The sequence below is a fragment of the Winogradskyella arenosi genome (assembly GCF_003337305.1).
Lineage (GTDB): Bacteria > Bacteroidota > Bacteroidia > Flavobacteriales > Flavobacteriaceae > Winogradskyella > Winogradskyella arenosi.
Map to the genome: position 1 here is coordinate 519,043 of NZ_QPJO01000001.1, position 57,671 is coordinate 576,713.

Sequence of the window (57,671 nt, forward strand, 5' to 3'; positions counted from 1 at the left end):
TATCAACCTTGAAGACGATCAAACAAGCGTAAAAAGTTGCTATAATGGTAACGAAGGTTTTATAGAAGCCTCTACCCATACGTACGACCTTATTATTTTAGATTTAATGCTTCCCGGTAAAAAAGGCTTAGATATTTGTCGAGAATTAAGAGCTTCAAAAGTTAATACGCCTATACTTATGCTTACGAGTAAAAGCGATGAAATCGATAAGATTTTAGGACTTGAAACCGGAGCAGACGATTATATGACCAAGCCTTTTAGCGTTCGCGAATTGCAAGCGCGTGTCAAAGCCATTATTAGGCGCCAAAGCTTCGGTACTACAAGTACGGCTTCAGAAGAAGACACCGACTTACCGGTATTAACCCGTAAAGATCTTGTGGTTAATCAGGAAATGCGAAAAGTAGAATTACAAGGCAAGCGACTTAATCTTACACCCAAAGAATTTGAACTACTCTGTTTATTAGCCAATAACGTTGGTAAAACCTATAGCCGTGCGCAATTATTACACCGCATCTGGGGCTATGAATTTGAAGGTTACGAACACACCGTAAATTCTCATATTAACCGCTTACGCGCAAAAATAGAACAAGACCCTGGAAACCCTAAATACATACTCACCACTTGGGGCGTGGGCTACCGATTTTCTGAATCCTAAGACCTTATGAAAACAAAAAATACTTTATTCTACAAAATTGCGGGTGTCCTTACCCTCTTATTTGTAGTACTCGCCTTTTTAATTACCAAAACATCTACACAACTTTCGGAAGATTATCACGATGAAATTACCCAAGGCTTAAATAAAAATGTCGCTGGTTTTATTGTTGAAGAAATTCAAGGTCTCTACGATGGGGACTCGGTAGTGGGTTCTAAAATGAGCAGTTTAATGCATCATGTTATGGCCACTAATCCGGCAACGGAAGTCTATTTATTAGACTTAGAAGGGAATATTCTGAAGCATGTTGCCATGAATAAAGAGGTGAAAGCAAAACGCATCGATTTACAACCGATAACCGAATTTATAGCACAAGATGGCGAAGTGTTTATTAAGGGAGATGATCCAAAATTACCGGGAACAAAAAAAATATTTTCAGCAGCACCTTACCTTTATAAAGATAAAAAAGTAGGGTATATCTATACGATTGTTGGTGGTAACGATTACGACTCGCTAATTAAAAAACATGAGGCCAGCTATATTCGTAAACTCAGCATGCGTAATATTTTATATGCACTATTTGCAGCCTTATTGGTGGCATTGCTGTCCATTTATATTATCACAAGAAATTTTAATAAAATTATTGCGGCGTTTACCTCCTTTAAAAATGGGGATCACAACGCTCGCGTTGCAGGAGTACAACATGGCGAAATGGGATTATTGGCCAATACCTATAACGATATGGCCGATACCATACAAAGTAATATTCAAGATTTGCAGAGTGTAGACAACTTACGTAAAGAACTTATTGCAAATATTTCACACGATTTAAGAACACCTATTGCTTCCATTCAAGGTTTTGTGGAAACCATAATGATTAAAGGAGACCGCCTAGAAGAAAAGGAAAAGCAACGTTACATGGAAATTGTGCTTAAAAATTCGGAACGTCTCAAAAAATTGGTTAACGATTTGTTTGAGCTAAGTGTTTTGGAAGCCAACCAAAAAGCGGTGCAGCCGGAAGCCTTACAAATGGCAGAAATTATTCAAGATATTGCCGATAAATACCGCATTATAGCCAAAAATAAAGGGGTAAGCATAAATACAGTGTATTCTAAAGATCTTCCTTTTGTATACGCGGATATCGCTTTAATCGATAGAGCATTACAGAACATCATAGACAATGCCATTAAACATTGTGAGCAGGGTGATGTCGTTACCTTAGAGCTTTATACCGCAAATAATCAGGTGATGGTAAAAGTTTCCGATACCGGAAGCGGTATAGCGTCACAAGAGTTGCCTTATATATTTGAACGTTACCGCAAGGGCAAATTTTATTCCGATGCTACAAAAGGTAGCGGACTAGGGTTGGCCATTGTTAAAAAGATTATGGACCTTCATAATTCCACTATAAAAGTAGACAGCATTCTAAACCAAGGAACCCAGTTTTATTTCAATCTGCCCGTGCTTAAAAGAACGGCTTCGTTATAAATTTTATATAATAATTTACACTATAGTTATGGCGCTGTTATAATTTGGTGATACTCTCGGAAGATATTTGTAGGTATATAATCATTAACATATTTACAAATGAAAAATTTTAAATTTATTACCCTTTTATCCGTTATTACCCTTTTAGCAAGTTGCGATAGTGACGACGACAACACAATAGTTAACCCAAGCGAAACTACCAATTTTACAGTAAGTATTGAAAATATAGGGAGTGCCTATAGTTTTATAGACTCAGGAGTATTTAATACCCCTGTAGGCGATGCAAGTCCTGGGCCAGCAACTCCAGGAAAACGTTACGAATTTACGGTTGATGCCGGTAGAAGTCAAAAATTGTCTTTTGTAACCATGTTAGCGGCAACCAACGATTTATTTTTTGCGCCTGATGGTAACGGCATTGCGTTTTACGATGACAATGGCGATCCTATTTCTGAAGATGTTACCGATCAAGTTTATTTATGGGATGCGGGAACAGAAGTCAACGAAGAACCAGCGGTGGGGCCTAATACGGTAGGCATGCAATCTGGTCCAGATACTGGCGAGGTGGAAAACGGAAACGTATTAAAAATTGCAGACGTTACCAATGGTTTTATGTTTGATTACCCAGCGGTAAACGAAATAATTTCTGTAAGCATCACTCATGAAGATGGCACATTATTTACCGTTTCTATTGAAGATTTAACAACAGCAAGTTTAGAGACGAGCGCAGGTAGTTCTGTTGCACCTTTATCACCTGGCGTTTATGTGATTCATGGTGGTGAAAATCCTTTATTTACAGAAGGTCAAGCAGATTACGGACAAGGAGTTGAAGCGATTGCTGAAGATGGAAATGCAGCTCCTTTAAGCGACTATACAGCTGATAATACGGGAGTGACTTACCCATCATCGCCTGGCATATTTGTAGTTCATGAAGGAAATACGATGCCATTATTCACTTCTGGAGTTACAGATTACGATTTAGGATTAGAACATATTGCTGAAGATGGAAATACGGCTGTTTTAGCGGATAACCTAAGTGCTTTAGAAGGACAAATTTCAGGTGCTGTTTTTAATACTGTAGAGGGAGGTAATGGTCCTGGGCCTTTATTACCAGGAAACACTTACACGTTTAGCTTCACAGCTGAAGCAGGAAATAGCTTATCATTTGCAAGTATGTTAGCGGCTACAAACGATGTGTTGTTCGCCACTCAAGATAAAGGAATTGAATTATTCAGTGCAGACGGAACGCCTTTAAGTGGTGATATTACAAATGAGGTTTACTTATGGGATGCTGGAACAGAGGTTAACGAGCAGCCTGCCATTGGTCCAAATACAGTGACGAATCAATTGGCTGCAGATACGGGAATGGTTGAAACGGAACCAGTTCAATTATTATCTAATGTTAATGATGGCTACGATTATCCAAGTGTAAATACGGTTCTAAAAATTACAATTACCGCAAATTAAGAGTATTAATTATTTTATATAATCCGCGTTTCTCCATTATGTGAAACGCGGATTTTTTTGTGATTTATATTCCTGAATAGTGCGTTTTAAGGGGATTCTATTTCTGAAAGAACTCATTACTAAATCTAGAAGCAGGTGATTATGGTCAACGCCATTATCATCAAAACGCTTTCTGTTGTTACAACTCAAATAAAGTAGGTAAATACATGGCTATTTCTGGAATATAGGTGATAAGCAGTAATACCATAACCATAATTAATAAAAATGGGAGTAGCGGTTTTATGACTTTTGAAACCGAAATCTTCGCCACACCACTACCTACAAAAAGGATGGTCCCTACAGGTGGCGTACATAAGCCAATACATAGGTTAAGCACTAAAACAATTCCAAAATGTACAGGATCCATACCTAAAGCCACCACAACCGGTAAAAAAATAGGGGTAAAGATGAGCACAGCTGGCGTCATATCCATAAAGGTTCCAATAATCAATAACACAAGATTGATGACTAAAAAGATGACAATTTTATTGCTGAATTGCTCCAGTAAAAATCCACTAATCAATTCCGGAATGCCTTCAAAGGAAAATAACCAAGACATTGCCATTGAAGTGCAAATTAAAAACATAATCACAGCAGTCGTTTTTGCACTTGTCAATAGTATAGCAGGAAAGTTTTTGACTTTCACATCACCATAAATTAAGGCTAAAACTCCGGCATATAAAACGGCTATTGCGGAAGCTTCGGTTGCCGTGAAGATTCCAGAAACAATACCACCTACAACGATGACTAATAATAAGAGGCTAAAAAATGCTTTTCTGAAATAAGTCCAGATTAAGGACAAGGGCGCGCGTTGTCCTTTAGCAAATTTTCGTGTTATGGCCACAAAAGCAATGTAGGCCATTATAGCAACACCTAGTAAAATACCTGGTAAATATCCGGCTATAAATAAGGCCGCAACAGAGGCTGTACCTCCACTTGCTAAAGCGTAAACGATTAAGATGTTACTTGGTGGAATTAATAAGCCTGTTGTAGAAGACGTGATATTTACCGAGGCGCTAAATGCTCTCGGGTAACCTTCCTTTTCCATGGGGTCTGTCATAATACTTCCAATGGCTGAGGTTGCTGCAATTGCTGAGCCCGAAACCGCACCAAATAGCATTGATGATAAGACGTTTACATAAGCCAAACCTCCGGGTAGACTTGCGACTAATGATTTGGCGAAATTAATAAGCCGATTGGCTATTCCGCCTTGTTTCATAATTTCTCCGGCAAGTACAAAAAACGGAATGGCTAAGAGGGCAAAACTATCAATTCCCGTGGTCATACGTTGGGCTATGGTTGTAAGGCCTGGCATTTTATCAATGTTAAGTAATAAACTTAAGGTTGTAGAAATACCAATACTATAAGCCACAGGAACTTTAAGCATTAATAGAATAAAAAAGCTCGAAAATAAAACGAGGATGCTAATAACTTCTATACTCATCATTATTCGGTTATAATGTTCGTGCGAATTTTTGCAAAATGATAAACTGAAAAACACATCATTAGCAGTCCGCTAAGCGGTAAAATGGCATAAATGTAGCCTAAAGGAATGCGTAAAGTTCCCGATAATTGTTCTAAATGAAGTGTGGTGTAAACCAAATTAATACCACCAATCACCATGATGCAAAGCGCGAATAGAAACACACAGAGTTCAATAAAAATAAGGGCTTTCTTTTGCGATTTAACGCCCATTTTCTGGTAGAGAAAATCCATAGATAAGTGTTCTCGTTTCGCACTGAGGTAAGCGGCACCTAAAATGGATAACCATATTAATGAAAAGCGTGCTAATTCTTCTGTAAATGTAAATGAGGTATTAAGAATGTAACGTGAAAACACCTGTAGTAACACATCGACCACTAATAAGCCAAAAATAGAAATTAATACCATTTCTATGATATTGCATACCTTAAGGAAAATAATATCTGCAGTTTTCATACCTATTACTTTTTAATGCTGTTAATGAGACTTTGCATTTCAGGATGCGCTTTCTGAAATTGCTCTAAAACAGATTTTGAACGCTCCTGAAATAAAGACTTTTCAGGAGTAATAACTTCTACGCCAGCGGCCTTTGCTATGGCCATAGATTCTTCAACTGAGGCATTCCAAAACTTTTTCTGGGCTTGTGCCGAACTATCAGCGGCCGCTTGAATCCATTGTTTTTCTTCATCCGATAAGGTGTTCCAAAATTTTGTTCCTATTAATAAGACATCCGGAATAGAGGAATGCTGGTCTATCGTATAATAGTTACTTACTTCGTAATGGTTAGAAGACACAAACGAAGGTGAGTTGTTTTCTGCACCATCAACCACGCCTTGTTGCATAGCCGTATACAATTCCCCAAAAGCCAAAGGTGTGGCAGAGCCGCCCATACTATTAATCATATTAATGGCCATTTGATTATTCATCACGCGTATTTTCAAGCCTTTTAAGTCTTCAGGTGTTCTAATGGCTTTTTTTGAAGTGTAAAAATTTCGACTTCCAGCATCATAATAACACAAACCTCGTAACCAAAACTGACTTCCTTTTTCTAAGATAGATTTTCCGACGTCGCCTTCTAAAATATCAAACTGATGTTGTTTGTTTTCAAATAAATACGGAATTCCAAAAACATGATATTCAGGAACAAAATTAGATAAGGTGGCCGCACTCACTTTGGTAATGGCCACACTGCCTATTTGCAATAATTCTAAAACTTCGCGTTCTGAACCGAGTTGACCATCAGGAAAAATTTTAACGTCTAACTTTCCACCGGACTTTAAACGTAAGGCCTTCTGAAATTCTAAAATTCCCTTATGCACTGAATGCGTTTGTGGCATATTATGTGCTAAATAGAGCGTTTTAGTGGTCTGATCTTCTTTACAACTCTGCAGAAAAATAATCAGGATTAAAATATGAAATAGACGGTTTTTCATGATGTTAGTGTTCAAAATTGAAATAGCGAACCGCGTTGTTATAGCAAATATCTTGAACCATTTTGCCGAGGAATTCAATATCATTGGGAACTAAGCCTTCTTTAACATCTTCTGCAATTAAATTACATAGAATACGTCTAAAATATTCGTGTCTTGGGAAGGATAAAAAACTACGGCTATCCGTTAGCATCCCTACAAACCGACTCAATAAGCCCATATTAGATAAGGTATTGAGCTGTTTTTCCATGCCATCTTTCTGGTCTAAAAACCACCATCCTGATCCCCATTGCATTTTTCCAGGAATTCCAGCTTCACTATAATTTCCCATCATGGTGGCAAAGACTTCGTTTTGAGAAGGGTTGAGGTTATAAGTTATGGTTTTAGATAGTGCATTTTCAGCATCTAATTGGTTAAACAGTTTAGACATGGCCTTCGCCTGACTAAAATCGCCTATAGAATCCACACCAGCATCCAAACCTATTTGGTCTAATAATCGGCTGTTATTGTTTCGTAAGGCTCCCAAATGAAATTGTTGTACCCAACCTTTGGCGTGATACATTTTACACAATTGAAACAAGAGGTAAGAGGCAAACACACGGGCGTCTTCTTTTGAAATTTCAGCTTGAGATAGACGTTTTTGAAAGATTGTATCGGCTTTCTTTTCTGTAAAGTCGAAGGCATAAATTTGCTCTAAACCATAATCTGAAAGTCGACAGCCTAAGGCATCAAAAAAGTCTACTCTATTTTGAATGGCCTGAAGTAATTCTGATAAATTTGAAATGGTAAACCCTACGCGAGCGCTTAATTTTTCAATATAAGAGACAAAACCTTCAGCTTCAATTAAGATTAAATTATCGGGTCTAAAGGTTGGTAAAACCTTAGTAAAGAACCCTTTTTTAGCAATAGTTTTATGGTGCTCTAAAGTATCTGTTGGGTCATCTGTGGTACAAATAACTTCAACCTTCATCTGTTCTAAGAGTTGTGCAGGCGTTTTGGTTTCTAGCACAGCGTTGGCCTTATCATAAATGCGTTCTGCAGATGAAGGTGTTAAAATCTCATCGACATTAAAATAGCGTTGCAGTTCTAAATGCGTCCAGTGAAATAAAGGATTTCGAAGCGTATAAGGCACGGTTTCTGCCCATTTCATAAATTTCTCTTTTTCAGTGGTTTCACTCCCTGTGATATAGGTTTCTTCAATGCCATTGGCACGCATAGCCCGCCATTTATAATGGTCGCCATTAAGCCAAGCTTCGGTGATATTGTTTATCGGTTGGTCTTCTGCAATACGCTGTGGTGACAAATGATTATGGTAATCTATAATCGGTAAATCCTTGGCATATTGATGGTACAGCGTTTCAGCAACGTCTGATTGCAATAAGAAATTAGACGTCATAAAAGTTGAGTTGGAAGTCATTTTAATGTGTTTTCTGAATTATAATGAGCGTCTGATCCCCAATTCTAAACCACGTAATTCTGCCAAACCACGTAAGCGTCCAATACCAGAATACCCAGGATTGGTTTTCTTCTTTAAATCGTCTAACATTTTATGACCATGATCGGGTCTAAAAGGCATTCTAGTGTCCTTACGGCCAGCTTCAATACGCTTTTGTTGTTCTTTAATTAAGGCTTTCATCACGGCATACATATCGACGTCACCATCCAAGTGATCGGCTTCGTGAAAATTTCCTTCCGCATCACGCGTCGTGGCACGTAGATGAATAAAGTGAATCCGTTCGCCAAGGCGTTCTACCATTCCGGCTAAATCATTATCCGCTCTAACACCAAATGAACCCGTACAGAACGTTAATCCGTTGTTGTGTGACGGCACTGCTTCATAGATATCTATAATATCTTGTTCTGTTGAAACCACTCTTGGTAAACCTAAAATTGGAAAAGGTGGGTCATCAGGATGAATACACATTAAAATACCGGCTTGTTCTGCGGCAGGTATAATTGCTGATAAAAATGAAAATAGATTCGCTTTTAATTCCTTTGGACCAATAGTATTATAGGTTGCTAAGATGGCATTAAATTCTTCTAAAGTATAGCCTTCCTCAGCACCTGGTAAACCTGCAATAATATTTCGGATTAAGGTTTTTTGAGCGTCTTCAGAGCTGTTTTTTAGAAATGCTGCAGCTTGTACTTTTTGTGCTTCGGTATAGTCTTCTTCAGCACCAGGTCTTTTTAATAAATACAATTCAAAAGCAGCAAAAGCAGTGGCTTCAAATCGTAAGGCGGTCGATCCATCTGAAACTTCGTAATCGAGATTGGTACGGGTCCAATCTAAAACGGGCATAAAATTGTAGCAAACGGTATCGATACCACAAGTCCCTAAATTTAATAAGGTTTGTTTGTAATTATCGATGTATAACTGGTAATCACCAGATTTTGTTTTTATGTTTTCATGAATAGGCACCGACTCTACAACAGACCAAGTTAGGCCATGGTTTTCTATGGTTTCTTTTCTCTTGTTGATTTCTTCAATGGTCCAAACCTCTCCATTTGGGATATGGTGTAAAGCAGAAACAATTCCTGTAGCTCCTGCTTGTTTTATATCTGATAAAGAAACAGGGTCATTTGGGCCGTACCAACGCCATGTTTGTTCTAAATTTTGTCTCATAATTTTATTTTTTTAAACGCCACTATAGGCTGAAAATCCGCCATCAATAGGTACCACAACACCTGTTACAAATTTAGCACCTTCGCCACATAACCATAGCGTTGGGCCTATTAAATCTTCAGGATTACCGTAACGTTGCATCGGGGTTTGGTCAATAATTTGTTGGCCTCTTTGGGTTAAACTTCCATCAGCGTGGGTTAGTAAAGTTCTGTTTTGGTCGGTTAAGAAAAACCCAGGCGCTAAGGAATTCACACGGATGCCGACTTTAGAAAAGTGAACCGCTAGCCATTGGGTAAAGTTAGATACCGCAGCTTTGGCGCCACTATAAGCTGGTATTTTTGTTAAAGGGGTAAAGGCATTCATAGATGAAATATTTAGCACCGAACAGTCGTCTCTACCAACCATATCTGTAGCAAAAACTTGTGTAGGAATTAAAGTGCCTAAAAAGTTAAGGTTAAAGGTAAATTCTATTCCTTTAGGGTCTAAATCGAAAAAGGTTTTAAAACCTTCTGTTTTATTGAGTAAATCTTCCGTTTCTAAAAAGGGATTTGAGGTGGTTCCTAAGGGATGATTGCCACCTGCACCATTTACCAAAATATCTATTTTACCATAAGTATCATTTATAATTTTTTTTGCCGCTTCTAAAGAATCTTTCTCTAAAACGTTGGCCATAATACCTAAAGCGGTTCCGCCATAAGCCTTAATTTCATTGGCAACGTTGTCTGCTGCTGCTTTTCTTAAATCTAATACGGCAATTTTATGACCTTGCTCAGCAAGTGCAATAGCTAAAGTGCTGCATAAAACGCCTCCAGCTCCTGTTAATACGATGACTTTATTCATTATTTTGATTTAATATATTTAACTAAATAATAGTTTCGTGTGCGCACACACAAATATAACGATAGTATTTTGTGTGCGCACACAAAATTGTGTTTTTTTGACTACATTGCTTAAAATTACATACCATATGTTTTATGTTTGTGGGATGTTTACGTTTGTATTAATAAATCCATTCAATTGATAAGATGATTACCATTAAGGACATCGCAAAGGAGGCTCATGTTTCCGAAGGTACCGTGGATCGCGTGATTCATAATAGAGGGGGCGTTTCTAAAAAGACCGCAGCCAAGGTTAGAGAAATTCTTGAGCGCCATAACTTTACTGTGAATCCGGTGGCCAGTGCGCTAGCCATGAAAAAGAAACATCAAATTTCGGTATTGATTCCTGAGTATACGGAGGCCGATTTGTTTTGGAAATCGCCATATCTTGGGGTTTTAAAGGCTGCAACGGATGTTAAGAGTTTTGGTGTTCAGGTTCATAGTTTTACTTTTAATCAATCGGATTCAGATTCTTATGTTAAGGCTTTTGAAGATGTTTTAAAAACAGAACCTTCAGCTGTGATTATGGTGCCTAATTTTTCTGAGGAAACCACACAAATCATCAACCAATTAGAAAGTCTTAAGATTCCGTATTTATTTTTAAATATTGATATTAATGGTTATAATAACATGAGTTATGTAGGTCAAGACTCTTATACTGCAGGTTATATTGCTGCTAAGTTACTACATCGTCAAGCCCAAGAAACTTCAGAATTTTTAATTATTCAATCGCGCCATAATAGCATCAAAAACAATGCGATATCCGATAGAGTTGAAGGGTTTAATAATTATTTCATTGAAAATAAAATCAAGGTTCAACCTCAAATTTTGAAAATTGATGATATTGCTAATACTGAAGACTCCCGAGAAATTATAAAAGCTTATTTAGACAACCATTTACAGATTAAAGTTGTTTTTGTCCCTTCGAGTAGGATTTATAGGGTGGTGAATTGTATAGATAAAAAACGACTGAAGCAGTTAGAGCTTGTTGGCTTTGATAATACACCTCAAAACACTGCCTGTTTGCTTAATGATTCGGTGTCATTTTTAATTTCTCAAAAACCTTTTGATCAAGGTTATACGGCGGTACGGCTCTTAACCGATTATCTCATTGAAAAGAAGCAACCCGCAGAGAAAATATACCTTCCTATAGATATTCTCATTAAAGAAAACGTGCAGTACAATGGCCGTGATGAATACATTTCAGAATCCGAACCTTCTGCCCAGTACGTTAAAGAGTAACTACAAAAAAAAAAGAGGACTTAAGCCATGTCTTTTACAATCGATTTAAAATTGTAAAGGGAGCATGTGTTTAAGTCCTCTTTTGAAGTATATCAGAATTTAATCAAGATAAGTTGATGCTAATCGCTTCCTCTGTAACAAAAAAGAAGTTTTATAGACCTATCTTGTATAAATCTTAGCTTTTGAAAATTACAGTAAATCATTTGTCGCCTGAAGATAGCGCCCTCCTTAAGCAAGCCAAAATGAGTATGGAAAATTTAGGCTGGGGCATACGAAGTGTCAATAAAATAGGAACGACCGTAGAAACGGGCATCAACTATGTTCCCGAAAAAGTATTGGTAAAAGTTCAGAAAATTACTGAAACTGTTTTGCTTAAAATTATTAAAGCGAATTTGTTAACCATTCAAAAAAATCAAACCTTTAAAAAACCTTCGAAAAGTACTTATAAAAGTATTGTGACAAGTACAGGGGCTTTAAGTGGTTTCTTTGGGGCGTCTACAGGATTTGGAACCGCGATTTTTGCGTCAGAAGTTACCTTAACCACAAAGTTTTTAATGCGTACCATAATGGATATTGCTAGAAGTGAAGGCGAAGACATTTACACCTTAGAAGGGCAAATGGAGTGCCTAAGGGTATTTGCTTTAGGCGGACAAGCCTCAGGGGATGACGATATGGAAATGAGTTATTACACAACCAGAATTGCGCTTAATTCTACAATTAATAATATCTCTTCAGCAGGATTAAAAATGACTTTAGAAGGTCTAATTAAAAGTAGCTCTATTATGGGGTCTAATGCAATTGGTAATTTACTATCTAAGATTGCCACCCGATTAAGTTTATTGATTAGTGAAAAGTTTTTAGCACAAGCCCTACCTATTATAGGCGCTGTTGGAGGCGGAGGACTCAATTATATTTTTATTGATCATTTTCAGAATATGGCCAGCGCACATTTTACAATAAGACGCTTAGAACGAAAATATGGTGAAGCCACAGTGAAATTGGCTTACAAAGAAATGGACACTAGATAAACTAAAACGAGGCTTATACTATGTTTATTAGAGGTTGGTACAATAGTTTTTTTTATGATTTCGGACTTAAGACCTAATTTTCAGAATTAAATGGATTGAAGGCTACTCGTTAAGATGAAAATGGGCTTTCCGGTTGTTTAATTTTTTAGTATCAAGATGAAGATAGAAACAGAGCCTATTATTTATAAAATTTTAGCTATGAATGTCTTAAACTCGAGTTTTTAGAAATTTTATGAGCTTATAAGTTTGATGAAAGACTTGTTTTGGTAGACGAACTGTACTTTGTTTGTTTATAATCCGAATAATAATATTACGATTTTGTTAAATAGCACTACAAAAAGAGCGTTTTTCTCTAATATAACTGACTTTTTAACGTTTTATCGATGAAATCTGCTTTTTAAGGATGTTTTAGTCTTGCTTTAATTTTGTCAGTTCATTTTTTTTTATACTTTTACAGCATATAAATTAAGCATGCAGAAGAAAAATGTTTTTGCCTCAATTTTAGTTTTTTTTGTAGGTTTTATGGCGTTGGCTCAAGAAGATTTACCGCCACCAGAAGCTATGAATACACCACCACCACCTGGTCAATTACCAATAGATAGCAATATTGTTATACTTTTGGTAGTAGCCCTAGGGTTTGGTATCTATAAGTCATATCAATATTCGAGACGAAACGCTTAATTTCGTAAATCGTTAAGGCGTTTAACGTATTTTCCTATTACATCAAATTCTAAGTTTACAGCATCACCTTCTTTTAAATATTGAAAAGTGGTATGCTTATAAGTATAAGGAATTATAGCCACTGAAAAACGATTCAATTCAGAATTAACAACCGTTAAACTAACTCCATTAACAGTAATCGAGCCCTTTTCTATAGTAACATTATTAAGATTTTTATCGTACTCAAAAGTATAAACCCAACTGCCATCTTGTTCTAAAACAGCTATGCAAGTTGCTGTTTGATCGACATGACCTTGTACGATATGGCCATCTAAGCGGTCTCCAAGTTTCATAGCACGTTCTATATTCACAGCTTCGTGTTCGTTTAAAAGCCCTAAATTCGTTTTAGCAATAGTTTCTTGTATCGCTGTAACCGTATAGGTGTTACCATCTATGGCGACAACCGTTAAGCAGACCCCATTATGAGCAACACTCTGGTCTATTTTCAGTTCATTAGTAATAGAAGTCCTTACCGTGATATGAAGATTTTCACGCTCTTTTTCTATTTTCTCAATGCGGCCTAAATCTTCTATAATTCCTGTGAACATAATTTGTACTTTATTTAGTTAAATTTGCAATGACAAAGTTAAAGACAAAAAATGAAAAAAGACGAAAAGATAATTGTAGGGATTTCAATTGGTGATCTTAATGGTATTGGAGCGGAAATAGTCATAAAAACATATGAAGATCCGCGGTCTCTAGAATTAAACACACCTGTGATCTTTGCTTCAGCGAAGACCATGCAGTTTTTTAAGAATCATTTTAATAGTAAAATTAATTTTTTTAGCATTGACAGTCCAGATAAAGTGGTTCATGGTAAAGTGAATGTCGTCAATGTTTGGAAAGAACCTGTTAAAATTAAGTTTGGTACGGAAGATCAGAAGATTGGAGAATATGCCATAAAATCTCTGGAAGCGGCAACATCGGCTTTAAAAGAAGGCACTATTGATGTATTGGTAACGGCTCCTATTAATAAACATAACATTCAGTCAGAAAAATTTAATTTTCCCGGACATACCGATTATTTAGCACAGGCCTTAAATGGTAAAAGCTTAATGTTTATGGTTTCAGATAATTTACGTGTGGGCTTACTTACCGATCATGTCCCTTTAAAAGAAGCTAGTGAAACTATAACTGGGGCCTTAGTAAAAGAAAAAATAGCGACGGTTACTAAATCTTTAAAGCAAGATTTTGGTATACGTAAACCAAAAATCGCCGTATTAGCCATTAATCCACATGCCGGAGATCATGGTGTTATTGGGGATGAAGATGACGTTGTCTTAAAACCAACATTAGAAAAAATTAAATCTGAAGGGCATTTGGTCTATGGACCATACGCCGCAGATAGTTTTTTTGGCTCTAATACCTATAGAAATTTTGATGCTATTATTGCTTCTTATCACGATCAAGGCTTAATTCCGTTTAAAACAATCGCCTTTGGTAAAGGGGTTAATTATACGGCCGGACTCTCTAAAGTAAGGACCTCTCCAGACCATGGAACGGCTTATGAAATTGCCGGTAAAGGCACAGCAGATGAAAGTTCTTTTAAACAAGCTATTGTCACTGCTATTGAAATATTTAGACAGCGAGAAGAGTACAATATCTATGCAAAAAACCCGTTAAAAAGGCAGACCCGATAGTTATAAACAAAATTTGTTGATATCTAGGCTTGAAGTAAATAAAAATTTATATATTTGCACGCTCAAAATGAATGTGATAATGAAGGCATTAAAATCTTATACAATCCCTTTTGTAGGACTAAAAATAGGAGAGCATCATTTTGATTATCAAATTGATAATACGTTCTTTGAACATTTTGAATATGATGAATTTAACGCTGTTGACGTAAAAATTGACCTCAAGTTCGAAAAAAAAACAACCCTTTTAGAGTTGTGTTTTTCAGCTAAAGGCTCAGTAAACGTAAACTGCGATATAACGAACGAACCCTTTGACCTGGCTATAGACGACGAATTTAAATTGGTTGTAAAGTTTGGTGATGCGTACAATAATGATAATGAAGACATATTAATTGTACCTCATGGGGAATACGAAATTAATGTAGCTCAATATATCTATGAGTTAATTGTTTTGGCTGTTCCTATAAAAAGAGTTCATCCAGGTATAGAAGATGGTACATTACAATCTGATATCCTTTCAAAATTAGAAGAGCTTCGTCCAAGTGAGGATCAAAACACAAAATCATCAGAGGATATTGATCCTCGTTGGGATAATTTAAAAAAACTATTAACGGATAAATAACATTTAAAATGGCACATCCAAAGCGTAAAATTTCGAAAACAAGAAGAGATAAAAGAAGAACACATTACAAAGCTTCTGTACCTCAAATAGCAACTTGCCCAACTACTGGTGAGCCACACTTATACCACAGAGCTCACTGGCATGATGGTAAATTATATTACAGAGGTCAAGTATTAATTGACAACTCTGTTGAAGAAGAAAATGTAGCATAAGTATTATGCGTGCATACAAGAAAACGCTCCTTTGTGAGCGTTTTTTTTGTTATTATTTTTTCAATACCGCAAAAACCATTTACTTTGCGTTTCTATTTACATTTGCCAAAATCAAGGAAAATTGAATCAACTGTACTAGATTTTGTCAATTTTTCATACTTTTAATTAATCTAAAAGCTAATAATGAGTAAAATCACAGCGGCAATTACAGCTGTCGGAGGCTACGTTCCTGACTTTATTTTAACCAACAAGATTCTTGAGACAATGGTTGAAACCAATGACGAATGGATCACCTCAAGAACTGGTATTAAGGAACGACGAATACTTAAAGAAGATGGTAAAGGAACCTCTTTCTTAGCGATTAAAGCAGCTGAAGACCTTATTCAGAAAAAAGGCTTAGATCCTAAAGAAATAGATTTAGTTATTGTCTGTACGGCTTCTCCAGATATGAAAGCAGCCTCAACCGCAGCATATACCGCCACGCAAATTGGTGCTGTTAATGCTTTTTCTTATGACTTAGAAGCGGCTTGTTCTAGCTTTTTATTCGGTATGTCTACTGCAGCAGCTTATATAGAAGCTGGACGTTACAAAAAAATTCTTCTTATCGGAGCCGATAAAAATTCCTCTTTTATAAATTACAAAGACAGAGCAACGTGCATCATTTTCGGTGATGGCGCAGGCGCTGTATTGTTTGAACCTAACGAAGAAGGATTAGGACTTCAAGATGAATTACTAAGAAGTAACGGTGAAGGACGAGAATTTCTTCAGGCGACATACGGAGGCTCGTCATACCCAATCAATAAAGATACGTTCGAGGAAGGAAAGCACTACGTGTTTCAAGATGGAAAAACGGTCTTTAAAAATGCCGTTTTCAATATGGCTGATGTGGCCGAAAAGATTATGAAAAGAAATGATCTTACTAATGATGATATCTCATGGTTGGCAGCACACCAAGCCAATAAACGTATCATTGATGCCACAGCAAATAGAATCAATTTAGAAGACGATAAAGTTCTTATGAATATAGAGAAGTACGGTAACACGACTTCTGCAACCTTACCTTTACTATTATTTGATTTCGAATCAAAATTTAAAAAAGGTGATAAAATTATTTTTGCTGCCTTTGGTGGTGGATTTACATGGGGCTCAATTTATTTTAAATGGGCTTATAACTCCTAATGAAAAACTAACTAACAAAATATCTTTATTATGGATATAAAAGAAATTCAAAACTTAATAAAATTTGTAGCTAAATCTGGTGCAAGTGAGGTTAAGTTAGAAATGGATGATATTAAAATTACAATTAGAACCGGTTCTGAGAACGAAACTACAATAGTACAACAAGTTCCTATGCAGGCTCCTGGTATGGTACAACAAGCCGCTCCTGCACAAGCTGTTGTTCCTGCAGCAGAGGCAGCACCAGCAGCCGCAGCGCCAAAAGCCGAAGATTCTAAATATATTACTATAAAATCTCCTATTATCGGAACATTTTATCGTAAACCTTCTCCAGACAAACCAGTGTTTGTCGAGGTAGGGAGTGATATTAAAGAAGGTGATGTGCTTTGTGTTATTGAAGCAATGAAATTATTCAACGAGATTGAATCAGAAATTTCAGGAAAAATTGTAAAAGTACTGGTTGACGACGCTTCTCCAGTAGAATTTGATCAACCATTGTTTTTGGTAGATCCATCATAACCAAATTTAAGATTCCAAAACATAATTCTAAGAACTTTTAGAATTTGGAATTTGAAATTTTAAATATTAAAAAGTGATGTTTAAAAAAATATTAATTGCCAATAGAGGGGAAATAGCACTTAGAGTTATTAGAACCTGTAAAGAAATGGGCATTAAAACGGTAGCAGTATATTCTACTGTAGATGCTGAAAGCTTACACGTTAAGTTTGCAGATGAAGCCGTTTGTATAGGACCACCACCAAGTAGTGAGTCGTATCTTAAAATGTCTAATATTATTGCTGCTGCAGAGATCACAAATGCAGACGCCATTCATCCAGGATATGGGTTTTTGTCTGAAAACGCTAAGTTTTCTAAAATATGTGAAGAGCATGGCATAAAGTTTATCGGTGCTTCTGAAGAAATGATTAACCGTATGGGAGACAAGGCGAATGCTAAAGCGACCATGAAAGCTGCTGGTGTGCCTTGTGTACCGGGTAGTGATGGAGTTATTGAAACTTTTGAAGACTGTGTAAAAATAGCCAAAGAAACTGGTTATCCAGTAATGCTTAAAGCCTCTGCCGGAGGTGGTGGAAAAGGAATGCGTGCGGTATGGAAACCTGAAGATTTGCAAGCCGCTTGGGAGTCAGCACGTTCAGAATCTAAAGCTGCTTTCGGAAATGATGATATGTATATGGAGAAGCTTATTGAAGAGCCTCGCCATATCGAAATACAAGTGGTTGGTGATTCTCGTGGAAAAGCCTGTCATTTATCAGAGCGTGATTGTTCTATACAAAGACGTCACCAAAAATTAACAGAAGAGGTGCCTTCACCTTTTATGACGGATAAGTTAAGAGCCAAAATGGGTAAAGCCGCTGTAAAAGCTGCTGAATTCATTAAATATGAAGGCGCTGGTACAGTAGAATTTTTAGTAGATAAGCACAGAAACTTCTACTTTATGGAAATGAATACACGTATCCAAGTAGAGCACCCTATCACCGAGCAAGTCATTGATTTCGATTTAATCCGAGAACAAATATTAGTCGCTGCAGGGGTTCCAATTTCTGGTAAAAACTACACACCAAATTTACATTCTATTGAGTGTAGAATTAATGCTGAAGATCCATTTAATGACTTTAGACCTTCACCAGGTAGAATAACAACACTTCATGCTCCAGGTGGGCACGGTGTAAGATTAGATACTCACGTATATGCCGGATACATTATTCCGCCTAATTACGATTCTATGATTGCCAAACTTATTACCACCGCACAAACTAGAGAAGAAGCAATTCATAAAATGAAACGTGCTTTAGATGAGTTTGTAATTGAAGGGATTAAGACAACAATTCCTTTTCACAGACAACTGATGGATCATCCAGAGTATTTAGCTGGTAATTATACCACTAAGTTTATGGAAGACTTTAAGTTAGAAAAGCAAATTGAAGAATAAATTAAAACCCAAGCATTTATGTTTGGGTTTTTTAATTTCAAAATTCACAAAAATAGAAGGTGTTTTTAAGGGATTAAGGCGTTTTAAATATAATTAGCGTAACTTTATAAGCTAGTAAATAAAATATTTAATATGCTTAAGAATTACGCTTTAAAATTATGCACTGTTGCTATTGTGCTTTTATCGGTTTCGGCGCAAGCCCAAAACAGTACGTCACTATGGACGCGTGTAGATGAACAAAAGGCCAAACAATCCGAACAAGTTATCAGAAAAATAAAGCTTCAAGATGAAGCGTTTTTTCAACTCAATTTAGAGGCTTTAAAAACGGTTTTAGAAACTGTAGGAAATCGTGAAAATACTGGGAATACCGTTGTGTCTTTTCCAAATTCAGAAGGAAAACTAAGTGCTTATCAGGTTTTTGAAGCTTCTGTTATGGAAGATGAACTTCAGGCTAAATATCCAAATCTTAGAAGTTATGCCGGTCAAGGTGTAGATAACCCTAATGAAATCATAAGATTCAGTGTTACCACAAAAGGTCTTCATGCTATGGTGTTAGGGACTCAAAAAGGGACACAATTTATAGATCCTTTTTCAACTACAGGAGATCTTTATACGGTGTATGCTAAATCAGCGATATACGATAGCAATTCCGAATTTGAGTGTGGTGTTATTGAGGATGAAACGCTATTAGAGAATACAACATTGAATACAACATCTGCTCGTGATGCAAATGATGCAACGTTAAGAAATTATCGATTAGCCGTAGCTTGTACCGGAGAATATACACAGTTTCATGGTGGTACGGTTGCAGATGCCTTAGCTGCTATTGTAGTAACCATTACAAGAGTAAATAGTGTTTATGAGCGCGATTTATCAATTACTTTAACCTTAGTTGCAGATAATGATGATATTATTTTTACTGATCCGGCTACAGATAACCTTAATAACGATAATGAAAGTATTTTAATATCCCAAAGTCAGTCCGTAATTGATGCTGCTATTACCACAGGGGGGTATGATGTAGGACACACCTTTAGCACCGGAGCTGGTGGTTTAGCAGGTGTTGGGGTAACTTGTAATTCTAATTTTAAAGCTAGAGGAGTTACTGGTGTATCTCAACCTATAGGTGATGCTTTTGATATTGATTACGTTTCACATGAATTAGGACATCAGTTTGGTGCCCCTCATACCTTTAACGGTACAATAGGAAGTTGTGCTGGTGGAAACCGCTCAACGTTTAACGCTTATGAGCCAGGAAGTGGGTCTACCATTATGGCTTATGCAGGGATCTGCGGATCTGATAATGTGCAAGTGGGAAGTGATGCTTATTTTCATCAAAATAGTTTAAATGCTATTTGGAGTCATGTTAGCAGTACAGGAACTTGTCCTGTTAATAGAACCGCTACGGGTAATAGTGAACCTACAGCAGAAGCTGGCGCTAATTATTCCATACCTAAAGGAACACCTTATAAATTAGATGGAAGCAACTCTACGGATGTAGACGGTATGGAAACCTTAACTTACACTTGGGAACAATATGATTTAGGTGATGCTGGGTTACCAACAGAAACGATAACATCAGGGCCTTTAGTGCGTTCTTTTGAAGGGACCACTAATCCTACTCGATTTGTACCACAGCTTTCAGATCTTTTAAATAATGGAGGAACTTCGACCACGTGGGAGAAATTATCTAATGTAGATAGAAATATCAATTTTAAATTAACCGTACGCGATAATGATGCGAGAGGAGGACAAACGGATTCTGATCAAATGACTATTACCAATGTATCCGCTGCCGGACCTTTTGTAGTGACTTCGCAAAATGAAAGTCAAATAGTTTGGACTCCAGGAGAAACGGAAACAATTACTTGGGAAGTTGCAGGGACAACAGGTAATGGTGTAAATACAGCCAATGTAAATATATTATTATCTACTGATGAAGGGTTAACCTATTCTACAGTATTAGCGTCTAATGTTCCTAATGACGGTTCACATACCGTAACAGTACCCGATGTTAGTGCCCCAAAATGTAGAATTATGGTTGAAGGCGCTGGGAATATCTTCTTTAATGTTAACACTAGTTTTTTTGCTGTCGGAAATTATGTATATGAAAATGTACAAGTTTGTGAGAGTTATACCTATAATCTTAATATCGCTGTGCCAGAAAGTAGTACTGGTTATACGGGGTATGCACTTACCTTCCCTACTTCTATAAATATGACCGATGCTAATATTGCTGTTGATATTACACACCCAAATAGTGGTGATTTATTTTATGGGGTTAGACATCCAGAATACTCAGGGTCATTTCTTATCCGATTGGCTTCTCAGGAATGTTCAGGATCAGCTAATCCTAATTTAGTGTTTGATGATCAAGGATCAGCAATTAATTGTGGCACTTTAAGTAATGGGGATATTGTAATACCAGAAGATGCTTTGTCAGCAGTAAACGGAACAAATGCTCAAGGAAATTGGATTTTCTATATTTTTGATAATACAGTAAACAATACCTCAAGTGTTTTAAATTCGGTTACGATTGAAGCATGTCAGTTTTCAACTGAAGCGGTTTTATCTGTAGAAGATAACGAGTTAGAGGCTTTAAGTATCTACCCTAACCCAAATAATGGCGACTTTAACGTGCAGTTTAACCCAAGGTCTGGAGAAGAAATCTCTCTTGCGGTTTATGACATTAGAGGACGTGCTATATATGCTGAAAGTTATAACAGTGTGAGTCGTTTTAATGAAACGGTTCACTTACAGAATGCACAATCTGGAGTGTACTTATTAACGATAACCGATGGTGGGCAAAAAGTCACTAAAAAAATTATAGTAGAATAAGCATAGAAATGATTATTTTAAAAGCTCCTTAATAAGGAGCTTTTTTTATGCTATGAATTTATCGTATTGGGAAATAAAAACGTGGTTATCTAACATTGATTTTACAATTGTTGGAAGTGGTATCGTAGGACTTAACTGTGCCTTGCGCTTAAAGGAAAAATTTCCAAAAGCCAAGATCTTAATTCTTGAAAAAGGCATGTTGCCACAAGGGGCAAGTACTAAGAATGCCGGTTTTGCTTGTTTTGGCAGTTTAAGTGAAATTATAGACGATTTAAAAGATCATACCGAAGAAGAAACCTTAAACCTCGTAACACAACGTATCAATGGGCTTAAACGTCTTAGAGAAACGTTAGGTGATCGCAGAATCGCTTATAAGAACGGGGGAGGGTATGAACTGTTTTTAAAAACCGATACCGAGTTATATGACTCCTGTTTAGAGCAGCACCGTGCTATCAATACGCTTTTGCAGCCCTTATTTAGGGCTCCTGTATTTCAATGGAAAGCAACCAGTGTAGGTTTTAATCAGGTGCAACCCAAATACAGCTTTAATGCTTTTGAAGGTCAAATAGATACCGGTAAAATGATGGAAGCTTTAGTGCTTAAAGTACGGGCTATAGGCATTAAAATTTTAAATAATTGTACAGTAGAGTCTTATGAAGATTTAATAAATTCAGTAGAAATAAGGACCAATCATTTTTCTTTTTCAACTAAAAATCTCTTTATTGCAACCAATGGATTCTCTAAAGCTTTTAACCTTACAGAAGTGCTTCCGGCAAGAGCCCAAGTGCTCATAACAGAGCCCATAACTAACCTGCACTTTAAAGGAACCTTTCATTTAGATAAAGGGTATTATTATTTTAGAAATATAGATCGTAGAGTATTGTTAGGTGGGGGAAGGCATCTTGATTTTAAAACAGAAGAAACCACCGAGTTTGGTGAAACGGCTTTGATACAAGGCCAATTAGAACAGGTATTAAAAACGACAATTTTACCCAATACGGATTTTAAAATAGACCATAGATGGTCTGGAATAATGGGCGTAGGGAAGCAGAAAAAAGCCTTGGTAAAACAACTGTCCAACCATGTGTTTTGCGGGGTGCGTTTAGGCGGAATGGGAATTGCTATAGGAAGTACAATTGGTAAGGAATTAGCCGATTTATTAGAATAAAGAATGAAACGAATTTTTCGATTTTTTGTAAAAGTATTAATATGGTGCCTCTTAATTTCGGTTGGTGTCGTGTTCCTTTTTAAATATGTTCCGGTGCCCCTCACGCCGTTAATGCTTATACGTTATGTGGAGGTTACTAATGAAAATCCACGTTGGGAACACCAATGGGTTCCTATGGAAGAAATTTCAGAACACATGCAGCTAGCCGTAATCTGTAGTGAAGATCAAAAATTTGTGACTCATAAGGGCTTCGATATAGAAGCTATTGAAAAGGCTTATGAGCATAATAAAGCGGGGAAACGGATTAAAGGCGGGAGTACTATTAGCCAACAAACTGCAAAGAATGTATTTTTATGGCCCGAGCGCAGTTGGCTCCGCAAAGGATTAGAGGCGTATTTTACGTTTTTAATTGAACGTATTTGGAGTAAAGAACGCATCTTAGAAGTGTATCTCAATAGTATTGAAATGGGGCCAGGGATTTATGGTGTAGAGGCTGCCTCACAACATTGGTTTGGTAAATCGGCAGCACAGTTAGGACGCTATGAAGCCGCAGCGATAGTCGCAATACTACCAAACCCTAGGTCTTATAAAGCGCAACCAGCGACCTCTTATATTCAGAAAAGAAAAGAATGGATTGTAAAGCAAATGCGTTATTACGGCCCTTTAAATCTAAAACCTAAAAATGACAACTAAAAAAGCTTTATATGAGGCCTGCTTAAGGTATATTGATGAGCGCCTTAAAACCGTACAAAAAACGATTCTTGATATTCAGCAGTCTTTAGAATCCGAAACGAAAAGTAGCGCTGGGGATAAGCATGAAACCGGAAGAGCCATGCTACAGTTAGAACGAGAAAAAGCAGGACAACAGTTATTAGAAATTGAAAACCAAAAGGCCATACTTCAAAAAATTAATCCTGAAGTAAAGCATGAGAACGTAACTTTAGGAAGTGTTGTAAAAACCACAAATGCTAATTACTTTATAGCGATAAGCGCCGGTGAACTTAGAATAGATAATACCGCTTATTATGCTATTTCTGTAGCGACACCTATAGCCAAACTGCTCGTATCTAAAGCTAAAGGGGATCCTATTGTTTTTAGAGCGCAACCCTTTACCATTACAGATGTTCTATAGTGGACTGTGGCGCTATAAATCTTAACTATTAAAAATAAAAAAATCCGAACAGTATACTGCTCGGATTTTTTCTATGATCATCTCAAACCGTAGTTTGAGTGTTATCTCATACTAATTATTTAGCTTCAGCATAACGACGCTCAACTTCATTCCAATTAATCACGTTAAAAAACGCTTCAATATAATCTGGACGTCTGTTTTGGTAGTTTAAGTAGTAAGCATGTTCCCATACGTCTAAACCTAAAATAGGTGTTCCTTCACATCCAATTCCTGGCATTAAAGGGTTATCTTGGTTTGCTGTAGAGCAAACTTCTACTTTACCACCTTCATGGACACATAACCAAGCCCATCCAGATCCAAAACGTGTTGCTGCTGCACTAGAAAATGCATCTTTAAACGCGTCAAAAGAACCAAATTCTGCTTCAATAGCATCTTTTAAGTCTCCAGATAAACGACTTTTTCCTTCAGGATTCATTACATCCCAAAATAAAGAGTGATTATAAAAACCACCACCGTTATTTCTAACAGCTTTGTTATCTGTATCTAAATTAATAAGAATATTCTCAATTGTTTTTCCTTCTAAATCAGTTCCTTCAATCGCTGCGTTCAATTTATTTGTGTAGCCTTGGTGATGTTTAGTATGATGAATCTCCATTGTGCGAGCATCAATATTTGGTTCTAAAGCATCGTAAGCATATTTTAATTTCGGTAATTCGAAAGCCATAATATATTTGTTTTTAATTGGTTAATAAATTCTTTGCACTCAAATTTACAATTTTGTCTAGAATTTTCTCTTAATAAACTATTAAGATTGCCTATTTTGGTATAAAAATTATCTCTTGCAAAATTCAGCCTTTAAAATATACAACGCTTCTGCCGGTAGTGGAAAGACATTTACATTGGCAAAGGCCTACTTAAAAATTTTAATTCAGTCCAAAAGTCACGATCAGTTTAAGTCCATTTTAGCCATCACCTTTACCAATAAAGCGGTAGGGGAAATGAAAGAACGGATTATTGATATGCTGAAACGTTTTTCCGAAGATAGCAATTTAGAAACGCCACACCCGATGTTTGTTGCTATTTGCGAAGAACTTGAGATAACCCCAATAGCCCTTCAGCATAAATCTAAAGCGATATTAAAGCACATTATTCACAATTATGGTGCTTTTGATATTTCTACCATTGATGGATTTACCCACCGTGTGATCCGAACCTTTGCGCACGATTTAAAATTGCCTTTAAATTTTGAAGTAGAATTAGATCAGGGACGACTTTTAAGTGAGGCCGTAGATAGCCTAATTGCTAAAGCAGGAAGTGATAAAGCCTTAACCAAGGTCTTAGTGGACTTTGCTATTGAAAAAGCAGATGATGATCGCAGTTGGGATATCAGTTACGATTTTAATGCCATTTCTAAACTGCTGGTGAATGAAAACGATATTTCTGCCTTAAGTAGTTTAAAAAATAAGACTTTAGAGGACTTTAAAAATCTAAAGAAACAACTGTCTAAAGACATTATAGAAATCGAAGCACAAATTGTGGATGTTGCTCATGGAGCTTTAGCTTTAATTGAAGAATGTGGCTTAGAATTTAAAGATTTTAGTGGCAGTTATTTGCCTAAATATTTTCAGAAATTAAGTACTAAGTCGTTTTATGTTACTTTTGGTGCCGCTTGGCAAAATACCTTATTAGAAGGAAATACAATCTATCCTAAGCGTGTTAAACCCGATGTGGCCTCCGTTGTTGACGGCATTCAATCGCAACTCGCTGATGCCTTTCTTGGAACTAAAAATGCCTTGTTTGCAATTAAACTTAAAAAAGGCTTTTACAGAAATATTACGCCGCTTTCCGTATTAAATGCCATAAAAAACGAATTAGATCTCTTAAAATCGGATCAGAATAAAATGCTGATTTCAGAATTTAATACCATCATCAGTGAAGAAATAAAAAACCAACCAACCCCATTTATTTACGAACGCCTAGGCGAAAAGTTTAAGTACTATTTTATTGATGAGTTTCAAGACACGTCTAATATGCAATGGGATAATTTAATTCCTTTATTAGATAATGCTTTGGCGGCAGTAAATGGTTCGGCCATGTTGGTGGGCGATGCCAAACAGGCTATTTATAGGTGGCGAGGTGGTGAAGCCGAGCAATTTATAAGGCTATATAATAAAGACGATGCACCATTTGCATTTGAGGCCGAGGTTCTGGCATTAGAGACCAATTACAGAAGTGCCAAAGCTGTCATAGAATTTAATAATGCGTTTTTCGAGTTTTTAAGCAGTACTGCTTTTAATGAGGAGGCTTATGCGTCCCTCTATAAAAATGCCAGACAACATACCCACAATAGCTCTGAAGGGTATGTAAATCTTCATTTTTTAGAGTTCGATAAAGAGGATGATCAGCATGAAATGTATGCCAATCAGGTTTTAGAGACCATTCAAAATTGTCAGAATCTTGGCTTCCCATTAGATGATATTTGTGTGTTGGTTAGAAAACGAAAAGATGGTGTTGCTATCGCTAACTTTTTAAATGATCATGGCATTAAGATTACGTCTTCAGAAACCTTACTCTTAAAAAATTCGGATAAAGTAAGATTTATCAATTCGGTTTTAAAGGTGCTCACGCAACCTGATAACGACCGTTTAAAAGTGGATATTCTTAACTATTTAGCCAAACAACAACAAGCAGAAGACAAGCATTTGTTTTTTAGTACTTACCTAAAAAGTACTTTAGATGCTATGTTCCTAGCCCTTCAGAGCATTGGGATATTTATTGATAAAAACCACTGTCTTCAATTGCCATTATACGAGTTAGTAGAACATATTGTTAGGGTTTTTAAGCTTAATGAGGACTCCGATGCCTACTTACAATTCTATTTGGATGTGGTTTTAGAGTTTACCCAAAAACAGAATTCAGACGTAGCAGCTTTTATTCAGTATTTTGAAAAGAAAGAAGATAATCTTAGTGTGGTAACTCCAGAAAATATGAATGCGGTTCAGATCATGACCATTCATAAATCTAAAGGTTTAGAATTTCCGGTGGTGATATTTCCTTATGCCGACCTCGATATTTATAAAGAAGTAGATCCTAAAGTTTGGTTTCCGGTGGCTCCTGAAGATTATAACGGTTTTGAAACCTTATTACTCAATTATAACAAAGATGTTGAAGCTTATGGCGAGGTGGGAGCTGCAATTTATAACAAGCACCAATCAGAATTAGAATTAGATAACATTAACTTACTCTATGTTGTTTTAACGCGTGCCGTAGAGCAATTATACATAATAACCAAGAAAGATTACGATTCTAAAGGCGCAGTAAGAAAGAGCACTTATGCTGGGATGTTTATGAATTTTTTAGGCCAAGAACAACTGTGGAATGACAGTCAGTTAAGCTATAACTTCGGAAGTTTGAACCCCAACGCCAACACGGTAGAAGAAGACACGCCATTGGCAGCACTACAACTATTGTCTGTTCCTAAGGAAGTTCATAATTTAAACTTGGTAACCAATTCCGGACTTTTATGGGATACCCAACAAGAGGCCGCTATAGAACGCGGAAATTTAGTGCATTTACTATTATCTAAAATTACCACGGAACAGGATCTTGATACGGCTTTTGCAGATTTAATTCTTTCCGGAGACTTAACTACAGACAACCGTGAGGCACTTCAGAAATTAGTCTTACAAGTTATTCATCATCCTAAATTGGCCCCGTATTATCAAGACGGTTTTAAAATTTATAACGAACGCGATATTATAACACGGACAGGGCAATTGTTAAGACCCGACCGTTTAAATATCAATGCTGAGAATGACGTTATAATTATTGATTATAAAACCGGAGAAGCCAAATCCACCCATAACGCCCAATTACGAGACTATGAGTTTGTGTTAGAACAGATGAATTTTAAAGTTATTCATAAACTTCTGGTTTATATAAATGATACAATTGAAGTTCTTGAAGTCTAATTTTTCATAGTATCTTTGGCCGTGTTAAACAAAAAATAATAACCATGTACGGAGATATAAAGAAGCATTTACAGCAAGAAATCGAGTCTATTAAAGAGGCCGGACTTTTTAAAGAAGAACGAATTATTACCTCACCACAAGGGGCAGAAATAACCTTAAATACAGGGCAAAAAGTACTTAACTTTTGTGCTAATAATTACTTAGGTTTATCGGCGCACCCCGATGTTGTTCAAGCCGCTAAAGATACTATGGATACCCATGGTTTCGGAATGTCTTCAGTACGATTTATTTGTGGAACCCAAGATATTCATAAAGAATTAGAGCAAAAAATAGCTGATTTTTATGGCACAGAAGATACCATTCTTTATGCCGCAGCCTTTGATGCTAATGGTGGTGTTTTTGAACCGCTATTAACTAAAGAAGATGCCATTATCTCAGATTCTTTAAATCACGCTTCTATTATTGATGGGGTACGTTTATGTAAAGCGGCGAGATATCGTTACCAAAATAATGATATGGCCGATTTAGAAACCCAATTAATTGCAGCAAATGAAAATGGTGCCCGTCACAAGATTATTGTGACCGATGGTGTGTTTTCTATGGATGGCTTAGTGGCTCCTTTAGATGAAATTTGCGATTTAGCAGATAAATATGATGCTATGGTTATGATTGATGAATGCCATGCTACCGGATTTATAGGAGAAACAGGAATTGGAACGCTTGAAGAAAAAGGCGTTTTAGGCCGTATCGATATTATTACCGGAACTCTAGGGAAAGCTTTAGGGGGTGCTATGGGAGGCTATACGACCGCTAAAAAAGAAGTTATAGAATTGTTACGTCAACGTTCTAGACCTTATTTGTTTTCAAACTCATTAGCACCGGCAATTGTAGGCGCCTCTATTAAGGTGTTTGATATGCTTAAAAATGACACCACTTTAAGAGATAAAGTAGAGTGGAATACCAATTATTTTAAAGCGGGAATGAAGGCTGCAGGATTTGATATTGTCGATGGAGATTCGGCAATTGTTCCGGTGATGTTATACGATGCCAAGCTCTCTCAAAATATGGCCAATTTATTATTAAAAGAAGGAATCTATGTTATAGGATTCTTCTATCCAGTTGTACCAAAGGATAAGGCAAGAATTAGAGTCCAACTCTCTGCGGCTCACGATAAAAACCAACTCGATAAAGCTATTGAAGCCTTCGTAAAAGTGGGTAAAGAATTAAAGGTTATCTGAATTGATTCAAATCTTAACTCAAACGCTGTAATGTAGGGCGATGTAACATTATTTTTATATATTTGTCTTTGTTAATACTTTTTAACACATTATTTTTGCATCAATTAACACTTAAAATTAAAATTAATTAGAATATGAAAAATCTTAGCAGATTATTTTTTGTCGCTGTGCTTATTGCAAGTTTTAGCACATCTAATGCACAAGACAAGAACAATCCATGGGCCCTTGGTTTTGGAGCCAATGCAGTTGACGCTTTCCCAGTAGGAGAAGACGCACCACAAGGAGGATATTTTGACGAATATTTCAATGTAAAAGAGCACTGGAATGTTTTACCTTCAATTTCAACACTTTCTGTATCTAGATACCTTAGTGATGGGTTTACATTCACAGCAAAAGGATCTCTTAACCGAATTGATAAATTTGGAGATGATTCTGTTGATGATTTAACATATTACGGTGTAGATGGTAACCTTACTTATAGCTTTATGAATATCATCAATTCTAAAGTTATCGATCCTTATTTAGGAGTTGGTGGTGGTTACACTTGGTTAGATGAAATCGGAGCAGGAACGGCTAACGGAACTGTTGGATTTAAATTTTGGTTTACTGAAAACCTTGGTTTAGATATTAACTCTACTTACAAGCATTCATTCGAAGATTACTTACCTAAGCATTTCCAACATTCAGTTGGTATTACTTTCAAGTTTGGTGGTACTGATACTGACGGTGATGGTATATACGATAAAGATGACGCTTGTCCAGAAGAAGCAGGTTTACCTGAATTTAATGGATGTCCAGATTCTGATAATGACGGAATCCAAGATTCTAAAGATGATTGTCCTAACACAGCTGGTTTAGCTGAGTTTAACGGATGTCCTGATACTGATGGAGACGGTGTAATGGATAAAGATGATAAGTGTCCAGAAGTTGCTGGTCTTAAAACTTTAGCAGGTTGTCCAGATGCTGACGGAGACGGTGTTTCTGATGCTGATGATAACTGTCCTAATGAAGCTGGTCCTGCTGCAAATAGCGGATGTCCTTGGCCAGATACTGACGGTGACGGTGTATTAGACAAAGATGATAAATGTCCTAACGAAGCGGGTACTGTGGCAAACAATGGTTGTCCAGAAGTTAAGCCAACTGAAGAAGTTATGGATACATTAAACGAATACTCTAGATCTATCTTATTTAACTCTGGTAAGGCAACTTTCCAAAAGCAGACAGATAAAGTATTACAGTCTATGGTGGCTATCTTTAAAGAATACCCACAAGCACACTTCTCTCTTGAAGGTCACACAGATAGCGATGGTTCTAAATCTATGAACCAAGCATTATCTGAAAGAAGAGCAAATGCAGTTAGAGATTACTTAATCGCTAATGGTATTAACGCTGACAGATTAACAGCTGCTGGTTTCGGTGAGTCTAACCCAATCGCTAGTAACAGAACAAGCGCTGGTAAGAAAGAAAACAGACGTGTAGAGGTGAAGTTGAAAAACTAATCACATCTAAAATATATTAAAAAAACGCCCCGAATTTCGGGGCGTTTTTTATTTTTATAAAATGATAAGTTTTATAAAGTCCGTACTTCTAGACCTCCAAGAAAAACAACTTAATCTTGAGGATGTCTATTTTGTTTTACCAAGTAAACGTGCAGGTGTGTTCTTAAAACACCACTTGTCGTCTTTATTAGATCAGCCTATTTTCTCACCATATATTGTAAGTATTGAGGAATTTGTTGAAGACCTTTCCGGATTAAAAAACCTCCCGAATACCGATTTGCTATTTAGGTTTTATGAAACCTATTGCGGCCTTACACCCGTAGACGAGCAAGAGTCTTTTGAATCCTTTACCAAATGGGCACAGATCCTCTTACAAGATTTTAACGAAATTGATCGTTACCTTATTCCGCAATCGCAAATTTTCGATTATCTAAATGCCATTAAAGAACTTAACCATTGGTCTTTGGATGTTGAGCAAACCGGACTGGTTAAAAACCATTTAAAGTTTTGGAAACAGCTTAAGGCTTACTATATCGATTTTACCAAAAACCTGTTAGAGGCCGGGCAAGGCTACCAGGGTTTAATTTATAGAGAAGCGTCTAAGAAAGTGGACCCTTATATCTCAACAGCAGAGGACAAAATACATGTTTTCTTAGGCTTTAATGCCCTTAATTCTGCCGAAACTAAAATTATTCAAGCTCTTTTAAAAGCTGAGGTCGCCCATATTTATTGGGATATTGATAAAGCCTTTATTGACGATGCTAAGCATGATGCCGGTTGGTTTACTAGAGAACATCGCGAAGATTGGGAGCATTTTAAAACGGACCCCTTTCAATGGACCACCAGCCATTATTCCGAAGAAAAAAATATTAATGTTATAGGGATTCCTAAGCTTGTTGGCCAAGCTAAATATATTGGGCAAATCTTAGAGGATTTAACCGCCTCAGCAACCAACTTATCTAAGATTGCGGTGGTACTGGGTGAAGAGCAGCTGTTATTGCCGGTTTTAAACTCTATTCCTGCGGCTATTCAAAAGCTCAATGTCACAATGGGCTTACCCTTGCAATACGTTCCCTTAGCCTCTTTGTTTGAGCAGTTGTTTTTTATGCATAAAAACAATCCACAACAGTATTACTATAAAGATGTCATTGGGATTTTGTCTCATGCTTCGGTGTATCCCTTATTTGAACAGGATACAGTTAACGAGGCTAGTGCCTTGGTTTCAAAAATTCAAAAGAATAACCTTGTTTATATCACTTTAGCAGAGTTAAAAAGCCTAGCGCCTGCAAGTGAAATGCTTTTGGAGTTGTTATTTAAGTCGTGGACAAACCAGCCAACCTTGGCTTTACAACAATGTAAGGCTTTGATTTTTAAAATGAAACAGCATTATGATAGCGATAAAGTCAGTTACCGTCTAGAATTAGAGTACCTCTATCGCTTTAATACGCTGTTTAATCAACTTTCAGAACTAAATAACACTTATAGATATCTAAATTCTATTGTGGCGTTACAAACTGTTTATAAGGAGTTGTTAAGTTCAGAAACCTTGGACTTCCAAGGAGAACCGTTAGAAGGACTTCAGGTTATGGGGATGTTAGAGTCGCGTGTTCTAGATTTTGAAACCGTGATTATTAGCTCGGTGAATGAAGGGATTCTTCCTTCGGGAAAAACCAATAATTCTTTTATCCCATTCGATGTAAAGCTTGAAAATAAGCTACCTACCTTTAAAGAAAAAGATGCCGTCTATACCTATCATTTCTATCGCTTATTACAACGGGCAAAAAATGTGTACATTCTGTATAATACTGAAATAGATGCCTTAAAAGGAGGCGAAAAAAGTCGTTTTATCACCCAGTTAGAAATTGAAGGTTTACACGCTATTTCTCATAAAATCGTCTCACCAAGCGTTCCAAATATTAAAGAAGAATTACAAGAAATTACGAAGACGCCAAGCGTTTTAGAACAGATAAAATCGCTTTCTAAAAAAGGGTATTCGCCCTCCTCATTAACCAATTATATAAGGAATCCTATAGACTTTTATTATGATAAAATTCTTGGAATTAAGGAGTTTGAAGAGGTTGAGGAAAATATCGCCGCCAATACCTTGGGGTCCGTTATTCATAATTCGCTAGAAGATTTTTATAAACCTTTAGAGGGGGAATTCTTAACGATAGCGCATGTTGAAGGCTTTAAGAAGCAGGTAAAACCAATGGTGACGAAGCATTTTGAAGAGCTTTATAACAAAGGTGGATTTTCTAAAGGAAAAAACCTGATTATTTTTGAAATTGCCCAACGTTATATTTTAAATTTTTTGAATTTAGAGATTGAGAGTTTAGAAAAAGGGCAACAGATAGAAATCTTATCTATTGAAGCAGATGAGCAAATTGCTATTACTATAGACGGCTTAGATTTTCCTATTAAATTAAAGGGAAAAGTAGACCGTGTAGACCGCTGCGATGGGGTAATTAGAGTGATTGATTATAAGTCTGGAAAAGTAGACCAGAGCAAGGTAGAAATTGTAGATTGGGAAGCTCTTACAACGGATTACGAAAAATACAGTAAACCCTTTCAGATTTTATGTTACGCTTATATGATGCGAGAAAATAAACACTTAGAATTGCCTGTTGAAGCTGGTATTATATCCTTTAAAAACCTTAGTGGTGGATTCTTAAAATTTGCGAAGAAAGATAAGCCTGGAGCATATGCTAAGAAGGAGCAACTAATTACAGATGAGACCTTAGATCGTTTTGAAGTGGAACTGAAAAAGCTTATTTCAGAAATTTGTAATCCAGAGCTTAAATTTATCGAAAAAGACCTTACCAAATGAACATAGAGAAGAATTACATTTTAGAACGCAAAGGCAAGAAACCAATTCTAATTGACACCTTTTATACCGAAGAGCAGCAGCAACAACCCATAGTTATTTTCTGTCATGGCTATAAGGGTTTTAAAGACTGGGGGGCTTGGGATGTTATGGCTAAAACATTAGCAACCTCAGGGTGCTGTTTTGTTAAATTTAATTTTTCTCATAACGGAGGTACGATGGCGAATCCTATCGATTTTCCGGATTTAGAAGCCTTCGGAAATAATAATAACAGTAAAGAACTCCAGGACTTAAATGATGTTATAGATTGGGCACAAGAACGTTTTAAAGATCATACGAACGTTCATACAGAAAACATTTGCTTAATTGGTCATAGTCGTGGCGGTGGAATTGCGATATTAAAAGCTTCCGAAGATCCTAGAATCAACAAGTTAGTCACTTTGGCAAGTGTGAGTGACTTTGGATCGCGATTTGGATCTGAACCTGAAATTAAAGCTTGGAAGGAAGACGGGGTGAAGTTTGTTAAAAACGGAAGAACCAAGCAAAACATGCCACATTATTATCAGTTTTTTGAAGATTTTAAGGCCCATGAAGATCGGCTTCATATTGAAACAGCAACCCGCGCTTTAACTTTACCTATGCTTATTATTCATGGCGATAAAGATACTTCTGTAAGCATTGATGAAGCTTATAATATCTATGATTGGAGCAGTAATAGTCTACTCGAGATTATTGCCGATGCAGACCATGTGTTTAATACAAAACATCCTTGGTCAAAGGATACACTTTCTTCTGAATTAGATAAGGTGACCAAGCGATTGATAAGGTTTATCCTCTAAAGCTTTTCTTACTTAAAGCTGTTTAATAAATGAAATTTAACATGTAATGAGTTGGGGTAACACCGAAATTGAGATTTTAAATCCTTATACTGTAAATTTGCATTTTCTGAGAATTTTTCAATAGTGAAAAGCTATTTCTCTGCACCGACATACCCAGTGTATTAGAATAATTTTCCTAAGGAAGTATTAAGATTAAGGATTAGTTTTTGAGTGTATAAAAAGGTTATTAGTAAGATTGGGTTAATCTTAGGGTATTCAACGACCACTAGCTTACGTCAAAAATGTTAATTCGGTTTTTTTAATAAAAAAAGCGTGTAAAAACACGCTTGTTGTGGAGAAGATCGGGCTCGAACCGACGACCTCTTGACTGCCAGTCAAGCGCTCTAGCCAACTGAGCTACATCCCCTTAATACAGATGTAAATATAGTCTTATTTTTTAATTTTAATTAAAAAAAACTAGCCGGAAGGCTAAATATTATTTTTCATGATTTGTAAAGCTACCTTATCAGATATTCCTTCTGTTTTAAAACTTACCAAAGCATGTGCTGCGGCTATGAGAGCTCAGGGAATTTTCCAATGGAATGCAACCTATCCTAACCAAGACGTTTTTATTCAAGATGTGGAGCGCGAAGAACTCTTTGTTTTAAAAGTCAATGCGCGTATTGTAGGCTGTATTGTGAGTTCTAAACGTATGGATGACGAGTACAAAGCAATGAAATGGCTTACTACAGATCGCCATAACCTCTATATTCATAGACTTGCAGTTCATCCTGAATTTCAGGGCTTAGGCTATGCCCAACAGCTTATGTGTTTTGTAGAACAGCAGGCCGTGACACATAAATACCAGTCAATTAGACTAGATACTTTTTCAAAAAACAAAAGAAACCAAAAGTTTTACGAACTTCGCGGCTATAAAAAATTAGGTGATATTCACTTTCCAAATCAAAGTGATTATCCCTTTCATTGTTATGAACTAGTCCTGTGAGCACCTCAATAACCTTAAAACAGATAAATAAGCTTGCGATCCCTGCCCTAATAGCAGGTGTGGCAGAACCCATTTTGTCTTTAACAGACGCCGCTATTATTGGTAATATGGATTATGAAGCTACGACATCCTTGGCCGCTGTAGGGATTGTAGGAACGTTTTTCTCCATGCTGATATGGGTTTTGGGTCAAACCCGAAGTGCTATTTCTTCTATAGTCTCGCAATATTTAGGCGCCAATCAACTTGAAGCTGTAAAGGATTTACCGGCGCAGGCCATTTTTATCATCACCATTTTAAGTTTAATAATTATAGGTGTGACTTATCCTTTGGCCGCCTCTATATTTAAACTTTATAATGCCGCCGGACCAATATTAGATTTTAGTGTAACCTATTACCAAATAAGAGTGTTTGGTTTCCCCTTTACCTTATTCACCATCGCTGTTTTTGGCACGTTTAGAGGGCTTCAAAATACGTATCACCCTATGCTTATAGCTATTGTTGGAGCGGTTTTAAATATTGCTTTAGATATGGTTTTGGTATATGGCATTGATGGTCTCTTTCCTGCAATGCATATTAAAGGCGCCGCTTACGCAAGTGTCTTCGCGCAGGTGGTTATGGCCTTGTTATCGGCTTTTTATTTACGCCGAAAGACCGATATACCGCTACTTGTAAAATTGCCATTTAATTCGGAAATGAAACGTTTTGTATTCATGATCGCTAATTTATTTATAAGAACCTTAGCCCTTAATTTGGCGCTGTATTTAGCTACCAGTTTTGCGACAAAATATGGTGAAAATTATATCGCAGCTTATACCATTGCCATTAATTTATGGTTTTTAGGCGCATTCCTAATTGATGGTTATGCTGGCGCAGGAAATATTTTATCGGGGAAATTATTTGGAGCTAAAGATTATAAAAACCTTATTGAGCTGAGTAATAAACTCATTAAATACGGTATAGTGGTTGGGGTATTAATTGCCACTATAGGTGCAGTATTTTATTATCCTATTGGACGGATCTTTAGTAATGACAAGGCTGTTTTAAGTGAATTCTATAAGGTATTTTGGATCATTTTGGCCATGCAACCCTTGTGTGCCTTGGCCTTTATTTTTGATGGTGTTTTTAAAGGCTTAGGAAAAATGAAATACCTTAGAAATGTACTCCTCTTTTCTACCTTGGCCGTTTTTGTCCCTATCGTATTCTGGACCGATCATTTAGACTACAAACTGTACGGTATTTTTATTGCCTTTACCTTTTGGATGATAGCACGCGGACTGCCTCTAATTATAAATTTCCGTAAAACCTTTATATCACTAGCCAAAAACGCTTAAATTTGGCTTATAAATAAAACGAACATATGGATATTTTAGGTTTTTTAGGCGGAAATGGCTTGTTTCTAATCTTAGGTCTAGCTTTGATTATTATATATTTCTATAACAGATTTAAAAGACGTTAAAACCCGGTTATCGTGTTTTAAACCAACCTGTAATACTCAATCTTGTGGTCGTTACGGGTTTTACTTCGTGTTCTAATTCTTGACTTTCAAAAATAACAACCTTGCCCGGCAAAGGATAAATGACTTCGTCTTTACCGTCTAAGTAAAGGACCAGCTCACCACCATTTTCAGGTTGCCAATCTTCAGAGTTAAGGTAGCATACTAAAGATAATTTACGCCTATCATCATTCTGAAACGTATCTAAATGTCGCTTGTAAAATGTACCTTTAGGATACATGGCATAATGAAACTCCTTATCTTGGATGCCAAGAAAGCAAGTTTGATTTAAATAGGTTTTGAGATCGTTAATTTTAGCAAAGAACATCTGTTCTGCCACATTTATAACGCGCTCATCGATCCAAAAAATTCGATCTCCACGGACGGTTTTTTTAACCAATTCTTGGGTTTTGTTTCCAATGGCCGATGTTTTAAAGGCGGCTTCTTCATCTTTTAAAAGTAGTGAATGCCTTAAGGCAATGACCTCTTCTTCGGAAAAAAAATCATCTACAATACTATATTTTTGAGATGAAATGTCTGAAATAATGCGCTCGTAAAGCGGATTTTCAATAAACGGGATCGCTTCGAAAAGATTACTCACCGTGACTTTTGTAGAAATTGAATCCTATCATTTACATTTTAAATATTAAAAAAAGTACGCAAATGTAATCTAAAAAGCTATTCCTTTTACATTTATAATATCTTTGCAAGATAATATAGAATCACATGAGCAAAATTCGCATTACAAAACAGTTTTCTTTTGAAACAGGCCACGCACTTTACGGTTACGATGGAAAGTGTAAAAACGTGCATGGGCATAGCTACCGTTTGTATGTTACTGTAATTGGTAGTCCAATTTCAGATAGTAGCAATGTAAAATACGGCATGGTGATTGATTTTGGCGATTTAAAGAAAATCGTAAAGGAAGATATTGTTGATGTGTTTGATCATGCTACCGTTTTCAATAAAAACACACCACATGTTGAACTCGCTAAAGAATTAGCCGATAGAGATCATAACGTGCTATTAGTAGATTACCAGCCTACAAGTGAAATGATGGTGATTGATTTTGCTGATAAAATAAAGAAACGTCTGCCAGATGATATAAAATTGCATTCGTTGCGCTTGTCAGAAACCGCGTCTTCTTACGCTGAATGGTTTGCTAGTGATAATGAGTAAACCCCAACACATAAGCATTGCTGAAGGCAAAAAAGTCTATTTCGCATCAGATAATCATTTAGGCGCACCTACTCAAGAAACTTCACGACCGCGTGAAAAGAAATTTGTGGCTTGGTTAGACACAGTAAAAGATGACGCTGCAGCCATTTTTCTCTTAGGTGATTTATTTGATTTTTGGTTTGAATATAAAACCGTGGTTCCTAAAGGGTTTACAAGAACCTTAGGGAAACTAGCCGAAATAGCAGATTCTGGAATACCAATTTTCTTCTTTGTGGGTAACCATGATTTATGGATGAAGGATTATTTTAAAACTGAATTAGGCATACCCGTTTATCACGAACCTAAAGAATTCACATTTAACGAAACCTCCGTCTTTATTGGACATGGTGATGGTTTAGGCCCTGGAGATAAAGGTTACAAACGCATGAAAAAAGTGTTTACCAATCCTTTCTTTCAATGGTGTTTTAAATGGATGCATCCTGATATTGGTATCAGGATAGGGCAATACATGTCGGTAAAAAACAAGATGATTTCTGGTGATGATGATGCTAAATTTCTAGGTGAAGATAACGAGTGGTTGGTGGCTTATTGCAAACGTAAACTTGACGATAAACACCGTGATTATTTTGTGTTTGGTCATAGACATCTTCCTTTAGAGATTTCACTCAATGAAAATTCTAAGTATATTAATCTAGGCGATTGGATTCAATATTACACTTATGGTGTTTTTGATGGCGACACTTTCGAATTAAAGACATTCTAAATTTAAGCTTTTTCGTGGGCATCAATATCTTTGGTAAGATCCAAGTCCCTGAGCGCTTTGTTTTTAAAACTCATGGTGGCCACGGTAATGAGTGTTATGGTTCCACCTAGGATTACCGCCAATGGCGCACCAAATAGTTTTGCGGCTATTCCACTTTCAAGAGCACCAAGCTCATTAGAAGATCCCACAAACATAGAGTTGACTGCTCCAACGCGCCCTCTCATATCGTCTGGAGTCTTAAGTTGAAGAATGGTTTGCCTAATAACCATAGATACTCCATCAAACACGCCAGATAAAAATAAAGCGATAAGACTTAACCAGAGTAGTTTTGAGGCCCCAAATACAATCATGAATACTCCAAATCCAAAAACTGAAATTAATAGTTTTTTACCGGTGTTTTTTGTAATCGGAATGTAGGTCGTCGCAACCATAGTAATAATACTACCAGAGGACAACGCGGCATTCAAAAAACCGAATCCACGCGGACCTGCATCTAAAACATCTTTGGCAAATACAGCAAATATGGCAACGGCACCTCCAAAGAGCACCGCAATCATATCTAATGTTAGTGCCCCTAAAACAACCTTATCAGTAAACACAAATGTGAGGCCTGCTTTTAAACTGTCCATCACAGATTCCCCGGTTTTTGTATAGAGTATCGGTTTCTTTTTGATGCCAAAAACAAGAATTAAGGCTAGCATTACTAACGAAAATATAATGCCAAGGGTATAATGCACACCAGTCCAAGAAATTAAAAACCCACCACAAAGTGCACCAAACACACTAGCGCCTTTCCAAGTGCTACTGCTCCATGTTGCGGCATTAGGATATATTTTTTTAGGAACAATGAGAGCAATCAACGAGAAAATTGTGGGTCCAAAAAAGGCTCTTAAAACACCACCAAAAAATACGAGACCATAAATGCTATAGAGAATAGGACGGATATTCCAAGTCGATTCAATTTGGTCAGAAGTCAGCCAAAACAAACCAAAACTTATAAGTGAGAATAAGGCAATACAAATGGTAAATAGGTTGCGTTTTTCTTTTTTGTCAACGATATGGCCTGCAAAAGGCGCAAATAAAAAGGCTGGTAAAAATTCACATAAACCTATAATTCCTAAACTCAGTTTGTCATTGGTTAAGGCGTAGACTTGCCATTCAATGACAATAAATTGCATAGACCAACCAAAAACCAATGCAAAGCGCACCAATAAAAAAATATTGAATTCTTTGATTCTTAATGCCGCGTATGGATCGTTTTTTACCAAGATGATTTAAAGTTACGAGACCTAGCAGGTTTTAAAAACCTAGCAGGTCTGCAATTGATTCAATACAAATGTATAATAAGCAAAGGTTTTATTTAGTTTAGTTTTCAATCAATTTAAAAGTAACACGTCTATTTAATTGGCGTCCTTCTTCTGTATCATTATCTGAAATAGGTTGCGTACTTCCAAAACCAAATGATTTAATCCGATTTGCATTTAATCCTTTTTCAATTAAATAGTCTAAAACTGCTTTGGCACGTTGTTCTGATAATTCTTGGTTTCTAACTTCAAATCCAATGGAATCGGTATGACCATAGATTTCAATATTTAATGTAAGATTATCCTCTAAATGCTTGTAAAGTTGATTGAGTTCTTCTTTTGAAACAGCTAACAATTCGGCTTTATCAAAATCGAATAATACATTTTTGAAGGTGTAAATCTCATTAGTTTTAATGATAGGTTCTTCAACTGGTTTGAGTATTTCTTTTTTGATGTTCTCTTCTTCTTTCTCTAAGGGTTCAATGGAAACGTCATCGATATAGTAATAGGAAAACGATTCATATTTAGTTGGTCTAGCTTTACTTTTTTTAGTGTCGGCATTTGTATTAAAATTTCCTATAGCAAAGTAATTTTCAAAACCATTTGCGGTATATAGAAAAGAAACCTCTATCCAGTCTTTATCATTATCGTAGAATTCTTTGCTGAACGTTGGACGAAATGTTAAATTAGGAATTCTATTTGCAAAGTGTTTTGCATTGATATTCGTTTTACTTTTGGATGCATTGAATTTCTCAGACGTCAACATCATCCCCAATTCTTTGAGGGCGTATCTTGAGTTTTCCGCTAAACTAATATAGAATTTAACTTGATATTTCTTCCCTCGCTCTAAGGTAGTTTTTAATGTGCCTTGAACATATTCTCTATAGTCTTTCTTGAAATACACATATATACCAGCATAACCATTTCCGGTTCTGGCTTTTTGATAACCATTGAAGTTTTGGAAACCTATTTTCTCGCTACACGAATTAAAATAATCCGTTGTGCCATTATTGGGAATCGTCCAATCTTTTACATTCCTATGAAATAAGCTCATATCTCTAGGACAATCATAGAAATGTTCAAAACTTGGATTTAAAACTAAGTTTTGACTATTTGAAATAAAGCCACAAAGAAAGAAGAGCAATACGACTGCTTGTTTCATATACAATCAACGAAGAGTTATGAGTTTTATTCTTTTATATCCTTCAATTTCAACTGTAAACTCACATTGCCATTCCAATGATTTTCATCAATAGCATAAGCCGCACTAAATGGTCTTTTGCTTTTAATAATATCTATTTTATCGCCTAAGCCAAAACCAATACAGACAATTTTATCATTGAAAGATTGAGTTAACGTTAATCGAATATGTTTATCGTCTTCACCAACGCATTTTCCCCAACCTGTATCTTTTAAATGTTGTGTCATAAACGTCGGCGACATATTATTAGGTCCAAATGGCGCAAATTGTTTTAAGATGCGCATTAATTTATCATTGATTTCACCAAGTTCTATGTCTAAATCAATACTTAACTCTTCGGTTAATAATTTTGGATCAATACGTTCTTTAACGACACTTTCAAATTTAGCTTTAAAGGCCTCGTAATTTTCTGGTTTTAAGGTTAATCCTGCTGCATATTTGTGACCTCCAAATTGTTCTATATGTTCAGAACAAGCTTCAAGCGCATTATAGACATCAAAACCTTTTACAGAACGCGCTGAAGCGGCTAACTTATCACCACTTTTTGTAAATACGAGTGTAGGCCTGTAATAGGTTTCTATTAGTCGGGAGGCCACAATACCGATAACGCCTTTGTGCCAAGATTCATGGTAAACCACTGTTGTAAAACCCTCTTGCTCGTTATTGTCTTCAATTTGCGCTAAGGCTTCTTTGGTGATTTTTTTATCCGTTTCCTTTCGGTCCGAATTATACTCTTCAATTTCTGAAGCATAAGTTTCCGCAAGTGCAAAATCGGTTTCAGATAATAACCTAACCGCATAATTACCATGTTTCATACGGCCTGCGGCATTAATACGCGGCGCAATAGTAAAAACCACATCTGTAATGGTAAGAATCTGCTTTTTAACCTGATTGATAATGGCTTTCATCCCAGGTCTCGGTGTGCTATTAATAACTTTTAAGCCTAAATAAGCTAAGGCTCTATTTTCCTCTACAATAGGCACAATATCAGCTCCAATAGCAGTGGCAACCAAGTCAAGATATTCCGTTAAATCTTCGGCAGTTTGGCCTTGGTTTTCAGCAAGAGCGGTAATGAGTTTAAAACCTACACCACAGCCACAGAGTTCTTTAAACGGATAGTCGCAATCTTTTCTCTTGGGGTCTAAAACAGCTACAGCATCTGGGATTTCATCACCAGGTCTGTGGTGATCACAGATAATAAAATCAATACCTTTTGTTTTGGCATAAGCCACTTTTTCCGTGGCTTTTATACCACAATCTAAAGCCACAATTAGTGTAAAATCGTTATCATGAGCAAAGTCAATACCTTGATACGATACCCCATAACCTTCATCATAGCGATCTGGAATATAGGTAGCCACAGTGTCTGTTCGGGTCTTTAGGTAAGTGGACATTAGAGCTACAGAAGTGGTGCCATCCACATCATAATCGCCATAAACCATAATGTTTTCATCTTGGGCTATCGCTTTTTCAATACGTGCCACAGCTTTATCCATATCTTTCATGAGGTATGGATTGTGGAGATCGTTAAAACTAGGTCTAAAAAACGTTTTGGCAGCATCAAAATCCTCAATGCCACGTTGCACCAATAACGTAGCAACGATATGGTCTACTTGAAGAGCGTTTTTTAAGGCTTCAACTTTTAAAGGGTCTGGTTTTGGTTTTAAGGTCCAGCGCATGCGAACGTAACAAAATTTAGGATTCAGTAGTAAAATACGTGCAGCCTAAGGTTTTGTAATTTAAGCTTATTAACCTATGCGCTGCACCTTATAATATCAATTATTTTAAGCTTTTATGAAAATGGATGTTGGTTTCAACCTTAGCGAAACGTCTAAACATTTCCATAACGCCACAGTATTTATCTACAGATAAATTAACGGCGCGTTCACATTTTTTCTCATTTAATTCTGCACCATAAAAATGATAATCGACCACCACGGTGTGGTAATATTTAGGGTGTTCTTCGGTTAGTTCTCCAGAGACATCCATTTTAAAATCGTCAATTTCAACTTTCATTTTATCTAAAGTAGAAATCACATCTAAACCAGAGCATCCGGCTAATGACGATAACATCATTGCTTTAGGCGAAAGTCCATGACGTTCGTCAGAGCCTTCAATATTAGTATCCATAAGGACCGTTTTTCCACTTGGATTGTCAGATTCAAAAGTTAATCCGCCTTTCCACATTGTTGTTGTTTTATGTATCATGATTTCTAGTTTTTAATTTGAAGAGGCTTGTCTTATTTAAGCCTGGTAATATTACTAATTCTTAAAATACTATCTTAGTTATTTCAAAAATACGACTTAAAAAAAATAATATGGCATTAGTAACTCCATTATCCGCAGAGCATGATATAGAGACCAAAGAATTGGCAGAATTTTTTAATGAAACCCTTGGGTTTTGCCCCAACTCCGTTTTAACCATGCAGCGCCGACCTGCAATAAGTAAGGCGTTTATTAATTTAAATAAGGCCGTTATGGCAAATGAAGGCCGCGTCACTTCGGCTTTAAAACGAATGATTGCTTGGGTGAGTAGTAATGCTACCGGTTGTCGCTACTGCCAAGCACATGCTATTAGAGCTGCAGAACGTTATGGGGCAGAGCAAGAGCAGTTGGAGTATATTTGGGATTACCGAACGCATGATGCTTTTTCTGAAGCCGAACGTGCAGCACTAGATTTTAGTTTAGCGGCCTCGCAAGTGCCCAATGCCGTAAACGCTGAAATAAAAGAGCGCTTATACCAATATTGGGACGAGGGTGAAATTGTAGAAATGTTAGGGGTTATTTCCTTATTTGGCTATCTTAACCGTTGGAATGACTCTATGGGAACAACAATTGAAGAGGGAGCCGTAGAGAGTGGAAACAAATATTTAGGTAAACACGGTTATGAGGTGGGCAAACACGATGGCTCTAAATACTAAAGTAGCAATCCCGAAAACGTTTCTGTTTTAATGTTGAAATCGTTGCTGTTTTATTCTGAAAGATAAGCCAAAACTAATAGGGCAAGGATTAAAAATGTTAATCCTTGTCTTTTAGCATACTCTTTAAATCATTGCTATAGGAAGGGTAAGTAAATATCTGTTTTTTAAATTCTGTTACCGTCATTCCGGTATTGATAGCCATGGTTAAAATATTGATAGTCTCATTAGCTTGGTTGCTCAGTAAATGCGCTCCAACAATTGTATCGGTACGCTCGTTTACTAAAATTTTATAGGCATAGACCTCTGCGTTTTCTTTTTTAGCATTGTACCATTTTGAAGCGTCGCCTTTATAGACTTTTATGTTTTTATAACGGCTTTTGGCTTCGGCTTCAGAATAGCCAACCATTGCCAATTGTGGATGTGTAAAGACTATAGATGGCACTAATGGGTCTTCAAAGGTTTTAGTATTTCCATTGACAATATTATGCCCGGCAATATAACCTTGTAATCCAGAAAGTGGCGTTAAGGGTAAAGATTTGCTAGAAACATCGCCACAAGCGTAAACATGGCTATGGCTTGTGCTTTGCATATAATCATTGACAATGATTCCTGTTGCATCAGCTTTAATGTCCGCCTGTTCTACATCAAGTTTTTTAATAGCCGGAACTCGTCCTGAAGTATTAAAAATCTTTCTCGCTTTGAGGGTAAATTCTTCGCCATCCTTCTCATAGGTGAGTTTGACGTTCTTTTTTAATTTTTCTATAGCTAGGGGTTTCGCTTGAAATATAAAGGTGATTCCCATTTTTTCTAAAACTTTAACGAGTTTGTCCACTAAAAACGCATCGAATGGCGCCAACGGTTGATCGCTTAACTCTATAAGGGTAACCTTGCATCCCATAGCGGCTAACATATAGCTAAATTCCATGCCCACATATCCGGAACCAATAAATACGGCCGAATTAGGAATGCTTTTCATATTTAAAAGCGCATCACTAGTTTTTAGGAGATTAGATCCTTTGATATTTAAAGGCCTTGGAAGAAGTCCTGTGGCGATAACAAATTTATCGGCGGTAATGGTTTTTCCTTCAACAAGAACTTCATTTTTACTTATAAATTTCGGGGATTGGTGGTAAAGGTCAATACCAAGTTGCGATAAATCTTCTTCAGTAGCTAAAGGTACCGGCTGCGTAAAGAAGGTTTTAAACTTCTGAACAGTTTTCCAATCTATTTTTGGCACTTCAGTAACCCCTAAGTCTTTAAGCTGTGATGATTTTTGCATTAAATCTGCAAACTGCATGAGCACTTTTTTAGGGTCACAGCCGCGTATGGCACAGGTGCCTCCATAAATTCGGTTGTCTGCAATAGCAACCTTTAGTCCTTTTTTAGTGCAGGCTTTCGCTGCGGTTTGTCCCGCAATACCGCTCCCTATAACAAATACATCGTAGTAAATTGTTTCCATAACTTTAATTTAAACGAGAAAATTAAAAAAAGCATTCGGTAAATACTGCTGCTGTTCCACTAAAGGTTAACCCAATTACGAAAGTCTAGCTGCTGCCATTGTTTTTTACCCTTTAAAAGATCAACAGACTACAAGCGATTTAGAGGAAATGTTTTAAAGGCTAAACCCTCAAACCCTGTCTTTATAAAATTCCGGATGTTCTGATGTCCTGTACCTTCAGGGTTGATGGCTACATCCTTAAAATAATGGGCACCAAAACAGGCTAAGGTTTCGGTTTTGCTTAAATTTTGGTCTATAGCAAAGGCAAATAGCTTGCAAGAGCCTTGGTTCTCATCTGCTGAGTTTTCTAAGTTGCCATTACTAAAAGTGGTTGGTGTAAACTGATAATACGCCTCTATAACGGTCATGGTTTGAGAAAACGCAATAGCTTCCGGTTGCGATTTAAGTTTCGCTAAAAAATCTTCTAAGGTCATAAGTGCTATTTGTGTTTTCCGTCTACAATAATTACAATTTCGCCTTTAGGCGGTTTGTTAGTGTAATGGGCTAGAACTGCTTTTACCGTTCCTCTTATGGTTTCTTCGTAAAGCTTCGTGATTTCTCTTGAAACGGATACCAATCGGTCCTCTCCAAAGTACTCACAGAAGTGTCCTAAGGTTTTTACTAACTTATGTGGGCTTTCGTAAAAAATGATTGTTCTCGTTTCTTCGGCTAAAAGGAGTAATCGAGTTTGGCGCCCTTTTTTTACGGGTAGAAATCCTTCAAAAACAAATTTATCATTAGGTAAGCCACTGTTAACTAAAGCAGGGACAAAGGCTGTAGCGCCAGGGAGGCAGTTAATTTTAATTTGCTGTTCTACACAGGCTCTGACTAATAAAAACCCAGGGTCTGAAATAGCAGGTGTACCTGCATCGCTAATAACGGCAATGGTCATTCCTGATTTTAATTTTTCTATTAAAGCATCCACCGTTTTATGCTCATTGTGCATATGATGGCTTTGCATAGGGGTGGTAATTTCGTAATGCTTTAATAGCTTTCCAGAAGTCCTGGTGTCTTCAGCTAAAATTAAATCCGCTTCCTTTAAAACTTCAACCGCTCTAAAGGTCATGTCTTTTAAATTTCCAATGGGCGTTGGTACTAAGTAAAGTTGACTCATATGTAGATCCTGAAAAATCGAGGATAGTTTTATAATTATAATTTAATCTCTTATGTATTTTCCTAAAAAATAGGAAGGGAAAAGCAGGAGTAAGCCATAAAAGGAAATTCCAAAAATCCCGTGGTCAGCATTGTAATGGGCAGCGGTTGCTAGCACCAAATCAAAGAAAAAACCAGCATAGGCCCATTCTGTAAGCCATTTGCTTTTGCGCCATAACACCATTCCCACGCCAAGCACTTTTAATACCGCAAGCGGAATAACAATATAGCTGGGATAGGTTAAGTTTTCAAAATATCCTTGCATCATGGCAGTATTAAAAAAATACATCTGTGCAGAATACAGAAAAATAAAACACAAAGCAAGGGTGCAAACCCAATAGGTTATTTTTTTCAGTTTCATTAATTATATTTGCCTTCAATAAGTTGCAGAAAACGTTCCTCGTATTCTTCTTTTCCTTCCCAATTGTTATAGTCGGGTTTTACCATTTCAGAAATTAAGGTTTTAGCCTCAGATAGGGAGCTTGTGGTGTTAATTTGAGAAATAACACGGTCGTAACTTTCACTTTCTCCTTCAAATAAATGCTTTATAAATGCTAACTTATCGTTTAATCCTATTTTTAAATTCTGACCTTTTAGTCGGTCGTTTAAAGATTTACTTGCAGTTTCAGCCTCACGTTTTTTAGCATCTTCAATAGGTTCGAACTCTGGAATGGTATCAAAGCCAGATGTAATGTCATCAAATTGAAGGGTTGGTGTGATTGGGTTGTCTTTCGGTAGATCTTGTTCAAATAAAGATTCTGTAGGTTTTGGTGCTTCAGGTTGTTTAGGGGTTGGAGCCTTCGCTTCAACTTTTGGTTGTTCTATGGCAATGTCAGTTTGAGCCTCATCGTCTTCGGGCATTTGAGCTACCAAGTCTTTAATTTTAGTCATTACCGGCTCCATAATGCCATCATCTTCCTTTTCATCTAAGTGAATGTACGTTTTGTCTTCCACTTCAATGTTGTCGCTAAACTTGTTATTAAAGGCCGTTTCAAGCATACTGAAAAATGAAGAATCGTTTCCAATTTTTGGTATTTTGTCCTCAAAATTCTCTTCGGCAAATTTTAAAACCGTCAGTTTTTCATAAAGTAAAGCAACTTCTTCATGAAGTTTACTGAGGTCTTCTCTTCCAGATAATTTTAGAATCCTATGGGCAATACTTACTAATTCTGATTCTAATTTCTTTTTCATAGTTCTAAATTTTTATAATGAAGCACTTTAGTTTTTTATTTTTTTATCCTATCGATGTGCGTGTTGCAAATGGAAATATAATTTCTTTATTCGCTTTTCGTAAGTTTTGCTATCGATTTTTTAATAAATTTGTCTCACCTTATAATCTCGAAGAACAACTTCGATTTAGTGCTAAAATTACAAAATGTTTCTCGAAAATACAGTAAATCAGAAAGAACAATTTGGATGGATTGAAGTCATCTGTGGCTCAATGTTCTCCGGTAAAACCGAAGAGTTAATTAGACGATTAAAGCGTGCAAAATTTGCCAAACAGAGAGTTGAAATTTTTAAGCCCGCCGTAGATACACGTTACGATGAAGATATGGTGGTCTCTCATGATGCTAATGAAATCCGTTCAACACCAGTTCCGGCCGCTGCTAATATTCCTATTTTGGCGGATGGTTGTGATGTGGTAGGGATTGATGAAGCGCAGTTTTTTGATGAAGGGATTGTGCGCGTGTGTAATGATTTAGCCAATAAAGGAATTCGTGTTATTGTAGCAGGATTAGATATGGATTTTAAGGGAAACCCCTTTGGACCTATGCCTAATTTAATGGCTACGGCAGAGTATGTGACTAAAGTCCATGCGGTGTGCACAAAAACAGGGAATCTAGCGCAATACAGTCACCGTAAAGCCCTTAGTGATGAGTTGGTTTTATTAGGTGAAGTTGATGAATACGAACCTCTAAGTAGAGCGGCTTATTTTAAAAGCGTACAACGCGATAAGCTGAAAAACGTCACGGTAGTAGATCCTCAAGAATTAGATTTTAATCAGGACGAGACCAATGCCTAAGGTTCAAGAAACAGTGCTTGAAATTAATTTGAGCGCGCTAACGCATAATTATCATTACTTAAAATCGAAATTACAACCAGAAACTAAGTTTTTAGCCGTTGTTAAAGCCTTTGCTTACGGAAGCGACTCCGTAGCAATCGCAAAACACCTGGAAACGCTAGGGGTTGATTATTTTGCGGTGGCCTATACCCAAGAGGGCGTGGCTTTAAGAGACGCTGGGATTAGGACGCCGATATTGGTACTGCATCCACAATCTTTAAACGCAGATACCTTAATAGATCGCTGTTTAGAACCGAGTATTTACAGCGCACGACTTTTAAAAGACTTTATTGCTACTGCGGAAAAAAGAGGGCAGACCAATTATCCTGTTCATATTAAATTTAATACCGGATTAAATCGTTTAGGCTTTGGTGAACAAGATATCGCAGGGATTACTGAGCAGTTAAGAGCCACTAAAGCCGTACAAGCTAAGTCTATTTTTTCACATTTAGCGGCTAGTGAAGATCTTACGGAGAACGATTTTACGGCCTTACAGATTAATCGTTTTAAAACTTTCACAGAAACCTTTAAGCGCCTTTCCGGAACAACACCTTGGATGCATCTTTGTAATACATCGGGTATTATTAATTATCCCGAAGCTCATTTTAATATGGTGAGAAGTGGTATTGGCTTATATGGGTTTGGTAACTGTGACGAAGAGGATGCTATTTTACAACCTATAGCAAGTTTAAAATCGGTTATTTCTCAAATTCATGAGGTAGATAAAGGACATTCCGTAGGGTATAACAGAGCTTTTACTACTTCACGTAAAGAGCGTATTGCAACGATTCCTGTTGGTCATGCCGATGGGGTGAGCCGTATTTATGGTCAGAAAAAAGGATTTGTTTATATCAACGACCAGAAAGCCTTTATTGTTGGAAATGTGTGTATGGACATGATTATGGTGAATGTAACGGATATTAATTGCCAAGAAGGTGATGAGGTTATTGTTTTTGATGCTAAGTACAAGGCAAACACCTTAGCCGAATCTGCCGCCACTATTTCTTATGAAATCTTAACCGCACTTTCTCAGCGTATTAAGCGAATTATTGTAGAGGATTAATCTTTTTTTAACATTTTGTGACTTTTTTCTTAACTTGGTGTCATATTAGATAGCCTAACTAAAAAATTAGAACATTATGTTAAAAGAATTCAAGGAATTTGCAATGAAGGGGAACCTTATAGACATTGCAGTTGGTTTTGTTATGGGTGCTGCTTTTAAAGAAGTAGTTACTGCGTTTACAGGAGGAATCGTTTCCCCATTAATTGGATTGATCTTCAATTCAGATTTTAAAGCGTTGAGGTATCAGCTTAAAGAAGGAACTTTAAACGATGCTGGTGAACGTGTTGGAGACGTATTTTTAGAATACGGAACGTTTTTAACAAACGTTATTGACTTTATCATTGTAGCATTTGTTATGTTCCTTGTGGTAAAAGGAGTTAATAAAATGAAGAAGAAAGAAGAGCCAGCTCCTGCTGCGCCATCTGGACCATCTGAAATCGATTTATTAAAAGAAATCAGAGATTCTTTAAAAAAATAAGACCGTTTAGCATCATCGCTACACTATTATTTTAACTAAACCCAGGCGATAACAGCCTGGGTTTTCTTTGCTTTAAAAGGTCTGGTGCACATCTCACAATGAATCCTCCTTATTTTTATGAGATTTTTAAAGCTAATTACCCCTTAAGAGTAAAAGAAATATTCTAATTTTGATATCTTAGAGTTGTGTCTTTATAAAAAATTATAACCCTGCATAAGGACTTTAAATGAGGGCGTTATAATGCATATAAGACCTAAGAACATTAAAAATATAAACGTATGAAAGTAGCAATTGTAGGTGCAACAGGTATGGTTGGCAACGTGATGCTAAAAGTATTAGAGGAACGTAACTTTCCTTTAGATGAATTATTATTAGTCGCTTCAGAGCGTTCTGCAGGTAAGGTATTACAGTATAAAGGTAAGGATATTACAGTCATTAGTATTCCTGCCGCTATTGAAGAACGTCCAGATATTGCTTTGTTTTCTGCTGGTGGTGGGACGTCATTAGAATGGGCACCAAAATTTGCTGAGGTCGGAACAACAGTGATCGATAATTCCTCGGCTTGGAGAATGGATGGTTCAAAAAAATTAGTGGTACCAGAAATCAATGCCGCTGAATTAGCAGCAACCGATAAAATTATCGCAAACCCTAATTGCTCAACCATTCAAATGGTTATGGCTTTAGCGCCTTTACACGAGAAATATAAGATTAAACGTATCGTTGTGTCTACGTACCAATCAGTATCGGGAACAGGAGTAAAAGCGGTAGAACAATTAGAAAATGAAATTGCAGGCAAAGAAGGCGATATGGCTTATCCTTACCCAATTCATAAAAACGCTATTCCTCATTGTGATGTTTTTGAAGATAATGGTTATACCAAGGAAGAAATGAAATTGGTGAATGAAACCCGTAAAATTTTAGGGGATGATAGCATTGCAGTTACTGCAACTGCTGTTAGAATTCCAACTGCAGGTGGACATAGTGAAGCTATTAACGTAGAATTTGAGTCTGATTTTGATCTTACAGAGGTTAAAAGCTTACTAGATAATACCGATGGAGTAACACTTCAAGATAATTTAGACGAAAACCTTTATCCGATGCCAATGTATGCGCATGGTAAAGATGATGTTTTTGTTGGACGTATTAGACGAGATGTGTCGCAAGCAAACACTTTAAACTTATGGGTGGTGAGTGATAACCTTAGAAAAGGTGCAGCGACTAACACTGTACAAATTGCAGAATACCTTATTAAAAACGATCTTGTTTAAGGTGTTTTAATCTTAAAAGTATAAGCAGCTTTTTGTTTTTCAGTCTATTGCTTAATTAGGTGGCTGAAATTATGCTTATATTGTACTTCCAATTTTAGGTTAAGTTTTGAGTTAAAGCGTTCTCGTAAAACTCAAAACTTAACTTTAAAATGAAATTGTAAGTTATAAAAACACCTAATTATGAAAAAACTTCCCTTCCTTGCTTTAGCGTTAAGTATTTTTGTCTCTTGTAAAAATGAAACTGAAAGCATGAAACCCATTATTGTAGATTACCCTCAAACCCAAAAAGTAGATACTATAGACACTTATTTTGATGTGGCTGTTGCAGATCCTTACCGTTGGTTAGAGGACGATAGAAGTACGGAGACAGAGGCTTGGGTAAAGGCGCAAAATAAAGTAACTTATAATTATTTAGATCAAATTCCTTACCGCAAAGCTTTAAAGGAGCGTCTTACAACCTTATGGAATTATGAGAAGATTGGAGCGCCTTTTAAAGAAGGAGATTATACCTATTTTTATAAAAATGATGGGCTTCAGAATCAATATGTGATTTACAGGTATAAAACAGGAGCAGACCCAAGCACGGCAGAGGTCTTTTTAGATCCTAATAGCTTTAAAGAAGATGGTACCATTTCATTAGGAGGCACTAGTTTTTCAAAAGATGGAAAAACTCTAGCCTATGCCATTTCTGAAGGCGGAAGTGATTGGCGAAAAATCTTAATCATGAATACCGAGACCAAAACTATCGTTGAAGATACTTTGGTAGACATTAAATTTAGCGGCATGTCTTGGTATAAGAATGAAGGGTTTTATTATTCAAGTTACGATAAGCCTAAAGGGAGCGAATTGTCAGCTAAAACAGATCAGCATAAGGTGTATTATCATAAATTAGGAACGCCGCAGTCTGAAGATCAATTAATCTACGGCGGTACTCCAAAAGAAAAACATCGTTATATCTATGCTACGGTGACGGAAGATGATCGCTATTTAGTGATTACGCCTAGAGTGTCTACCTCGGGCAATAAACTTTATATAAAAGATTTATCAGTAGCCAATGCACCATTAATAGAAATTTTAGGGCATACCAATTCCGATTCTAATATTATTGAGAACGTAGGGACCAAACTCTATATTGCGACAAATCTAAACGCGCCAAACCAAAAAATTGTAACGGTAGAGGCGTCTCATCCTACACCAGAACACTGGGTTGATTTTATTCCGGAAACCAAAAATGTTTTAACGCCAACGACTGCCGGGGGTTACTTTTTTGCCCATTATATGGTAGATGCGGTTTCAAAAGTCTTTCAATATGATTACGAAGGCCAACTTGTTAGAGCGGTAGAATTACCGGGAATAGGAACGGCAGGAGGATTTAGTGCTAAAAAGGAAGAAACAGAATTGTATTACTCTTTTGCTAATTACGTAACACCAGGGAGTATCTATAAATACTCTATTGAAAGCGGGGCCTCAGAACTTTATAAAAAGCCTAATATCGATTTCAATCCTGAAGATTATGAAAGCAAGCAGGTCTTTTACACTTCAAAAGATGGAACTAAAGTTCCTATGATTATCACACACAAAAAAGGACTTAGACTAAATGGTGAAAATCCAACCATTCTGTATGGTTATGGAGGTTTTAATGTAAGCTTAACACCGAGTTTTAGTATCGCTAATGCTGTTTGGATGGAACAAGGTGGGGTTTATGCAGTACCTAATCTTAGAGGTGGTGGTGAATACGGAAAAGCATGGCACGATGCTGGGACTAAACTTCAAAAACAGAATGTATTTGACGATTTTATTGCCGCAGCAGAATACCTTATAAGTGAAAAATATACAACCTCAGATTTCTTAGCGATTAGAGGGGGCTCTAACGGCGGTTTACTCGTAGGCGCTACCATGACGCAGCGTCCGGAGTTAATGAAGGTGGCATTGCCTGCCGTTGGCGTTTTAGACATGTTACGTTACCATACCTTTACGGCTGGTGCAGGTTGGGCTTATGATTACGGAACGGCAGAAGATACTAAGGAGATGTTTAACTATTTAAAAGGCTATTCTCCTGTACATAATGTAAAAGAAGGAACCGCATATCCAGCCACATTGATTACGACAGGAGATCATGATGATCGGGTGGTGCCTGCCCATAGCTTTAAGTTTGCTGCAGAACTACAAAGCAAGCAAACGGGTGAAAACCCTACATTAATTAGAATTGAAACAGATGCAGGGCATGGGGCCGGAACACCGGTAAGTAAAACCATAGAACAATTTGCCGATATCTACGGATTTACGCTTTACAATATGGGTTTTAAAACTTTGCCAACAGCATTAGAAAAGTAGTAATTACATTATAGACAGGGCGTTTTAGGGAAACCTAAACGTTATAAGACCAGTTCCATTTCAGCAAGCCATCAGGACAGAGGTATAGGAATTGTACAGTCAAAAAAGAATGATGATGAGGTAGGTGATTTTGGACTTAAGTTGTTTTATAAGTGAGGGTTAATCATTGTATATGATAAAATTTTACGGTATTTTATTTCTAATAAGTTTGCTCCTGGTTTCTTGCGCTAAGGATGACGGCCTTACGGCTTTAGATACCGAAAGTGTGGTGCATTACGATTTAGAAAATATGCCCTTTTCAACCTTGTCTGAATACCAATTTTTTCAAGGCGAACTCAAAAATTTAGAGCCTAGCCATGGGGTCTTACCCTATACCCTCAATGCCACTTTATTTAGCGATTATGCTAAAAAGAAACGCTTTATATGGATGCCTAACCAAAGTAAAGCCGCTTACATCAGTGATGACCAAGTGTTAGATTTCCCTATAGGAACGATTCTGATAAAAAATTTTTATTACGATAATGTACGTCCTGATTATAGCACTCAGATTATAGAAACACGGCTTATGATTAAAAAGGAAGCGGGTTGGGTTTTTGCGAATTACAAATGGAATGCGCTTCAATCTGAAGCCGAATTAGACTTGAATGGGAGTTTTGTTCCCTTAGAATGGCAAGAGAATGATGAGGTAAAGTCTGTAGAATACCGTATTCCTTCAGAAGCAGAATGCCATACCTGCCATAAGATTATGGAAACGGCGCAGCCTATTGGCCCTAAACCAAGAAATTTAAATCTCACGTTTCAAGAAGATGAAGGCTTTCAGAATCAATTAGATTATTTAGTAGAGTTTGGGTACTTAGACAATTCACTGCCCGAGACGATAAGCCAATTACCTAATTATACTAATACTAGTGTTCCACTGAGCCAAAGAGTAAGAGCCTATTTAGAAATTAACTGTGCGCATTGTCATTCCGATTATACACACTGTTCTTATCGTCCTATGCGTTTCGATTATTCCTTAACCGATGACTTCACCACAATTGGGGTTTGTGTTGATGCCGATACTCCTCTAGGTGAAGATTTAGAGCGTATTGTAACTCCGGGAGATGCAAGAAGTTCGGTGTTGTATTACAGGTTAAGTGCCACAGAACCTTCTACAAGAATGCCTCTATTAGCCCGAACATTGGTTCATACAGAAGGGCTTCAGCTTGTAGAAGCTTGGATAGAATCTTTAGACATGAATTGTAACTAAACATATTGATATGAAGACACAACTACGCTTTACATTTTTATTGCTGCTTGTTTATGGTTTTTCTCAAGCCCAGCAATTAAATGAACCGGCCAATTGGCCTAATGCGCAATGGACGCTCACAGGGAGTTATGATCCCATGTATTTAGATGAAAATCCAACCGGCTCGTCTAGTGGTTCGTTTTCTTTTGATGATGATGATGCAGGCGGAACTTCCATTAATAATATTGCTGCAGAATCTCCGGTGGTTGACCTTTCTGCAGCCTACACGGCTAATGAAACCGCAATTACGGTGGCATTTAACTATGTTCTAAATATTTATCAAAATGAAACCCTTAGCTTACAGTATTGGGATGCCGATACAGAAATATGGGTCAATTGGGGAGTGCCCTTACAAGAGAATTCTGGGACTAATGATGAATTTTGTAATGAAGAATATACCGCTTTTATAAGTGAAGATTTAAACGTGTCTGCCTTTACAAGCACCCAATTAACCGGATTTAAATACCGCATTTTATATGACGATAATGGCTCTTATGGTTGGGGGTTTTGTGTAAATGCCCCTGTTATTAGCTCGGCTGTGCCACCGGCTTGCCCATACGTCTCCGATATAGTTATTAGTAATATTAATGCCTTTAGTGCTATGGTGCAATGGGAAAGTGGTGCTACCGAAACCTCTTGGGAGATTGTTGTTCAGTTGTTAAGTGAAGGTATTCCTAGTTCTGGTACCCTGGTCACCAGCAATAGCTATAATGTGTCTAACCTTAGTGCAGATACCGATTATGTGGTTTTTATAAGAGCACAATGTTCTCAAGGAGGCGTAAGCAACTGGATGACGCAAATGTTTAAAACAGGAGTCGATCTCTCTACCTACCCGGTAGCGTTTACAATTAACCCTATGGTAACCACAGGAACTTATGATACGGCCTTGGTGGATTTAAATGGCGATTTTTTAGACGATGTGATCTCCGTGAGTAATGACCATATTAATGTACATTACCAACTGCCTTCAGGAGGCTTTAATGAGGTTGATATTACAACCACTCCAACATCTAACTCCCCAAATTGGAGTATAGCGGCTGGAGATTTTGATGGTAATGGTTATAATGATTTATTGTATGGAGGCTACAATGGGGTCACCTTTATGCAAGCCAATAGTACCGGTACAGGCTATACCGAAATATCAGGAACAGAGTACGTGTTTTCTCAACGTTCTAATTTTGTAGACATTAATAATGATGGGTATTTAGATGCTTTCGTTTGTCATGATGTGCAAGCTAACGTGTATTATCTCTCAGATAGCTCTGGAAATTTAACTTTTTATCAAGGCCCAAGTACGGTTGTTCCTAATGGTTTAGGCACCGTATCAGGAGGTGGAAATTACGGCTCAGTTTGGATCGATTTTGATAACGACAGGGATATGGATCTATTTCTCGCTAAATGTAGAGGTGGCTCGTCGATTAGTATGAACGAGTTATGGCGAAATGATGGCAACGGAAGTTTTGTAAACGTCGCTGATGCAAATGGCTACTATAGCACTAATGCTCCAGGTGTTGGGCATGATAATTCTTCAAATTTAGGTGACTTGGTACAAACTTGGTCCTCAGCATGGGCAGATTATGATAACGATGGGGATATGGATGTTTATGTCGGGGCAAGTACTACTGTAGATGGCGATTCTAAATTAATGCGAAACAACGGTGATGGTACCTTTACAGATGTTACAGCAGGTTCTGGAGTTCTATTGGCATCCTTAGGACGAGAAAATGTAGCGGTAGATTTTGATAACGATGGCTATATTGATATTTTTAGTAATGGAGATGTATTGTTTAATAATGGTGACCTTACCTTTACGAATTACAACACTAATATGCCGCCAAGTGGGGCCATTGGCGATACTAATAACGATGGGTTTTTAGATGTTTATTACAACGGTAATATTTATTTAAACAATACCAACACCAATAATTGGATAAAGATAAATACCATAGGAACCACAAGTAACCGTAACGGTATAGGCGCACGTATAGAATTAGAAACCACCAACGGTACACAAATTAGAGATGTTAGAAGTGGTGAAGGTTTTGAGTATATGAGTAGCTTAAATACGCATTTTGGTATTGGTAGCCTAAATAGTATTACTAGTCTTACTATTTATTGGCCTTCCGGAACGGTAGATTATATCCAGAATCCTGATATTAATGCCACCTTAAGTGTTACCGAAGGAAGCACGTTAAGTGTAGAAGATCCGGCTTTAGTAGATCTGTCTATTTATCCTAACCCGGTAGATGATACCTTGTTTTTAAAGACCACAGGAGTCTTAGTTCATAAAATTGCAAGTGTTTTTGATGCTAATGGTAAACGGGTGTTTAATGAAAAGCTTAGCGCGTCTACAGTAGATGTTTCATATTTAGCCCCTGGGGTTTATGTGCTACGTATAGAATCGCAAGGAAAAATGATAAAACGTAAGTTTATAAAAAACTAAATGAATTTAACTTCCCTTTTAAAGCCGCTAGTGAAATCTGGCGGTTTTTTTATGTAATTTAAGTCTTGAAGTAGTATTTTTGAAATGCAT

The 57,671-nt window shown here is 36.9% G+C and carries 51 protein-coding genes and 1 tRNA gene (1 of these 52 running past the window's edge); 33 read left to right on the forward strand and 19 right to left on the reverse strand.

All coding sequences use genetic code 11. The features are described from left to right. The 3 genes from DFQ08_RS02160 to DFQ08_RS02170 all read left to right on the forward strand — a co-directional run. On the forward strand, nucleotides 1–655 hold the 3' portion of the coding sequence (locus tag DFQ08_RS02160) for a response regulator transcription factor (RefSeq protein ID WP_114308150.1). The gene continues 53 nt to the left of window position 1, outside the view; 655 of the gene's 708 nt are visible here — the last part of the coding sequence; its start codon lies off the left edge, out of view; the stop codon is at nucleotides 653–655. 6 nt (nucleotides 656–661) lie between these two features. Then, nucleotides 662–2,140 (forward strand): sensor histidine kinase, encoded by a 1,479-nt coding sequence (locus DFQ08_RS02165; RefSeq protein ID WP_114308151.1) that lies wholly within the window; start codon nucleotides 662–664, stop codon nucleotides 2,138–2,140. 99 nt (nucleotides 2,141–2,239) lie between these two features. After that, the gene (locus tag DFQ08_RS02170; protein WP_114308152.1) at nucleotides 2,240–3,604 is read left to right on the forward strand and encodes a spondin domain-containing protein; all 1,365 of its coding nucleotides are present in this window, start codon (nucleotides 2,240–2,242) and stop codon (nucleotides 3,602–3,604) included. A gap of 178 nt (nucleotides 3,605–3,782) precedes the next feature. Here the strand turns inward: DFQ08_RS02170 and DFQ08_RS02175 are convergent, their stop codons facing one another. From DFQ08_RS02175 to DFQ08_RS02200, 6 genes are read right to left on the reverse strand one after another with little or no spacing between them, the layout of a single operon-like run. Beyond that, nucleotides 3,783–5,087, reverse strand: coding sequence for a TRAP transporter large permease (locus DFQ08_RS02175; protein ID WP_181858357.1), 1,305 nt, complete (start codon nucleotides 5,085–5,087; stop codon nucleotides 3,783–3,785). 2 nt (nucleotides 5,088–5,089) lie between these two features. Beyond that, entirely contained in the window at nucleotides 5,090–5,581 is a 492-nt protein-coding gene (locus tag DFQ08_RS02180; protein ID WP_114308153.1) for a TRAP transporter small permease, read from the reverse strand. A gap of 5 nt (nucleotides 5,582–5,586) precedes the next feature. Next, a complete protein-coding gene (locus DFQ08_RS02185; protein WP_114308154.1) occupies nucleotides 5,587–6,558 on the reverse strand; it encodes a TRAP transporter substrate-binding protein in 972 nt (323 codons plus the stop codon). A 4-nt stretch (nucleotides 6,559–6,562) separates the two neighbouring features. After that, entirely contained in the window at nucleotides 6,563–7,972 is a 1,410-nt protein-coding gene (gene uxaC, locus DFQ08_RS02190; RefSeq protein WP_114308155.1) for a glucuronate isomerase, read from the reverse strand. An 18-nt stretch (nucleotides 7,973–7,990) separates the two neighbouring features. Then, nucleotides 7,991–9,178, reverse strand: a complete 1,188-nt coding sequence (gene uxuA, locus DFQ08_RS02195) for a mannonate dehydratase (RefSeq protein WP_114308156.1) — start codon at nucleotides 9,176–9,178, stop codon at nucleotides 7,991–7,993. Nucleotides 9,179–9,190: 12 nt separating this feature from the next. Continuing rightward, nucleotides 9,191–10,018, reverse strand: coding sequence for an SDR family oxidoreductase (locus DFQ08_RS02200; RefSeq protein WP_114308157.1), 828 nt, complete (start codon nucleotides 10,016–10,018; stop codon nucleotides 9,191–9,193). Nucleotides 10,019–10,203: 185 nt separating this feature from the next. Between DFQ08_RS02200 and DFQ08_RS02205 the strand changes: the two genes are divergently transcribed. The 3 genes from DFQ08_RS02205 to DFQ08_RS02215 all read left to right on the forward strand — a co-directional run bounded on the left by DFQ08_RS02205 (nucleotide 10,204) and on the right by DFQ08_RS02215 (nucleotide 13,007). Further along, entirely contained in the window at nucleotides 10,204–11,298 is a 1,095-nt protein-coding gene (locus DFQ08_RS02205) for a LacI family DNA-binding transcriptional regulator (RefSeq protein ID WP_114308158.1), read from the forward strand. Between the two features lie 182 nt (nucleotides 11,299–11,480). Further along, complete coding sequence (locus tag DFQ08_RS02210) at nucleotides 11,481–12,326, forward strand: EcsC family protein (RefSeq protein WP_147269430.1); 846 nt, start codon at nucleotides 11,481–11,483, stop codon at nucleotides 12,324–12,326. A gap of 471 nt (nucleotides 12,327–12,797) precedes the next feature. Further along, nucleotides 12,798–13,007: a hypothetical protein gene (locus DFQ08_RS02215; protein ID WP_114308160.1), complete on the forward strand. Its 210-nt coding sequence runs from the start codon at nucleotides 12,798–12,800 to the stop codon at nucleotides 13,005–13,007. Here the strand turns inward: DFQ08_RS02215 and DFQ08_RS02220 are convergent. Next, nucleotides 13,004–13,594: a riboflavin synthase gene (locus tag DFQ08_RS02220; RefSeq protein WP_114308161.1), complete on the reverse strand. Its 591-nt coding sequence runs from the start codon at nucleotides 13,592–13,594 to the stop codon at nucleotides 13,004–13,006. The genes DFQ08_RS02215 and DFQ08_RS02220 overlap by 4 nt on opposite strands. A gap of 51 nt (nucleotides 13,595–13,645) precedes the next feature. On the opposite strand from DFQ08_RS02220, the gene pdxA reads away from it, so the two are divergent. The 10 genes from pdxA to DFQ08_RS02270 all read left to right on the forward strand — a co-directional run bounded on the left by pdxA (nucleotide 13,646) and on the right by DFQ08_RS02270 (nucleotide 23,779). Further along, nucleotides 13,646–14,686, forward strand: a complete 1,041-nt coding sequence (gene pdxA, locus DFQ08_RS02225; RefSeq protein ID WP_114308162.1) for a 4-hydroxythreonine-4-phosphate dehydrogenase PdxA — start codon at nucleotides 13,646–13,648, stop codon at nucleotides 14,684–14,686. Nucleotides 14,687–14,765: 79 nt separating this feature from the next. Then, complete coding sequence (locus DFQ08_RS02230; protein ID WP_181858345.1) at nucleotides 14,766–15,305, forward strand: YceD family protein; 540 nt, start codon at nucleotides 14,766–14,768, stop codon at nucleotides 15,303–15,305. An 8-nt stretch (nucleotides 15,306–15,313) separates the two neighbouring features. Further along, nucleotides 15,314–15,517, forward strand: coding sequence for a 50S ribosomal protein L32 (gene rpmF / locus DFQ08_RS02235; RefSeq protein WP_114308164.1), 204 nt, complete (start codon nucleotides 15,314–15,316; stop codon nucleotides 15,515–15,517). Nucleotides 15,518–15,700: 183 nt separating this feature from the next. After that, nucleotides 15,701–16,696 carry a beta-ketoacyl-ACP synthase III gene (locus DFQ08_RS02240; RefSeq protein ID WP_114308165.1) on the forward strand — a complete coding sequence of 332 codons (996 nt, stop codon included), beginning with the start codon at nucleotides 15,701–15,703 and terminating at the stop codon, nucleotides 16,694–16,696. A gap of 30 nt (nucleotides 16,697–16,726) precedes the next feature. Continuing rightward, on the forward strand, nucleotides 16,727–17,212 hold the full coding sequence (gene accB / locus DFQ08_RS02245) for an acetyl-CoA carboxylase biotin carboxyl carrier protein (protein ID WP_114308166.1): 486 nt from the start codon (nucleotides 16,727–16,729) through the stop codon (nucleotides 17,210–17,212). A 76-nt stretch (nucleotides 17,213–17,288) separates the two neighbouring features. Further along, nucleotides 17,289–18,641 carry an acetyl-CoA carboxylase biotin carboxylase subunit gene (accC, locus tag DFQ08_RS02250; RefSeq protein WP_114308167.1) on the forward strand — a complete coding sequence of 451 codons (1,353 nt, stop codon included), beginning with the start codon at nucleotides 17,289–17,291 and terminating at the stop codon, nucleotides 18,639–18,641. A gap of 132 nt (nucleotides 18,642–18,773) precedes the next feature. Further along, nucleotides 18,774–21,479: a zinc-dependent metalloprotease gene (locus DFQ08_RS02255; RefSeq protein WP_114308168.1), complete on the forward strand. Its 2,706-nt coding sequence runs from the start codon at nucleotides 18,774–18,776 to the stop codon at nucleotides 21,477–21,479. 52 nt (nucleotides 21,480–21,531) lie between these two features. After that, complete coding sequence (locus DFQ08_RS02260) at nucleotides 21,532–22,647, forward strand: NAD(P)/FAD-dependent oxidoreductase (protein ID WP_114308169.1); 1,116 nt, start codon at nucleotides 21,532–21,534, stop codon at nucleotides 22,645–22,647. Nucleotides 22,648–22,650: 3 nt separating this feature from the next. Beyond that, nucleotides 22,651–23,340 carry a monofunctional biosynthetic peptidoglycan transglycosylase gene (gene mtgA / locus DFQ08_RS02265; protein WP_114308170.1) on the forward strand — a complete coding sequence of 230 codons (690 nt, stop codon included), beginning with the start codon at nucleotides 22,651–22,653 and terminating at the stop codon, nucleotides 23,338–23,340. Continuing rightward, complete coding sequence (locus tag DFQ08_RS02270) at nucleotides 23,330–23,779, forward strand: 3-oxoacyl-ACP synthase (RefSeq protein WP_114308171.1); 450 nt, start codon at nucleotides 23,330–23,332, stop codon at nucleotides 23,777–23,779. Before mtgA ends, DFQ08_RS02270 begins: the two co-directional genes overlap by 11 nt. Before the next feature lie 115 nt (nucleotides 23,780–23,894). Here DFQ08_RS02270 and DFQ08_RS02275 read toward each other — a convergent pair whose 3' ends face one another. Next, nucleotides 23,895–24,503, reverse strand: a complete 609-nt coding sequence (locus DFQ08_RS02275) for a superoxide dismutase (protein ID WP_114308172.1) — start codon at nucleotides 24,501–24,503, stop codon at nucleotides 23,895–23,897. Nucleotides 24,504–24,618: 115 nt separating this feature from the next. Here DFQ08_RS02275 and DFQ08_RS02280 point away from each other — a divergent pair, with 115 nt between their 5' ends. The 5 genes from DFQ08_RS02280 to DFQ08_RS02300 all read left to right on the forward strand — a co-directional run bounded on the left by DFQ08_RS02280 (nucleotide 24,619) and on the right by DFQ08_RS02300 (nucleotide 34,150). Continuing rightward, nucleotides 24,619–27,750 carry a UvrD-helicase domain-containing protein gene (locus DFQ08_RS02280; protein WP_114308173.1) on the forward strand — a complete coding sequence of 1,044 codons (3,132 nt, stop codon included), beginning with the start codon at nucleotides 24,619–24,621 and terminating at the stop codon, nucleotides 27,748–27,750. Between the two features lie 44 nt (nucleotides 27,751–27,794). Continuing rightward, the gene (kbl, locus tag DFQ08_RS02285; protein WP_114308174.1) at nucleotides 27,795–28,988 is read left to right on the forward strand and encodes a glycine C-acetyltransferase; all 1,194 of its coding nucleotides are present in this window, start codon (nucleotides 27,795–27,797) and stop codon (nucleotides 28,986–28,988) included. Nucleotides 28,989–29,122: 134 nt separating this feature from the next. Then, complete coding sequence (locus DFQ08_RS02290) at nucleotides 29,123–30,487, forward strand: OmpA family protein (RefSeq protein WP_114308175.1); 1,365 nt, start codon at nucleotides 29,123–29,125, stop codon at nucleotides 30,485–30,487. A gap of 61 nt (nucleotides 30,488–30,548) precedes the next feature. Next, nucleotides 30,549–33,314 carry a PD-(D/E)XK nuclease family protein gene (locus DFQ08_RS02295; RefSeq protein WP_114308176.1) on the forward strand — a complete coding sequence of 922 codons (2,766 nt, stop codon included), beginning with the start codon at nucleotides 30,549–30,551 and terminating at the stop codon, nucleotides 33,312–33,314. Beyond that, nucleotides 33,311–34,150: an alpha/beta hydrolase family protein gene (locus DFQ08_RS02300; protein WP_114308177.1), complete on the forward strand. Its 840-nt coding sequence runs from the start codon at nucleotides 33,311–33,313 to the stop codon at nucleotides 34,148–34,150. Before DFQ08_RS02295 ends, DFQ08_RS02300 begins: the two co-directional genes overlap by 4 nt. A 332-nt stretch (nucleotides 34,151–34,482) precedes the next feature. On the opposite strand, the gene DFQ08_RS02305 is transcribed toward DFQ08_RS02300, so the two are convergent. Then, a tRNA-Ala gene (locus DFQ08_RS02305) sits at nucleotides 34,483–34,556 on the reverse strand. Between the two features lie 78 nt (nucleotides 34,557–34,634). Between DFQ08_RS02305 and DFQ08_RS02310 the strand changes: the two genes are divergently transcribed. After that, nucleotides 34,635–35,135, forward strand: coding sequence for a GNAT family N-acetyltransferase (locus DFQ08_RS02310; RefSeq protein ID WP_114308178.1), 501 nt, complete (start codon nucleotides 34,635–34,637; stop codon nucleotides 35,133–35,135). Next, nucleotides 35,132–36,466, forward strand: a complete 1,335-nt coding sequence (locus tag DFQ08_RS02315) for an MATE family efflux transporter (RefSeq protein WP_114308179.1) — start codon at nucleotides 35,132–35,134, stop codon at nucleotides 36,464–36,466. Before DFQ08_RS02310 ends, DFQ08_RS02315 begins: the two co-directional genes overlap by 4 nt. Nucleotides 36,467–36,598: 132 nt before the next feature. On the opposite strand, the gene DFQ08_RS02320 is transcribed toward DFQ08_RS02315, so the two are convergent. After that, on the reverse strand, nucleotides 36,599–37,228 hold the full coding sequence (locus tag DFQ08_RS02320; protein WP_114308180.1) for a 2OG-Fe(II) oxygenase: 630 nt from the start codon (nucleotides 37,226–37,228) through the stop codon (nucleotides 36,599–36,601). Nucleotides 37,229–37,353: 125 nt separating this feature from the next. On the opposite strand from DFQ08_RS02320, the gene DFQ08_RS02325 reads away from it, so the two are divergent. Then, on the forward strand, nucleotides 37,354–37,806 hold the full coding sequence (locus DFQ08_RS02325; RefSeq protein ID WP_114308181.1) for a 6-pyruvoyl trahydropterin synthase family protein: 453 nt from the start codon (nucleotides 37,354–37,356) through the stop codon (nucleotides 37,804–37,806). A gap of 10 nt (nucleotides 37,807–37,816) precedes the next feature. Next, nucleotides 37,817–38,569, forward strand: coding sequence for a UDP-2,3-diacylglucosamine diphosphatase (locus DFQ08_RS02330; RefSeq protein ID WP_114308653.1), 753 nt, complete (start codon nucleotides 37,817–37,819; stop codon nucleotides 38,567–38,569). A gap of 2 nt (nucleotides 38,570–38,571) precedes the next feature. Here DFQ08_RS02330 and DFQ08_RS02335 read toward each other — a convergent pair whose 3' ends face one another. The 4 genes from DFQ08_RS02335 to DFQ08_RS02350 all read right to left on the reverse strand — a co-directional run bounded on the left by DFQ08_RS02335 (nucleotide 38,572) and on the right by DFQ08_RS02350 (nucleotide 43,282). Further along, a complete protein-coding gene (locus DFQ08_RS02335) occupies nucleotides 38,572–39,837 on the reverse strand; it encodes an MFS transporter (RefSeq protein ID WP_114308182.1) in 1,266 nt (421 codons plus the stop codon). 97 nt (nucleotides 39,838–39,934) lie between these two features. Beyond that, nucleotides 39,935–41,035 (reverse strand): OmpA family protein, encoded by a 1,101-nt coding sequence (locus DFQ08_RS02340; RefSeq protein WP_114308183.1) that lies wholly within the window; start codon nucleotides 41,033–41,035, stop codon nucleotides 39,935–39,937. Nucleotides 41,036–41,061: 26 nt separating this feature from the next. Beyond that, nucleotides 41,062–42,753, reverse strand: coding sequence for a single-stranded-DNA-specific exonuclease RecJ (gene recJ, locus DFQ08_RS02345; protein ID WP_114308184.1), 1,692 nt, complete (start codon nucleotides 42,751–42,753; stop codon nucleotides 41,062–41,064). A gap of 100 nt (nucleotides 42,754–42,853) precedes the next feature. Then, entirely contained in the window at nucleotides 42,854–43,282 is a 429-nt protein-coding gene (locus DFQ08_RS02350; RefSeq protein ID WP_114308185.1) for an OsmC family protein, read from the reverse strand. A gap of 110 nt (nucleotides 43,283–43,392) precedes the next feature. On the opposite strand from DFQ08_RS02350, the gene DFQ08_RS02355 reads away from it, so the two are divergent. Then, entirely contained in the window at nucleotides 43,393–43,995 is a 603-nt protein-coding gene (locus DFQ08_RS02355; protein WP_114308186.1) for a carboxymuconolactone decarboxylase family protein, read from the forward strand. Nucleotides 43,996–44,092: 97 nt separating this feature from the next. Here the strand turns inward: DFQ08_RS02355 and DFQ08_RS02360 are convergent, their stop codons facing one another. The 5 genes from DFQ08_RS02360 to DFQ08_RS02380 form a co-directional block, all read right to left on the reverse strand. Further along, entirely contained in the window at nucleotides 44,093–45,454 is a 1,362-nt protein-coding gene (locus DFQ08_RS02360) for a dihydrolipoyl dehydrogenase family protein (RefSeq protein ID WP_114308187.1), read from the reverse strand. 128 nt (nucleotides 45,455–45,582) lie between these two features. After that, nucleotides 45,583–45,927 (reverse strand): HopJ type III effector protein, encoded by a 345-nt coding sequence (locus DFQ08_RS02365; RefSeq protein WP_114308188.1) that lies wholly within the window; start codon nucleotides 45,925–45,927, stop codon nucleotides 45,583–45,585. Between the two features lie 5 nt (nucleotides 45,928–45,932). Beyond that, nucleotides 45,933–46,607, reverse strand: a complete 675-nt coding sequence (rsmI, locus tag DFQ08_RS02370) for a 16S rRNA (cytidine(1402)-2'-O)-methyltransferase (protein WP_114308189.1) — start codon at nucleotides 46,605–46,607, stop codon at nucleotides 45,933–45,935. Between the two features lie 42 nt (nucleotides 46,608–46,649). Further along, the gene (locus DFQ08_RS02375) at nucleotides 46,650–47,006 is read right to left on the reverse strand and encodes a DoxX family protein (protein WP_114308190.1); all 357 of its coding nucleotides are present in this window, start codon (nucleotides 47,004–47,006) and stop codon (nucleotides 46,650–46,652) included. Next, nucleotides 47,006–47,836 carry a hypothetical protein gene (locus tag DFQ08_RS02380; RefSeq protein WP_114308191.1) on the reverse strand — a complete coding sequence of 277 codons (831 nt, stop codon included), beginning with the start codon at nucleotides 47,834–47,836 and terminating at the stop codon, nucleotides 47,006–47,008. Before DFQ08_RS02380 ends, DFQ08_RS02375 begins: the two co-directional genes overlap by 1 nt. 184 nt (nucleotides 47,837–48,020) lie before the next feature. Here DFQ08_RS02380 and DFQ08_RS02385 point away from each other — a divergent pair, with 184 nt between their 5' ends. The 7 genes from DFQ08_RS02385 (at nucleotide 48,021) to DFQ08_RS02415 (ending at nucleotide 57,581) form a co-directional block, all read left to right on the forward strand. Then, complete coding sequence (locus DFQ08_RS02385; RefSeq protein ID WP_114308192.1) at nucleotides 48,021–48,668, forward strand: thymidine kinase; 648 nt, start codon at nucleotides 48,021–48,023, stop codon at nucleotides 48,666–48,668. Further along, the gene (alr, locus tag DFQ08_RS02390; protein WP_114308193.1) at nucleotides 48,661–49,770 is read left to right on the forward strand and encodes an alanine racemase; all 1,110 of its coding nucleotides are present in this window, start codon (nucleotides 48,661–48,663) and stop codon (nucleotides 49,768–49,770) included. Before DFQ08_RS02385 ends, alr begins: the two co-directional genes overlap by 8 nt. 76 nt (nucleotides 49,771–49,846) lie before the next feature. Next, on the forward strand, nucleotides 49,847–50,248 hold the full coding sequence (mscL, locus tag DFQ08_RS02395; RefSeq protein WP_114308194.1) for a large conductance mechanosensitive channel protein MscL: 402 nt from the start codon (nucleotides 49,847–49,849) through the stop codon (nucleotides 50,246–50,248). 278 nt (nucleotides 50,249–50,526) lie between these two features. Next, nucleotides 50,527–51,516, forward strand: coding sequence for an aspartate-semialdehyde dehydrogenase (locus tag DFQ08_RS02400; RefSeq protein WP_114308195.1), 990 nt, complete (start codon nucleotides 50,527–50,529; stop codon nucleotides 51,514–51,516). Nucleotides 51,517–51,696: 180 nt separating this feature from the next. Further along, a complete protein-coding gene (locus DFQ08_RS02405; RefSeq protein WP_114308196.1) occupies nucleotides 51,697–53,850 on the forward strand; it encodes a prolyl oligopeptidase family serine peptidase in 2,154 nt (717 codons plus the stop codon). Nucleotides 53,851–54,022: 172 nt separating this feature from the next. Next, nucleotides 54,023–55,099: a hypothetical protein gene (locus DFQ08_RS02410; protein ID WP_114308197.1), complete on the forward strand. Its 1,077-nt coding sequence runs from the start codon at nucleotides 54,023–54,025 to the stop codon at nucleotides 55,097–55,099. Between the two features lie 10 nt (nucleotides 55,100–55,109). Then, the gene (locus DFQ08_RS02415; RefSeq protein WP_114308198.1) at nucleotides 55,110–57,581 is read left to right on the forward strand and encodes an FG-GAP-like repeat-containing protein; all 2,472 of its coding nucleotides are present in this window, start codon (nucleotides 55,110–55,112) and stop codon (nucleotides 57,579–57,581) included. The last annotated feature ends 90 nt before the right edge of the window (nucleotides 57,582–57,671 follow it).

Bases quoted from the DNA above. Each gene is read 5' to 3' on its own strand.
- DFQ08_RS02300 (WP_114308177.1), top strand. From the start codon at position 33,311: ATGAACATAGAGAAGAATTACATTTTAGAACGCAAAGGCAAGAAACCA.
- mscL (WP_114308194.1), top strand. From the start codon at position 49,847: ATGTTAAAAGAATTCAAGGAATTTGCAATGAAGGGGAACCTTATAGAC.
- DFQ08_RS02340 (WP_114308183.1), bottom strand. From the start codon at position 41,035: ATGAAACAAGCAGTCGTATTGCTCTTCTTTCTTTGTGGCTTTATTTCA.
- DFQ08_RS02350 (WP_114308185.1), bottom strand. From the start codon at position 43,282: ATGATACATAAAACAACAACAATGTGGAAAGGCGGATTAACTTTTGAA.
- DFQ08_RS02175 (WP_181858357.1), bottom strand. From the start codon at position 5,087: ATGAGTATAGAAGTTATTAGCATCCTCGTTTTATTTTCGAGCTTTTTT.
- DFQ08_RS02240 (WP_114308165.1), top strand. From the start codon at position 15,701: ATGAGTAAAATCACAGCGGCAATTACAGCTGTCGGAGGCTACGTTCCT.
- DFQ08_RS02260 (WP_114308169.1), top strand. From the start codon at position 21,532: ATGAATTTATCGTATTGGGAAATAAAAACGTGGTTATCTAACATTGAT.
- DFQ08_RS02180 (WP_114308153.1), bottom strand. From the start codon at position 5,581: ATGAAAACTGCAGATATTATTTTCCTTAAGGTATGCAATATCATAGAA.
- DFQ08_RS02295 (WP_114308176.1), top strand. From the start codon at position 30,549: ATGATAAGTTTTATAAAGTCCGTACTTCTAGACCTCCAAGAAAAACAA.
- pdxA (WP_114308162.1), top strand. From the start codon at position 13,646: ATGAAAAAAGACGAAAAGATAATTGTAGGGATTTCAATTGGTGATCTT.
- DFQ08_RS02410 (WP_114308197.1), top strand. From the start codon at position 54,023: ATGATAAAATTTTACGGTATTTTATTTCTAATAAGTTTGCTCCTGGTT.
- DFQ08_RS02415 (WP_114308198.1), top strand. From the start codon at position 55,110: ATGAAGACACAACTACGCTTTACATTTTTATTGCTGCTTGTTTATGGT.
- recJ (WP_114308184.1), bottom strand. From the start codon at position 42,753: ATGCGCTGGACCTTAAAACCAAAACCAGACCCTTTAAAAGTTGAAGCC.
- kbl (WP_114308174.1), top strand. From the start codon at position 27,795: ATGTACGGAGATATAAAGAAGCATTTACAGCAAGAAATCGAGTCTATT.
- DFQ08_RS02365 (WP_114308188.1), bottom strand. From the start codon at position 45,927: ATGACCTTAGAAGATTTTTTAGCGAAACTTAAATCGCAACCGGAAGCT.
- DFQ08_RS02255 (WP_114308168.1), top strand. From the start codon at position 18,774: ATGCTTAAGAATTACGCTTTAAAATTATGCACTGTTGCTATTGTGCTT.
- DFQ08_RS02405 (WP_114308196.1), top strand. From the start codon at position 51,697: ATGAAAAAACTTCCCTTCCTTGCTTTAGCGTTAAGTATTTTTGTCTCT.
- DFQ08_RS02165 (WP_114308151.1), top strand. From the start codon at position 662: ATGAAAACAAAAAATACTTTATTCTACAAAATTGCGGGTGTCCTTACC.
- DFQ08_RS02205 (WP_114308158.1), top strand. From the start codon at position 10,204: ATGATTACCATTAAGGACATCGCAAAGGAGGCTCATGTTTCCGAAGGT.
- DFQ08_RS02220 (WP_114308161.1), bottom strand. From the start codon at position 13,594: ATGTTCACAGGAATTATAGAAGATTTAGGCCGCATTGAGAAAATAGAA.
- accC (WP_114308167.1), top strand. From the start codon at position 17,289: ATGTTTAAAAAAATATTAATTGCCAATAGAGGGGAAATAGCACTTAGA.
- DFQ08_RS02270 (WP_114308171.1), top strand. From the start codon at position 23,330: ATGACAACTAAAAAAGCTTTATATGAGGCCTGCTTAAGGTATATTGAT.
- rpmF (WP_114308164.1), top strand. From the start codon at position 15,314: ATGGCACATCCAAAGCGTAAAATTTCGAAAACAAGAAGAGATAAAAGA.
- DFQ08_RS02185 (WP_114308154.1), bottom strand. From the start codon at position 6,558: ATGAAAAACCGTCTATTTCATATTTTAATCCTGATTATTTTTCTGCAG.
- DFQ08_RS02170 (WP_114308152.1), top strand. From the start codon at position 2,240: ATGAAAAATTTTAAATTTATTACCCTTTTATCCGTTATTACCCTTTTA.
- DFQ08_RS02355 (WP_114308186.1), top strand. From the start codon at position 43,393: ATGGCATTAGTAACTCCATTATCCGCAGAGCATGATATAGAGACCAAA.
- DFQ08_RS02215 (WP_114308160.1), top strand. From the start codon at position 12,798: ATGCAGAAGAAAAATGTTTTTGCCTCAATTTTAGTTTTTTTTGTAGGT.
- DFQ08_RS02380 (WP_114308191.1), bottom strand. From the start codon at position 47,836: ATGAAAAAGAAATTAGAATCAGAATTAGTAAGTATTGCCCATAGGATT.
- DFQ08_RS02360 (WP_114308187.1), bottom strand. From the start codon at position 45,454: ATGGAAACAATTTACTACGATGTATTTGTTATAGGGAGCGGTATTGCG.
- DFQ08_RS02200 (WP_114308157.1), bottom strand. From the start codon at position 10,018: ATGAATAAAGTCATCGTATTAACAGGAGCTGGAGGCGTTTTATGCAGC.
- rsmI (WP_114308189.1), bottom strand. From the start codon at position 46,607: ATGAGTCAACTTTACTTAGTACCAACGCCCATTGGAAATTTAAAAGAC.
- DFQ08_RS02375 (WP_114308190.1), bottom strand. From the start codon at position 47,006: ATGAAACTGAAAAAAATAACCTATTGGGTTTGCACCCTTGCTTTGTGT.
- uxaC (WP_114308155.1), bottom strand. From the start codon at position 7,972: ATGACTTCCAACTCAACTTTTATGACGTCTAATTTCTTATTGCAATCA.
- alr (WP_114308193.1), top strand. From the start codon at position 48,661: ATGCCTAAGGTTCAAGAAACAGTGCTTGAAATTAATTTGAGCGCGCTA.
- DFQ08_RS02230 (WP_181858345.1), top strand. From the start codon at position 14,766: ATGAAGGCATTAAAATCTTATACAATCCCTTTTGTAGGACTAAAAATA.
- accB (WP_114308166.1), top strand. From the start codon at position 16,727: ATGGATATAAAAGAAATTCAAAACTTAATAAAATTTGTAGCTAAATCT.
- DFQ08_RS02310 (WP_114308178.1), top strand. From the start codon at position 34,635: ATGATTTGTAAAGCTACCTTATCAGATATTCCTTCTGTTTTAAAACTT.
- mtgA (WP_114308170.1), top strand. From the start codon at position 22,651: ATGAAACGAATTTTTCGATTTTTTGTAAAAGTATTAATATGGTGCCTC.
- DFQ08_RS02400 (WP_114308195.1), top strand. From the start codon at position 50,527: ATGAAAGTAGCAATTGTAGGTGCAACAGGTATGGTTGGCAACGTGATG.
- uxuA (WP_114308156.1), bottom strand. From the start codon at position 9,178: ATGAGACAAAATTTAGAACAAACATGGCGTTGGTACGGCCCAAATGAC.
- DFQ08_RS02275 (WP_114308172.1), bottom strand. From the start codon at position 24,503: ATGGCTTTCGAATTACCGAAATTAAAATATGCTTACGATGCTTTAGAA.
- DFQ08_RS02385 (WP_114308192.1), top strand. From the start codon at position 48,021: ATGTTTCTCGAAAATACAGTAAATCAGAAAGAACAATTTGGATGGATT.
- DFQ08_RS02325 (WP_114308181.1), top strand. From the start codon at position 37,354: ATGAGCAAAATTCGCATTACAAAACAGTTTTCTTTTGAAACAGGCCAC.
- DFQ08_RS02290 (WP_114308175.1), top strand. From the start codon at position 29,123: ATGAAAAATCTTAGCAGATTATTTTTTGTCGCTGTGCTTATTGCAAGT.